The sequence below is a fragment of the Acuticoccus kalidii genome, from assembly GCF_021556395.1.
GTDB classification, from domain to species: Bacteria; Pseudomonadota; Alphaproteobacteria; order Rhizobiales; family Amorphaceae; genus Acuticoccus; species Acuticoccus kalidii.
In genome coordinates, this window is the sequence record NZ_JAKGCS010000007.1 from 1 (window position 1) to 57,671 (window position 57,671).

Below are 57,671 nucleotides of genomic sequence, written 5' to 3' on the forward strand. Positions count from 1 at the left end.
ACGGCTTCGCCGTCCTCCACTTCGTTTCGGCCCTTCGGGTGACGGCGCACGCCTCACGGCCCATGGCGGTCGCATGACGGCTCCGGAGGAACGACGCGGAGGGAACATGACCCGACTCTCCAAAGGAACGGGGAGGGCGCCGGCGGCAAAGTGAGGCGGTCGCGAGGACGGCCGTCAGTGGCGCAACACCTTCGCGAAGAAATCGCGGGCGCGGTCGGTCTTCGGCGCGTCGAAAATGTCCGACGGGGTGCCGGTCTCGACGACCTTGCCGCCATCCATCATCACGACCTGGGTCGAGACCTCGCGCACGAAGCCCATTTCGTGGCTGACGATCAGCATCGTCATCCCGTCGGCGCGCAATTCGCGGATCGTGTCGAGCACCTCGCCGACGAGCTCGGGGTCGAGCGCCGAAGTCACCTCATCGAGGAGGAGGAGCTTGGGGCGCAATGCGAGCGCGCGGGCGATCGCGACGCGCTGCTGTTGGCCGCCGGACAATTGGTCGGGATAGGATGTCGTCTTGTCGGCGAGCCCGACTTTGGCGAGGAGACGGTGCGCCTCCGCCTCGACCTCCTTGCGCGGGCGCTTCTTGATCTTGATCGGGGCGATCGTGACGTTGCGCAGAACGTCCATGTTCTGGAAGAGATTATATTGTTGGAACACGATCGCGACGTCCTCACGCAAAGCGCGCACGTCCGCGGCCTTTTGATAGTCGATCGTCTTCCCGCCGATCGAGACGGTGCCGCCCGATGGCGGGGTCAGCCCCATGAGAACGCGCAAGATCGTGGATTTTCCCGATCCCGACGGGCCGACGAGGCCGAGAACGTCGCCGCGATCGGCCTTGAGGTCGATACCCTTCAAGACGTCGAAGGCGCCGTAGCGGGCCGTCAGATCTTGGACGAGAAGATCGTACATCTGCGAAATATCGCCTTTCCGAGGGTCAGAGGCCGGGCAGGTTCATCGTGCGGGTGGGGCCGCGTCGGCGCTGTGTACGCGTCTCGAGATGCTGGCCGAGAAGGGTCAGCGGGTAGGACATCGCGAAATAAAGGAGCGCGATCGTGCCGAAGACGAGGATACCCGAATAGCCCTGATTGTTGAGTTCCTTGCCGCGGAAGGTCAGCTCGAACACGCCGATCTGGCTGACGAGGGAGGTGTCTTTGATGAAGGCGACCGAGAAGGCGATGGCCGGCGGCAAGATGACCGGCCAGGCCTGCGGCAGCACCACCCAAAGGGTCGTCTGGAGGCGGGACATGTTCATCGCCCGCGCCGCTTCGATCTGGGTGCGCGGCACCGATTCGAGCCCGCCGCGGATGATCTCGGCCGTATAGGCGATGGCGTAGATCGTGATCGCGACGACGGCGATCGAGAAGAGCGAGGCGTTCGAGACGAAGGCCTGGATGAAGAAGAGGACGAGATAGGTCGTCACCAGGAAGGGGATCCGGCGGAAAACCTCGACATAGGCGGTGACGATCACCCGCAATGGCAGCCAGATGCGGCCCGGCGTCTGGCGCAGATAGACGAGGAAGAAGGCGAGCAGGAAACCGAGCCCGCAGCCGATCGCCGTCATCGACAGCGTCACCCCCATCGCCTCGAGGAGGAAGGCGACGTTGTTCCACGAAAAGAAGCGCGGGATCTGTTCGAGCAGGCGGTCCATCTAGAAGATCTTCGCGTTGACGCGGAAGGCCCAGCGGCCGACCAGCGCGAGCCCGATGCTCGCGATGAAGGTCAGGACGACGTACATCGCCGCGACGACGGTGAAGTTTTCGAGCCAGCGATAATTGACCGTCGAGATGTTGATCGCCTGGCCCGTCAGCTCGTCGACGCCGACGATCGCGCCGATCGAGGTGCCCATGACGAGGATGACGATGAAGAAGTTGGCGAGCGCCGGATAGATCGTCTTCGCGATGTGCGGGACGATCACGTAGCGCACCTGTTGGGTGACCGACATGCCGAGCGTCGCGGCGGCCTCGAGCTCGGTCTGCCGCACCGACAGGAAGCCGGCCCGCATGATGAGGGTGAGGTAGGCGCCCGAGCTGAGGATCAGCCCGATGAGCACGCACGCTTCGTTCGACCAGCGGATGCCGAATTCCGGCAGGCCGAAATAGAGGAAATAGATCTGGATGAGCGTCGGTGTGTTGGTGAAGAAGACCACATAGACGCCGACGACCGCCCGCAACGGCCACGGCCCGTAAGACCGGATCGCGGCGCAGACGAGCCCGATCAGCGCGCCCGCCGTGAAGGCGGCGACGCCGAGCTGGAGGGTGAGCCAGGCGCCTTGCAAAAGCTCCGGAAACTCGCGCCAGACGACGTTGAACTGGAACGTATAGTTCATGCACTCACCCGTCGACGCGCGGCGCGTTGCCGATGAACGCGCCGCGTATCAGGCTCAGAAGAAGGGGTTCGGCTCGACTTTGACGAGCATTGGCGCGCCATAATTGGCCTCCCAAGACTCGTTGATCATGCCCGAGGAGTGGAGGTCAAAGAGGATAATATTCAAGACCTCGGCAAGGTTCGCGTTGCCCTGCGACAGACCGATCGCGCAATAGCCGACGAAGATCGGCTCCTTCACCACGCGCCAGTTCACCGCCGGATAGTTCTTCGTGAAGCCCATGAAGAAATCGACATTCTCGACGATCGCATCGGCCCGGCCCTGGCCGACGAGGCGCACGGTGTCCGCGATCGTGTCGACGAGCTCGAGGCTCGCGTTCGGCATGTTCTCCTCGATCCAGCCGACCGACCAGTTGCCGCGCATATTGGCAAGGACGATGCCGTCTTTGTTGAAGTCTTCCCAGGTATCGCCTTCGGTCTTATCGGTCGTGAGGACGGCCATCACCTCGGTGTGGAGGGGAACGGTGTAGTCGATCAGCTTGGCGCGCTCGGCCGTGCGCGTCAGCGCGCCGAGGGAAATGTCGATCCGGTCGGAGACGATGAACGGGACGCGTTGCGGGGTCTCGGTCGGAACCCATTCGACTTCGACACCCAGCTTTTCGGCGATCGCGTTGCCGACATCGATGTCGAACCCTTCCCATTCGCCCGCATCGTTGCGCACGCTCATGTTCGGGAAGTTCGGGTTGATCCCGATCCGGATCGTGCCGGAGGAGAGAATATCGTCCAGCGAACGGGCTTCCGCGCCGGGCATGGACGTGATGACGAGCGCGAGCGCCGCGGCGCCGACCCACAACGATCTCAACATGCTTCTCTCCTTCGCTTCACAGCCGTTTCGGCTCATGATTGAGGGTGCCGCCGGAAGGCGTCGGACCTTCGTCCGTGGCGGCTAGACTGACTGATCAGCGAACTGTTAGTCAATGACTGTTCGCATCGCGCACACGTGTACGCTTGAGTGGTCGCGCTGCCGCAGCCGATTTCGGCCGGTGAAAGGGTTCGCCCACGCGGCCGATTCTGCACGCTCCGTGCCATCGCTCGGGGCGCCATGAGGCCGACCATTCGAGGCCGGCGACCGGAGGACGAGCGCCCCGCGGGGCGCATCGACGGAGACCTGGTGATGATGCACGAATTGTCCGGCAAGACGGTCCTGGTGACGGGGGCATCGAAGGGGATCGGCGCGGCGATCGCTGCCGCTTCGGTCGCGGCGGGGGCCCGCGTCGTCGCCCATTATGGCACCGACAAAGACGGGGCGGCCGCCGCGACGGCCGCAGCGCCGGAGGGAACGGTGAAGCTGCTCGCGGCGGATCTGTCGGAACCGCACGCCGCGCTCGATCTCGTCGAGGAGGCGATCCGGTGGGCCGGACGGCTCGACTGCGTGGTCAACAACGCGGCGGTGATGCGGATCGATGGCGGCGTCGACAGCGATCTCGATCGCTGGGACGCGGTGTGGGAGGAGGCGTTCGCGGTGAACGTCAAGGCGCCGGCCGATCTGATGCGGGCGGCGACGAACCATTTTCTGGCCGTCGGCGGCGGCACGATCGTCTCGATTTCGAGCTGGGCCGCCTATCGCGGCATGGCGAGCGCCGGGGGCCTTGCCTATGCCGCGTCCAAGGCGGCGACCGCGACGACGACGAAAGCGCTCGCCCGCGCCTATGCCGACAAGGGCCTACTCGCCTACGTCATCGTTCCGGGGGTCGTCGAGACGCGGCTTTCGATCGAGGCGGCGGAGGCGGGGGCGGGGATCGAGGCCGTCGTCGGTGCGCTGGCGATGAAGGAGATGGTTCCGCCGCACGAGATCGGCGAGCTCGTCGTCTTCCTGGCGAGCGGCCGATGCCGCCATCTCAACGGAGCGATGCTCGACGTCAACGGGGCGAGCTATATCCGCTGAGGGGCGAAATCGTCCGGCTTGACAGCGCGGGCGCCTCGGGAAACTGTGTACAAGTGTTCGCACAGCGCCCAAATCCTCCGGAACGGAATGCTGAGACGGGACCGCGCGGCCCCGCACGGATCGGATTGATCGTCAATCCGGTCGCCGGTCTCGGCGGCGCCGTGGCGCTCAAGGGGAGCGACGGGGCAGCGACGATCGCCGAGGCGCTTCGGCGCGGCGCGCGTCCGCGGGCGGCATTGCACACGACGCGGGCGCTCGACGCTCTGGCCCGGCGCAGAGGCGATGCGCAGATCCTCGCCGGGGCGGGCGCGCTCGGCGCCGATCTCGCCGCGGGGGCGGGTTTTGCGGTCCGCACCGTCGCGCCGGCGACGCCGGTCGAAACCACCGCCGACGACACACGCCGCACCGCCGCCGCGATCCTCGCGGAAGGGGCGGACGTTCTCCTCTTCGCCGGAGGGGACGGCACGGCGCGGGATATCTTCGACGTGGTCGGAGCCGCGCTTCCGATGATCGGCATTCCGGCCGGTGTGAAGATGCATTCGGCCGTTTTCGCCCGCACGCCCGATGCCGCCGGAGAGGCGGCCGCCCGCTTCGTCGACAGCGTGGAGCGATCGACGCACGAGGCGGAAGTGATGGACATCGACGAGGCGGCCCTGCGCGAAGGCCGCGTCGGTGCCGAACTCCACGGCTATGCCGCGACGCCGCGCCTTGCCGGGGTCATCCAAAGTCCGAAGTCCGCCCCCCGGCGGTTCGACGAGGCGGCGCTCGATGCGGCCGCCCGCGACATCGCCCGCGATCTCGATCCGGCGCGGCTCTATCTCATCGGGCCGGGGACGACGACGCGGCGTGTCATGCGCGCGCTCGGCCACGAGGGGTCGCTCCTCGGCATCGACGCGGTCGCCGGCGGGCGCGTTCTCGGCCTCGACCTCACGGCACATGAGATCGAGGCGCATCTCGCCGCGACGGAGCGGGCGGGGCTCATTCTCGGCGTGATCGGCGGGCAGGGCTGTCTTCTCGGCCGGGGCAACCAGCAGCTCACGGCCGCGATCGTCCGCCGCGTCGGACTGGCGAACCTCACCATCCTCGCCGCACTCGAAAAGATTGCCGCGCTCGAAGCCGGCCTCTTCGTCGACACCGGCGACCGCGAACTCGACGACGCGTTCGCCGGCTACCGAACCGTTCACACCGGCCCGCGCATGAGCTCGATCGTCCGCATCGATGCCGCCCGAACCGCGACCGCCGCCTGAGAGGAGCGAGAATTGACACGAGGCACCGCCCATCCCTGGATGGCGAATTCGACGCCCGAGACCAAGACCGCGATGCTGGAGGCGATCGGCGCACCGAGCATCGAGGCGCTGTTTCACCAGATTCCGGCCGATCATCGCCTGTCGCGCCCGCTCAATTTGCCGCCGACGCTGAGCGCCGAGGTGGCGTTGAAGCGTCATCTCGTCGATCTCCTGAAGAAGAACGCGTCGGCGGAGGACAATCTCTCCTTCCTCGGAGCGGGCACGTACCAGCACCATGTGCCGGCGGTCTGCGAGGAGGTGGCGCGCCGGGCGGAGTGGCTGATGTCGGTGTTCGGCTCGCCGATGTCGGATCATGGGCGAAACCAGGCCTGGTTCGAGTTTTGCAGCCTCCTCGGGGAGCTCATCAAAACCGATTGTGTCGGCCTTCCGGTCTATTCCTGGGGCGCGGCGATCGGTCATGCGATCCGCATGGCCTCGCGCATCAACGGGCGGCGCGAGGCTTTGGTGGTGAAGGCGATGTCGCCCGAGCGCCTCGGCGTCGTGAAGACCAATTGCGAGCCGCCTCAAATGGCGAGCCATATCGCGGTGACCGAAGTCGGTTACGATCCGGCGACTGGGCGCCTCGATATGGACGACTACCGCGCCAAGCTCTCGGATGCGGTCGCGGCGGTCTATTTCGAGGTGCCCTCGTTCCTCGGCGTGATCGAGACCGAGGGGGCGGAGATCGCGCGCCTCGCCCATGAGGCGGGGGCGGAGGTGATCGTCGGCGTCGATCCGTCGAGCCTCGGAATCTTGAAGGCGCCGCCCGATTACGGGGCCGACATCGTGGTCGGTACCCTCCAGCCGCTCGGCGTACCGATGAATGCGGGGGGCGGCGTCGGCGGCTTCATCGCAACGCGGGACGAGGAGCGCTATGCCCGTGAATATCCGACGCTGATGATCTCCATCACCGAGACGATCGCCGGCGAATACGGCTTCGGCCTCAGCCTCTTCCACCAGACCTCATACGGGATGCGGGACGAGGGGAAGGACTGGACCGGCAATTCGGTCTACATGTGGGCGGTCGTCGCGGCGGCCTATATGGGCCTTCTCGGGCCGGACGGATTTCGCGATCTCGGCCACGCGATCATCACCCGCGCGCACGCGGCGGCGCGGCGCCTCGATGCGATCGAGGGTGTGCGCGTCGTCTTTCCGAGCGGCTTCTTCAAGGAATTCGTCGTCAATTTCGACGCCACCGGCAAGACGGTCGCCGAGATCAACGGCGCGCTGCGGGCGCGGGGGATCTTCGGCGGCAAGGACCTCTCCGCCGCGTTCCCGGAGCTTGGTGAGAGTGCGCTCTATGCCGTCACCGAGATCCACACCGAAGGCGATATCGCCCGCCTCGCCGCCGTGCTCGAGGAGGTGATCCGATGACCGGCCTGCGCCGCTATCATGCCGCCGTCTGGGACGAGCCCGTGATCATGGAGATGGGCGCGCCCGGCCGCCGCGGCATCCTCTTTCCGCCGTTCGAGCCCGGCCTTGCCGGCGCCAGCGAGGCGGGGGATCTCATCCCGGCGGGGATGGCGCGTGAGGACCGGCCGGCGCTGCCGGAGCTGTCGGAGCCGGAGGTGCTGCGCCATTTCCTGCACCTGTCGCAGGAGACGCTCGGCATGGCCGGGATCAGCCTCTTCGGCACTTGCACGATGAAGTATAACGCGCCGGTGAGCGAACAGGCGGCCTGGCGCCCGCAGCTTGCCGCCATCCACCCCGAGCAGGACGAGGAGACCCTCCAGGGCCTTCTCGAAATCCTGCACGAATTCGACCTCATTCTGCGTGAGGTCTCCGGGATGGACCAGTTCGTCTTCCAGGCCGGCGGCGGCGCGCACGCGGCCTACACCCATTGCGCGGTGACGCGGGCCTATTTCGCCGCGAAGGGCGAACTCGAACGGCGCGACGAGATCATCACCACGATCCAGACCCATCCCTGCAACGCGGCGACGGCGGCCGCCGCGGGCTTCAAGGTGATCACCTTGATGTTGGAGGAGGACGGCTATCCCTCGGTCGAGGCGCTGAAGGCGGCGGTCTCGGAGCGGACCGCCGCCTTGATGATCAACAATCCCGACGACATGGGAATCTACAATCCGCACATCAAACAGTGGGTCGAGATCGTCCACGAAGCGGGCGGGCTCTGCTTTTACGACCACGCCAATTTCAATGGCGTGATGGGCAAGATCCGCGCGCGTGAGCTGGGGTTCGATGCGTGCATGTATATGCTGCACAAGACCTTCGGCGCACCCAAAGGCGGCGGTGGCCCGGCCGTCGGCGCCTATGGCTGCTCGGACGAGCTCGCACCCTTCCTGCCGCGTCCCGTGGTGGTGAAGGCCGGCGACCGGTACCGGCTCGATCAGGATCGTCCGCAATCCTGCGGCAAGATTCGCGAGTATTTCGGCAACGTTCCGCAGGTGGTGAAGGCCTACGCCTGGGCGCGGGCGATGGGCGCGGAGGGGATCGACGAGGCGTCTGATATCTCCGTGCTCGCCAACAATTATATGGAAAAGCGCCTCCTCGCGATCCGCGGCATCACCAAAAGCCACCCGGACAACGATGTCTGGCGCACCGAGATGACGCGCTATTCCTTCGAGACGCTGAAGGAGGAAACCGGCGTCGGCGTTCTCGACGTGCAGAACCGGATGATCGATTTCGGCATCGACGCGTTCTGGCTGAGCCACGAGCCGTGGATCGTGCCGGAGCCGTTCACCCCGGAGGCGGGGGAGATGTACGGCAAGGAGGATCTCGACACCTGGATCGACGTTCTCGCCGAGATCAGCCGCGAGGCCTACACCGACCCGCACACGGTGAAGACCGCGCCGCACAATCAGGCGATCCACCAGCTGAAGGGCGACGCGCTCGAAGATCCTGCGCGCTGGGCGATGACGTGGCGCGCCTATCGGCGTAAGCGTGCGGCCGCTGCCCCGGCCGCCGCGACGATCTCCGCAGGATAGACGGCCGCCACCGGAGCGCGGCGCGAGGACGGGACACCATGACACCGATCGAAACATGCGCCCTGGCGCCCGGCCTCGACATCACCCGCGTCCTCACCGGACTCTGGCAGGTGGCGGACATGGAGAAGGACGGAACGCCGCTCGATCTCGACGCCGCTGCCGACCATCTGGACGCCTACGCGAAGGCCGGTTTCACCACCTTCGACATGGCGGACCATTATGGCAGCGCCGAGCTGATCGCGGGCCGTGTTCTCGCCCGGCACGGCAAGGGCGCGCGGCCGCTCGCCTTCACCAAATGGTGCCCCGAACCGGGGCCGATGACGCCCGCGATCGTCAGAGACGGGGTGGAGGAGCGCTGTCGCCGTCTCGGCGTCGAAAGGGTCGATCTCCTGCAATTCCACTGGTGGACGTTCGAGCATCCCGCCTGGCTCGACGCGCTCCACGAAATGAAGGCTCTCGCCGAGGAAGGGCTGATCGGTGCGATCGGCGTCACCAATTTCGACGCCGCCCATCTCGCCCTCGCGATCGCCGACGGGATTCCGGTCGTCTCCAACCAGGTCTCGTTCTCGCTCCTCGATCGGCGGGCGGCCGGGCCGCTCGCGCAGGTCGCGGCGGAGCGGGGCGTGAAACTCCTCGCCTACGGCACGCTGGCGGGCGGCTTCTTGTCGGAGCGCTGGCTCGGCACGGCGGAGCCGGAGACGATCGGCGACTGGAGCGGCATGAAATATCGCCGCTTCATCGAGGCGGCCGGCGGGTGGCGGGCCTATCAGGGAATTTTGTCGGCGGCGGCGGAGATTGCGCGCAAGCACGGCGTCTCGATTTCCAATGTCGCGACCCGCTGGGTGCTGGAACATCCCTTTGTCGGCGGCGTCATCATCGGCGCGCGTCTCGGCGAACGCGACCATCGCGACGACAACCGGCGCCTCTTCGCCTTCGCCCTCGACGGCGAGGACCACGCCCGCCTTGCCGCCGCCTTCGCCGCGACCCGTCCCATTCCGGGCGATTGCGGCGACGAATATCGCCGGCCGCCTTACCTGACGGCGTCGGGCGATCTCAGCCATCATCTGTCGCAGGTGCCGTCCGTCTTCACCGCCGAGCCGATGGCGGCGCGGCCGGAACGGGCCCGCGTCGGCTCGGGGAGCGAGTGGGAGGCGATCGCGGGCTATAGCCGGGCCGTGAAGGTCGGCGAGCGCGTCCTCGTCTCCGGCACGACGGCGACGCATGGGAGCGACCGCGTCGTCGCGCCGGGCGATGCGGGGGCGCAGACCACCTACATTCTCGACAAGATCCTCGGCGCCATCCGCGCGCTCGGCGCGGCGCCGGAGGATGTCGTCCGCACCCGCTGCTATCTCGCCGATCCGGCCGATGTCGAAGCCGTCTCGCGCGCCCATGGCGCCGTGTTCGGTGCGATCCGGCCGGCGAACACGCTGTTCGCCGCCGGCGCGCTCATCGGCGACTACGCGGTCGAGATCGAGGCCGAGGCGGTCATCCGCGCGGACTGAGCGGACGAGGCCGCCCGGCGGTCAGCGGAAGAGGAGGACCGGCACGCGGCAAGCGCGCACCATCTCGCTGGTGGTCGAGCCGATGATCAGCGTGCGCATCCGGCTGTGCCCGTAGGCGCCCATCACGAGAAGGTCGCAGCCTTCGCGGTCGATATAATTGGTGATCGCCTCTTCGGGCTGGCCCTGTTCAAGCGACGTCGTGATCGAGCCGCCGCCGGCCGCCGCGAGCGCCTTCGCTCCGTCGAGCTTGCGCTGGTTCTCGACCGTCGGCTGCCCCACCATCAGGATGTGCCCCTTGAGGCCGGCAAAGAATGGGCTGCGGCCGGCCATGTCGACCGCCTTCATCGCCGAGGTGCCGCCGTCGAAGGCGATCACGTAGGAGGTGATCTCCTTGAACGCGCGGTTCGCGACGAGGACCGGCTTCATCGAGGAGCGCACCACGCGCTCGAGGTTCGAGCCGAGATGGAGCTTGGCGAAGTCCGCCGCCTCGCCGCGCTTGCCGATCACGACGAGACGGGCGTCCTCTTCGAGCTCGTTCACCGTCTCGATGAGGTCGCCATGGCGCAGGCGCTCCTGGATCTCGGTGACGCCATCGGCCTCCATGCGCTCGCGCGCCGCGGCGAGGATCGCGCGGCCGCGCTTCTGGATCAGCTTCGCCCGCTCGGTGTCGAGCGCGGCGAGTTCTTCGAGAAGGGCGGTCCGGGCGCCGAGGCCGATACTGCCCGAAAGGTCGGCCGGCGCGATCGCCTCCCGGCGGCCGAGAACATGCACGATCTCCACCGGCGTCTCGATCCGCTTGGCGGCCCACGCGGCATGGTCGCAAACGCTCTGCGAATAGATCGACCCGTCGATCAGCGCGATCACTTTCGTCATGTCGTCACTCCCTCAGTGGCCGGGGTCGAGGCGCTCCATGGCGCCCGGCTTGTCGTGGATGCCGAGCTTGTCGACGATCGTTTCGCTCGCCTCGTTGAGGCCTATCACATTCACCTCGGCGCCTTCGCGGCGGAATTTGAGGACCACCGAATCGAGCGCGTCGACGCTCGAAATGTCCCAGATGTGCGCGCGCGAAACATCGATATCGACCCGGTCGAGCGCCTCCTTAAAGTCGAAGGCGCTGACGAAATCGTCGGCCGAGGCGAAAAAGAGCTGACCCTCGACATGGTAGGTGCGCACCCGCCCGTCCGGCGACAAAGCCGAGGTGACGCGGAAGATCTGCGCGATCTTGCCGGCGAAGAAGATGCCGGACAAAAGCACCCCGGCAAGAACGCCGATCGCGAGATTGTGCGTCGCGACGACGACCACCACCGTCGTCAGCATGACCACCGAGGACGAGCGCGGATGATGGCGCAGCGCCTTGATGGAGGACCAGGAGAAGGTGCCGACCGACACCATGATCATGATCGCGACGAGCGCGGCCATCGGGATCTGCCCCACGATGTCGCCGAGCACGACCACGAGGATGAGAAGGAAGATCCCCGCGACGAAACAGGAGAGGCGCCCGCGCCCGCCGGATTTCACGTTGATCATCGACTGGCCGATCATCGCGCACCCGGCCATCCCACCGATGAAGCCCGTGCCAATATTGGCGAGACCCTGGCCGACGCACTCGCGGTTCTTGTCGGACGGGGTGTCGGTGAGATCGTCGACGATCTGCGCCGTCATCAGCGATTCGAGCAGGCCGACCGCCGCGATCGCCGCCGAATAGGGCAGGATGATCTGGATCGTCTCGAGCGTCAGCGGAATGTCGGGGATGAGGAAGACGGGGAAGGTCGACGGAAGCTCGCCCATGTCGGCGACGGTGCGCAGGTCGTCGAGGCCGAAGAGGATGGTGACGGCCGACAGGACGATGATGCACACGAGCGGAGAGGGAATGACGCGCGTTACGTAGGGAAAGAGGTAGATGATCGCGAGGCCCGCGGCGACCATCGGATAGGTGAGCCAGGGAACGCCCATGAGCTCGGGAAGCTGGGCCATGAAGATGAGGATCGCGAGCGCGTTCACGAACCCCGTCATCACCGAGCGCGAGACGAACCGCATCAACGCCCCGAGCCGCAGATAACCGGCGATCACCTGAAGGATGCCGGCGAGAACGGTCGTCGCGAGGAGATATTGCAGCCCATAATCGCGCACCAACGTCACCATGAGGACGGCGGTGGCGGCGGTCGCGGCCGAGACCATGCCCGGCCGTCCGCCCGCGATGGCCGTGATCACCGCGATCGAGAAGGAGGCGTAAAGGCCCACCTTCGGATCGACGCCGGCGATGATCGAGAAGGCGATCGCCTCGGGAATGAGGGCGAGGGCGACCACGAGGCCGGACAACAGGTCCGCCCGCACGTTACCGAACCAATTCTCACGGAAGATATGGGGGTCGAAGGACAAAGGCAGTCTCCCGAAGGCAATCATGGTGCGCAACGCGCCTTTGCCGACGGTTGGCAAGGGTCGCGCCGAAAAGCGAGTGGCGGGCGACGCGGCGTTCGCCCGGCGATGATGGGATCGGGGACGTGGATGAGCCCCTGTCACCGGGGATGCACCACAATCTCGCTAGCGCTGCAATGTGTCGCGCCCAACAAATGGGATATCGCCGGTGCGCCAGAAGCGGGGATTGCGGCGAGGCCACGCTCCGAGAGGCGGTGTCACTTGCAGTATTTGCTGCCGTTGCGACGCTGGGCGAGGTCGAAATGCAGATGGTCGTGATGGGCGGGATCGGAGAGGGGGCCGAGGACGGTCTTGAAGGCGTCGCAGCCCTTGGCGCGAATCTCGGCCTGGAAGGCGGCGACCGTCGCGGAGCGGCCGGGGCCCTTGGGGGCGACCGACATCGACTCACCGTTCGCAAAGGCGATCGACCGGACGTCGAGCGCGTTGGCGAGCGCGTGCTCGCTGAGCCGGCTCGACGGCCCGCGCCCATTGCGCCGGTTGCGGCAGCTATAGCTCGCGGCGACGAAGATGGTCTCCGGCGCGGTCTTGAAGTGGCGCTGCGCGGCGGGGGCGAGACCGTCGCGCACCCATTCGGCGGCGGCGCGCGCCGTCTCGCATCGCATCGTCGCGGCGGGCTGGAGCGTGATGCCGCGGATCTTGGTGACCTTGAGCGGACGCGGCGCGCCGCATGCGCCCTGGCTGATCGGCGCGAGGACGGTGAAGCTGACGCCGAGGCTCGCGATCGCGCTCTCGCATGAACCGTCTCCGGCGGAGGCGACGGTCTCCTTCGGATTGACCGAGGCAAGGGTCGGTTTCACCCGCTGGGGCGGCGGATCGGGCTTCTTTCTGGGGACGACCGTTTCGGTGGCGAAGAAGGCGAAGGCGGCGCTGATCGCGGCCGTCGCGCCCGGCGACGGGGCGAGACGCAACGGGTTCGCCTCCGGCCGCTCCGCCGCGTCGTCGGTTTGAGACGGGTCGATCGGCGGCGCATCCGACGGAGGAGTTGCGGCCGCGGCGAGGCTGCGCTCCGAATGGGCGGGGGGCGTGTCGGCGGTCGTCTCAGCGTCTTTGGCGGCGTCTTCGGCCGCGTCCGCCGTATCGGAGGGCGCGGCATCGGGAGCCGGCGGACGCGCCTCCGCTTCGCCATCGCGCTGCGGATCGGCGTCGCGCTGCGGATTGGCGGCGGGCGTCGGGATGGGTTGGGCAAGGGCCGGTGCGCCGAGCATCACGATGAGAGCGGCGAGCGGGCCCCATTTCATGTGCGGATCGTCTCCAACGGGCGGTAAAAACCCGGCGTCAGGCACGCCGCGGATCGGGCCTTGTCGTTGAAGGGCGGTTTCAGCGCACCACGAAAATGGGTCCGCACGAGATGATGGAAGGCCGGCTCGGCCGCGCGCCCCTCGCGGTCGCACAGATAGCGGAACCAGGACGCGCCGACATAGACGTGGCCTTTTTCGTCCTCATAGATCCGCCTCAGGACGGCGGCGGTCTCGTGGTCGCCCGCCTCCGCGAACGTCGTGATCATCGACGGCGTCACGTCGAGCCCGCGCGCTTCGAGGACGAGAGGGACGATGGCGAGCCGGGCGGAAAGGTCTTTCCCCGTCGCCTCGGCCGCCTGCCAGAGGCCGTCATGGGCCGGAAGGTCGCCATAGCGGGCGCCGAAGACGGCGAGCCGATCGCTCAGCAGCCCGTAATGGGTCGCCTCCTCGAAGCCGACGCGCACCCATTGGTCGAAGAAGGAGCGCGGCATCGCCTCCGCCGCGAAGCGGCCGACGATGTCCCAGGCGAGGTCCATGGCGTTCAGCTCAATGTGCGCGATCGCGTGGAGGAAGGCGACGCGGCCCTTCTCGCTGTTCAACGAGCGGCGGGGCATTTCGCGCGGGGCAAGCAGCGCGGGACGCTCCGGCCGACCCGGACGGTCCGGCATCGGCCGGTCGAGCGTCGGCCGGCGGCGTGACAGGGTGCGCGCCATCCACGCGTTGCGTGCAAGGCACGTGAGGCGCGCTTTTTCGGCCGGATCCGGCGTCGCGACGATCAGCGCCGCAGCGTCCGCGAGGGACGCGAAGGGCCGCTCCGAACTCATCGCCGTGTCACACCCGACCCGTCATCGTCGCCACTGTCTCCGCCTCGCTTGATAAGGCTGCGCCGTCCTCAGTCGTCGTCAGAGCGCGCGGGCCGCCTCGAGAACCGATTCGGCGTGGCCCGCGACCTTCACCTTGCGCCAGATCCGCGCAATCCTACCATCCTTGTCGATCAGGAATGTGGTGCGCTCCACACCCATATATTTCCGGCCATAATTTTGCTTCTCGACCCAGACTCCATACGCGTCGGCAACCTGGTGCTCGGTGTCGGCCGCGAGTGCGTAACCCAATCCGAGCTTCGCCTTGAACTTGTCGTGACTTGCAACCGAATCGGGGGACACACCGATGATCGCAACGTTTGATTTTTGGAATGCGTCCGAGAGCGCGTTAAAGTCGTTCGCCTCATTCGTGCACCCGGTCGTGTTGTCTTTCGGGTAAAAATAGAGGACGACCGGCTGGCCCTTGAGGGCAGAAAGCGAGATTTCACTTGCGTTGTCGCCGGGAACGGTGAAGTCCGGCGCGTGTGCCCCTTCGACGAGGTCGCTCATCAGTCTGTCTCCCGTTGATCGTTCATCGGAGCCTCATACTGGGCAATCCATGCGTAGGGTAGGGCGTCGTCATGGTGTTGGGTGTAGAAGGGAGGCGCACGATCGGCAGGGTTAAAGCCGTGATCCGGCGCGTCCTTGCGCTCGGCACCGTCCGGCTCGTCCTCTTGTCCACCGTGTTCATGGTGGCCGCGGTCGTCGTACGGGTGACGGTCGCGCCGCTCGCCTTGCCATTGAACGGACTGTTGGAGCAGGCGCTTGCCGAGCAGATCGGCGCGCCGGCGCGGGTCGACAGCGTCTCCGTCCAGATCGGTGCGGGCCGTATCCGCCTCTTCGTGCGCAACCTTCGCGCGCACACGCCGCGCGTCTCGGCCTCGATCGAGGAGGTCGCGATGTCGCAGGGCCTCTTCGGGGGGCGGCGCGAGCTGGTGATCGACGCACCCATGCTGCACCTCGACCCGTCGAGCCCGGCAAGACCGGACGACGCCGCGCCGCGTCGCGCGGTGGGACTTCCCAATCCGGCCAAGGCGATCCCGGCGCTCGACAGGCTGCTCGGCGGTGCCGTTCGCCAGGCGAAGGCGGCCGGCCTCTGGTCGGTGACGATCCGCGACGGGCGGATCGACCTGATTTCGCCCGGCCGTCCGATCACCGAAGCGCGCGTCTTCCAGAACGTGTCGGCAACGCTCGACGTGTCGAAAGACCTTCACCTCACCGCCCGGATGATCGGCGCCGAAGGGCCGATCACCTTCGACCTTCAAAAACTTCCGAAGGCCGACGGCGCCGGCCACACGCTCGAGATACGCGCCGGCGGCATCGTTCCGAAGGATCTCGCACCGATCAAGCCGGTGCAGGACGGTTTCGCCCTCTCGCCCTATCTCTCGGCCGATTTTGCGCCCGACGGCACGATGACCCGCGCCGACATCGATCTCGGAATCGGCTCCGGGACGCTGATCTTCGGCTTCGACCCGCCGCGCGTTCTCGATCGAGCCGGGATCGACCTCACTTTGTCGGCCGATCAGTCGCACCTTCTGATCCGCGAGGCGGTCGTCGAGGCGGGCAGCTCGCAGATCGAGATCACGGGGGCGCTGACGCCCGGTGCGGAGGCCGGCGATCCCTGGGGCTTCCGCCTCGCCGCGCGCGATGCGGTCTTCGACGCCCCGGACATCGAGGCCGAGCCCGCGGTGATCGACGTGTTCGACGTCGAGGGGCGCATCGACCTTGCGAACAAGATCATCCATTTCGACAAGGTGCGCGGCGCTTCGGATATGGCGGGCATCGACGCGGTCCTCGCGTTCGATTTCAGCGACGGCGCACGCCTTTCCGGCGCCGCCAATCTGAGCCCGTCGAAAATCTCGACCCTCATCGGTGCTTGGCCGCCGGTCGTCGCCTACGATCCGCGCAAGGCGGTCATCGACACGATCCTCGGCGGGATCGTGAAGGGGGGAACGATCGAGCTCGCGCTCACCCCCCTCGAACTCGATGGCGACCCGTCGACGTCCGACATGGTGGAAGGCGCGATGTCGATCGACCTCGCCTTCGCCGACGTCTCCTTCACCACGCCCGAGCTACCGATTTCGGTTCAACGCGCCCACGGCCTCTTTCGCATCCGTGACAAAAAGCTGATGGCCCGCATCGACGGCGGCATCGTGAAGGCGGGCGAAGGCGGCACGTTGCGCCTCCTCGAAGGGACGTTTACGATCCGCGAGATGGGGCAGAATCCGTCCATCGCTGACCTCACGGCGCGGGTGGAGGGGCCGGTCTCGGCCGTCGTCGCGCTGGCTGAAAAATTCGACCTGCCGCAATTGAAGGAGACGGCACTGAAGCCGGATGACGTGACCGGCACGATCACCGCCGATCTGCGGATGACGACGCCGCTCGGCAAGAACGTCGAGGACAGCGACCGGCAATGGGCGATCAATGCGCGCCTGACGGATGCCGGAGCGTCCGTTCCGATCGGCGGGCAGACCTTCGCCGACGCCAATGTCGAGGTGTCGATCAACCCGCGCAGGCTCGCCGCGCGCGGCCGCGCGTCGATCAACGGCCTCAAGGTCGACGTGAATTATAGCGAGCTCTTCGCCGGGGAGAAGTCGGGGGCCGCCCGCGTCGTCCTCACCGATGAGGACCGCCGCAAGCAGGGCTTCGACACCGGCGACGCGTTGCGCGGTCCGATCGAGATCACGATCGAACAGAATGCCGACGCGACCCGCACCTTCAGCGCCGACCTCACCGAGGCGACGATCGAGGTCCCGGGCTTCACGAAGCCGAAGGGCCAGGCGTTGTCCGCTGAGGGGGAGATTACCGGCGAAGGCAAGTCGATGACGATCGGCAATCTGCGGATCGACGGCCGAACGGTGGCGATTGCCGGGGAGGCTGCCATCGAGGATGGCGGACTGAAGCTGATCGACCTCACCCGCTTCGGCCTCTCCCAGGGCGATCAGGCACAGCTCAAGGTGACGCCGAAAGGCAAAGGCTATGCGGTCGAGCTCGACGCGCGGACATTCGATGCGCGCAAGCTCCTCGATGGGCTGAGCGGCGGCAACAAGAGCGGAGGCGAGGCGACGAAGATGCCGCCGATCGACGCCAAGATCCGCGGCACCCGCGTCCGTATCGGCGACGACACGTTGATCGCCGACCTCAAGCTCGACGCCGATCATGACGGAACGCGGATCGCACGCCTCGCCCTCACGGGGCTTCTCGACGATGTGAACGCGGGTTCCTTCGCGGTTCAGATCGCCCCGTCGACGAATGGCAATCGGCGTCTTCAGGGCGACATCACGGAGCTCGGCCGGCTTCTGTCGGCGACGGATATCTATGAGCGGATGCGCGGCGGCCGCACCACCGTCGACGCGACCATGCTGCCCGACGGCACCATCACCGGCCGCCTCGTGGTGCGGGACTTCGTGCTCACCGAGGAGCAGACTCTCGAAGAGATCATCGCCCGATCCGAGCGGGCGAAGAACAGCGCCCAGAGCGGACGGAGCCCGCTGCCGCTCTCCTTCCAGCCGACAGAGACGCAGCAGGAGGGAATGGCGTTCTCCCGCCTCTCGATCGATTTCGAGAAGAAGGGCGACATCGTCACGATCCAGGACGCGATCCTGACCGGAAACGTCATCGGCGGCACCGCGAGCGGCACCGTCGATCTCAAGGCGCAGCAGATGACGCTCAACGGGACGTTCATTCCCGCCTACGGCGTCAACAACCTCTTCGGACGGGTGCCGCTCGTCGGTCAGATCCTCGGCGGCGGGGACAAAGGCGGGCTGATCGGCGTCACCTTCCGCGTCGCCGGGCCGATGAAGAAGCCCGAACTCTGGGTCAACCCGATCTCGGCCATCGCGCCGGGGATCTTCCGCAAAATCTTCGAGTTCCGCTGACGGACGGCGCCGTCGTGGGGGCGGTCAGACCGCCCGCAACAGGGCGTGCTTCTTGCGGCCGAGCGACAGCTTGATCACGTCGCCCTTGAGGTCGCCGGCGCTAAGGGTGCGCTTGTCGTCCTCGACCCGCTCGTCGTTGACGCGGGCGCCGCCGCCTTTGATCGCCCGCCGCGCCTCGCTGTTCGAGGCGGCAAGACCGGCCGTCACGAAGGCGTTCAGAACGCCGATCCCGGCATCGAGATCGCCGCGCGCGACATCGACCGTCGGCAAGCCCTCGGCAAGGCCGCCGGCCTCGAAGGTGGTCGCCGCGGTGCTCGCCGCCTGATCGGCCGCCTCGCGTCCATGGATCAGCGCCGTCACCTCGTTGGCGAGGATCTTCTTCGCCTCGTTGATCTCCGCGCCCTCGAGCGCGGCGAGGCGGGCCACCTCGTCGAGCGGGAGCTTGGTGAAGAGCTTGAGGAAGCGCTCGACGTCCGCATCCTCGGTGTTGCGCCAGAACTGCCAGAAATCATACGGGGTGGTGAAATCGGCGTTCAGCCACACCGCGCCGTCGGCGGTCTTGCCCATCTTCGCGCCGGAGGCGGTCGTGATGAGGTTCGAGGTGAGGCCGTAGAGCTCGGCCCCCACGATCCGCCGGCCGAGATCGATGCCGGAGACGATATTTCCCCATTGGTCCGACCCGCCCATCTGGAGCGTACAGCCATAGCGGCGGTTCAGCTCCACGAAGTCGTAAGCCTGGAGGACCATGTAGTTGAATTCGAGGAAGGTGAGCGGCTGCTCGCGATCGAGCCGGAGGCGCACCGAATCCATCGTCAGCATCCGGTTGACGGAGAAGTGCCGGCCGACATCGCGCAAAAACGGGACATAGTTCAGCCCGTCGAGCCATTCCGCATTGTCGGCGGCGATCGCGCCATTGCCGGTGTCGGAGAAGGTGAGGAGGCGCTCGAACACCTTGAAGATGCCGGCTTTGTTCTCGGCGATCTTCTCGTCGGTGAGGAGCTGGCGCGTGGTGTCGCGGCCGGAGGGATCGCCGATCTTCGTCGTGCCGCCGCCCATCAGCGCTATCGGGCGGTGCCCCGTCTCCTGCAGCCAATGCAGCAGGAGGATCTGCACGAGCGAGCCGACATGAAGGCTCGCCGCGGTGCAGTCGAACCCGATATAACCCGTGACCATCCCGTCGGCACAGGCGGCGTCGAGACCGTCGGCGTCGCTCATCTGGTTGATGAAACCGCGGTCGGTGAGTGTTTTGATGAAGTCGGAGCGAGGCATGGCCATTTCGTTTGCACCAACCGCCCCGGAAGGCAACAAGGACTTTGCGGGCGCGGCGAATATCCCGAAGATCGCGCGGGCGATCGGCGTCATTTCCGGGACTTCGATGGATGCCGTCGACGTCGCTCTGCTGACGACCGACGGGGAGGGGGTGATCACCCGCGGCGCGAGCCTTCTCCATCCCTATCGCGCCGAGCAGCGCGCGGCGATCCGCTCGGCGATGTCCGATGCGATGGCCGCGCCGACGGGCCGGCATCGCACGCCGGCTCTGCGCGCCGCCGAAGCGGTCGTGACCGAGGCGCACGGCGACGCGATCGCCCGCTTCCTCGCCGAGACCGGCGCCGAGGCCGACATCATCGGCTGGCACGGGCAGACCGTCGCCCACGCACCGGAGCGCCGCTTCACGATGCAGATCGGCGATGCCGGGGCGCTCGCGGATCGGTTCGGCCTGCCGGTCGTCGCCGATTTCCGCTCAGACGACGTTGCCGAGGGCGGCGAGGGCGCGCCGCTCGTGCCGGTCTATCACCGCGCTCTGGTGCGGGAGGCGGGGCTCGCCGAGCCGGCCCTCGTCATCAATCTCGGCGGTGTCGCCAACGTCACCTTCATCGACGGCGACACGCTGATCGCGTTCGACACCGGTCCGGCGAGCGCGTTGATCGACGATGCGATGGCCGAGATCGGCGAGAGTCTCGACGAGGGTGGCGGCGTCGCCGCATCCGGGCGCGTCGACGAAGCGGCGCTCGCCGTCTTGCTCGATCATCCCTATTTTGCCGAGCCCGCGCCGAAATCGCTGGACCGCGACGCCTTTTCCGCCGTCCCCGTCGCGCACCTTCCCTTCGCCGACCGTATCGCCACCCTGACGCGCTTTTCCGCCGAGGCGCTTGGCGCAGCCGTCCGCCTTCTGCCGCGCCGTCCGAAGACGGTGATCGCGGCCGGCGGCGGGACCTACAATGCGACGATGATGCGCTTCATCGCCGACGCGATCGGCGAGGAGGTCGGCAGCGCGGACGCGGCCGGCTTCTCGTCGGATTTCATGGAGGCGGAGGCGTTCGCCTATCTCGCGATGCGTTCGCTGCGCGGCCTGCCGCTCACGTTTCCGGGAACGACGGGGATCGCGGCGCCCCTCACCGGCGGGCGGCTCTGGATGCCGACCACCGCCGTCTAGGTCGAACGAAAAGGCCCGCCCCGAGGTCGGGGCGGGCCGCCGGGCCAAATCAGGCCGCGTTTTCCTTTTCCGCGAGACGGCGGTCGAGATAGCCGGAGCAGATGCCGAGCAATTCGTCGACCTGGCCCTCGAAGAAGTGGTTCGCGCCGGGGACGATCGTGTGATCGATCACGATGCCCTTTTGCGTCTTCAACTTGTCGACCAGCGTCTGGGTGTCCTTCGGCAGCGCCACGCGGTCCCGATCGCCGTGCACGATGAGCCCCGAGGAGGGACACGGCGCGAGGAACGAGAAGTCGTGCAGGTTCGCTGGCGGCGCGACCGAGATGAAGCCTTCGACCTCCGGCCGGCGCATCAGAAGCTGCATGCCGATCCAGGCGCCGAACGAAAAGCCCGCGATCCAGCAGCCCCGCGCTTCCGGGTGGATCGCCTGGAGCCAGTCGAGCGCGGAGGCCGCGTCCGCCAGCTCGCCGGCGCCATGGTCGAACTCGCCCTGGCTGCGCCCCACGCCGCGGAAGTTGAAGCGCAGCACGGTAAAGTTGCGCTCCTTGAACATGTAGAACAGATTATAAATGATCTGATTGTTCATCGTGCCGCCGAAGTGGGGATGCGGATGGAGCACGATGGCGAGCGGCGCGCGCCGGTCAGAGGACGGTTGCAATCGTCCTTCGAGACGGCCGGCGGGGCCGGTGAAGATAACCTCAGGCATCACAGACCCGGTTGTTTGCGGTGAGGCGCGGTTATCTATCAACAGGACAACGCGAATCAAGCGATTCGAACAGGGGCAAGCATTTGTGGCGCAAATCGGCAAGCGGCTTTATCTCGATTGGAACGCCACCGCGCCGCTCGACGAAGCGGCGCGCGAGGCGGCAATCGCCGCGCTGTGCGCGGGTGGCAACGCTTCGTCGGTCCATGCTGAGGGGCGTGCGAGCCGGGCGCTGATCGAGGGCGCGCGGCGCCGGCTTGCCGCCAGACTTGGTGTCGCACCGGACGGGGTGACGTTCACCTCCGGCGGCACCGAAGCCAACACGATGGTCCTCTCGCCGGGCGTGCGGCGGGGCGAGGAGGCGCCCGTCGAGCGGCTGATCACATCGGCGGTGGAGCATCCCGCCGTCCAGTCTGGCGGCCGTTTTCCGGCCGAGGACGTGACCGTCCTTCCGGTCGACCGGCACGGGAAGATCGCCCTCGACGCGCTCGAGCGGGCGCTCGCCGCCGATCCCCGTCCGGCGCTCGTGTCGCTGATGACCGCCAACAACGAGACCGGCGTCATTGAGCCGCTTCAAGACGCCGCGGCCATCGCCTCCCGTCATGGCGCGCTGGTTCATACCGACGCGGTGCAGGGCTTTGGGCGCATGGCTGATACCCATTTCGAGGTGGCCGATCTCGTCACCATCTCCGGTCACAAGATCGGTGCGCCGATCGGCGTGGGTGCGCTGGTCCGCCGCGGGGACATCAGGGTTCCGGCGCTGGTTCGCGGGGGCGGCCAGGAGCGCGGGGCGCGCGGCGGCACCGAGAACGTCGCCGCGATCGCCGGCTTCGCGGCCGCGCTCGACGGCCCCGCCGCCGACCCCGCGGCATGGGTCGAGACCGAAAAGGCGCGGGATCTGTTCGAGGCGCGTCTTTTCAAAGCCTTCCAAAACGCCCACATCTTCGGCAAAGAAGTGTCGAGGCTCCCCAACACCAGCCTCTTCGCGATCGGGACGACGCCGGCCGAGCTTGCGTTGATCGGGCTCGACCTCGCCGGGATTTCCGTATCCTCCGGCTCGGCGTGCTCATCGGGCAAGGTCAGCGTCAGCCATGTCCTCCTCGCTATGGGTGTCGAGGCGGATATCGCGCGTCGCGCGATCCGGATGAGCGCGGGTCCATTGGGGGCAGATGCGGCTTTGGAACGATTTTTGGTAGCGCTCCAGCAGGTCATTGTGCCAATGGAGGCCTGACCTACCTTTAGAATGCGTCCAACCTACGGGCTTTGAACCCGTGCGGAGGGAGAAGGTCATGCCAGCAGTTCAGGAGACGATCGATCGCGTAGCGGCGATCGACGTCGATAAGTACAAGTACGGTTTCGTCACCGACATCGAGTCCGAGAAGGCGCCGAAGGGTCTCAACGAAGAGGTCATCGCGTTCATCTCCGCGAAGAAGGGCGAGCCGCAATGGATGCTCGACTGGCGGCTCGAAGCGTACCGCCGCTGGCTGACGCTCGAAGAGCCCGATTGGTCGACGGTCAGCTACCCGAAGATCGACTATAACGATCTCTATTATTACGCCGCCCCGAAGGTGAAGGACGCGCCGAACAGCCTCGACGAGGTGGACCCGGAGCTCCTGCGCACCTACGAGAAGCTGGGCATCCCGCTGAAGGAACAGGAAATCCTCGCGGGTGTGCGCAAGCAGGGCGAACCGAGCGAGCTCGACGAGGCGGGCGAGTCGAACCCCTATGGCCGCGTCGCGGTCGATGCGGTGTTCGATTCCGTCTCCGTCGTCACGACCTTCAAGGACGAGCTTGCCAAAGCCGGCGTGATCTTCTGCTCGATCTCCGAGGCGATCCGCGAGCATCCCGAGCTCGTGAAGCAGTATCTCGGCACGGTCGTCCCGACCTCGGACAACTTCTTCGCGACGCTGAATTCGGCGGTCTTCACCGACGGCTCGTTCGTGTACGTGCCGCCCGGCGTGCGCTGCCCGATGGAGCTGTCGACCTATTTCCGCATCAACGAGCAGAACACCGGCCAGTTCGAGCGCACGCTGATCATCGCCGACAAGGGCTCGTACGTGTCCTATCTCGAAGGGTGCACGGCGCCCCAGCGGGACGAGAACCAGCTGCACGCGGCCGTGGTCGAGCTGATCGCGCTCGACGATGCGGAGATCAAATACTCCACCGTCCAGAACTGGTATCCGGGCGATGCGGAGGGCAAAGGCGGCATCTACAACTTCGTCACCAAGCGTGGCGATTGCCGCGGCAAGCGCTCCAAAATCTCGTGGACGCAGGTCGAGACCGGCTCGGCGATCACGTGGAAATATCCGAGCTGCATTCTGCGGGGCGAGGAATCGCGCGGCGAGTTCTACTCGATCGCGATCTCCAACGGTCACCAGCAAATCGATTCCGGCACGAAGATGATCCATCTCGGCAAGAACACGTCGAGCCGCATCATCTCGAAGGGCATCGCGGCCGGTCAGTCGCTGAACACCTATCGCGGTCTCGTCCGGGCGAATCCGCGCGCCAAGAATGCGCGCAACTTCACCCAGTGCGACTCGCTCCTCATCGGCGACAAGTGCGCCGCGGTGACGATCCCGTACGTCGAATCGCGCACCGGCACCGCGCAGTTCGAGCACGAGGCGACCACGTCGAAGATCTCCGACGACCAGCTCTTTTATTGCCGCGCCCGCGGGATCGGCGAGGAAGAGGCGGTGGCGCTGATCGTCAACGGTTTCGTGCGGGACGTGATCCAGCAGCTCCCGATGGAGTTCGCGGTGGAGGCGCAGAAACTGATCGGCGTCAGCCTCGAAGGGTCCGTCGGCTAAGCGCCGGGCCCCTTTTTTCCGATTTTCAGTGAATGACCGGCGCGGTTCGCCCGCAGCCGAAGGAATGAGAAGACGAACATGCTTGCAATCGAGAACCTCCACGCGAGCGTCGAGGACGGTGAGGGGACCCGCGAGATCCTGAAGGGTCTCGACCTCGAGATCTGGCCGGGCGAGGTCCACGCGATCATGGGTCCGAACGGGGCCGGCAAGTCGACCCTCGGCAACATCATCGCCGGCAAAGACGGTTATGAGGTGACGGAAGGCTCGGTGAAGTTCCTCGAAGAGGACCTCCTCGAGATGGAGCCGGAAGAGCGTGCCGCCGCTGGCATCTTCCTCGCCTTCCAGTATCCCGTCGAGGTGCCCGGCGTCGCGACGATGACCTTCCTCAAGACCGCCCTCAACGCCCAGCGCGAGGCACGCGGCGAGAAGGCGCTGTCGACGCCGGAATTCATGAAGGCGGTGAAGGGCGCGGCCGACAAGCTCGGCGTCAAGCAGGAGATGCTGCGCCGGCCGATCAATGTCGGCTTCTCGGGTGGTGAGAAGAAGCGCAACGAAATCATGCAGATGGCGCTTTTGGAGCCGAAGCTCTGCGTCCTCGACGAGACCGATTCGGGCCTCGATATCGATGCGCTGCGCATCGTTTCGGAGGGGGTCAATTCGCTGCGTTCGCCGGAGCGCTCCTTCCTCGTGATCACGCACTATCAGCGCCTTCTCGACTATATCGAGCCCGATTTCGTGCATGTCCTCGCCGGCGGGAAGATCGTCCGGTCGGGTGGGCCGGAGCTGGCCAAGGAGCTCGAGGCGCGCGGCTATGCCGAGTTCCTCGAGGCGGCGTGATGAACAACAACCCGACTGAGGCCGAACGCGCGCTCGCCGACCTCTTCGAGGCGCGCAAGGCCGGTTTCGCCGGAACGCCGCTCGACGCGGCGCGGGAGAGCGCTTTCTCGCGCTTTGCCGCCAATGGCCTGCCGCATCGCCGGGTCGAGGCCTACAAATACACCGACCTGCGCGCGCGTCTGCGTGAGCTTCCGGGCGCCGCCGGCGCGCCGGATGCGGCCAAACTCGCCGCCGTCCTCGCCGACAACCCGCCGCTCGTCGAAGGCGCCGCGCGCATCGTGATCGCGAACGGGCGCTATGTGCCGGAGCATTCCTCGACGATGGCGAACGTCACCGTCGCCTCGCTCCTCGATCCCGCGGCCGACACAACGCGCGTCGGTAAGCTCGTCGCCGAGAGCGACGATCCGTTGACCCTCGCCAATGTCGGCCTCTTCGAGGGCGGTGTGGTGATCAACGTCACGGGTGAAGCCGGTGCGCCGCTCGAGATCGTGCACGTCTCGCTCGATGACGGGCTCGTCATGGGCCGCACGGCGGTGATCGTGGCGCCGGAGGCGCGCGTTTCCGTGGTGGAGCGGGCGATCGGCACGGCCGGAACGGTCGCCAACGACCTCACCGAGCTCACCGTCGGTGCGCGCGCGAAGGCGAGCTGGATCCGCATCGAGGCGGGCGTGGGCGACAAGACCGTCCAGCTCGGCACGCTGCACACCGAAATCGACGAAGAGGGCGCGCTCGAGCACCTCACCGTGTCGACCGGGGCGGGCCTGTCCCGCAACCAGATCTTCGCCTCGATCGTCGGCGACGAAGCGGACGCGCACTTCCGCGCCGCAACGGTTGCGATCGGCAAGCGCCATGTCGACAACACGATGGTCGTGCGGCACGACGCGCTCAACTCGCGCTCGTCCGAAGTGCTGCGCTCGGCCGTCGGCCATGGCGGCACGGCGATCGTCCAGGGCCGGATCATCGTCGATCCGGGCGCACAGAAGACCGATGCGCGGATGATGTCGAACGCGCTCTTCCTCGACGATAGCGGCGAGGTGGTGAACAAGCCCGAGCTCGAGATCTTCGCCGACGACGTCCAGTGCGGTCACGGCGCGACCTCGGGCGATATCGACGAGGAGATGGTGTTCTATCTCCGCGCGCGCGGCATTCCCCAGGCGACGGCCCGCCGGCTCCTCGTGGAGGCGTTCCTCGTCGAGGCGCTGGATCGTGTCGAAGACGAAGCGCTGCGCGAAGGGCTTGCCGACAGCCTGCGCGCCGCGCTCGATCTCGAGGGGGCGCTCTGATGGATCGCGCCCCGGTGTCGGCCTTCGATGTCGAGGCCGTGCGGCGGGATTTCCCGATCCTCTCGCAGGAGATCCACGGCAAGCCGCTCGTCTATCTCGACAATGCCGCCTCGGCCCAGAAGCCGAAGGCAGTGCTCGACCGCCTCTATCAGGCCTATGCGGTCGACTATGCCAACGTCCATCGCGGGCTCCACACGCTCGCGAACCGCTCCACCGAGGCCTATGAGGGCGCGCGCGAGATCGTGCGGGCGCATCTCAACGCGCGCTCGACGGAGGAAATCATCTTCACCCGCTCCTCGACGGAGGCGATCAACCTCGTCGCCTCCTCATTCGGCCGTGGCCGGATCGGGGAGGGGGACGAGATCGTCCTCACCGTGATGGAGCATCACTCCAACATCGTCCCGTGGCATTTCCTGCGGAGCGAAAAGGGGGCGGTGCTGAAGTGGGTGGAGATCACCGAGGACGGCTCGCTCGACATGGAAAGCTTCGCGCGGGCGCTCTCGCCGCGCACGAAGATGGTGGCGGTCGTCCACATGTCGAACGTGCTGGGCACGGTGACGCCGGTCGCCGAGATTTGCCGCATGGCGCACGAGCGCGGCATTCCCGTCCTCGTCGACGGCAGCCAGAGCGCGGCGCACGGGCCGGTCGACGTGCAGGCGATCGACTGCGATTTCTTCGCCTGCACGGGCCACAAGATCTACGGCCCGAGCGGGATCGGCGTTCTTTACGGCAAGCGCGAGCTGCTCGAGGCGATGCCGCCTTTCATGGGCGGCGGCGAGATGATCGCCTCCGTCACGCGAGACGATGTGACGTATGCCGGCCTTCCGAATCGCTTCGAGGCCGGAACGCCGCCGATTGCGCAGGCGATTGGTCTCGGCGCGGCGCTCCAGTACGTGGAACACCTCGGCTGGGACAAGATCGAGGCTCACGAAGCCGCGATTGCCAGCTATGCCCGCGAGCGTCTTCGCGGCATCAACGCGCTCACCCTGCATGGCGATGCGCCGGGCAAGGGGGCGGTGTTCGCCTTCAACCTTGCAGGCGCGCATCCCCATGATGTTGCTACGATTTTGGACCGCGAAGGCGTCGCGGTCCGTGCCGGCACGCATTGTGCCGAACCGTTGATGGATGCGCTCGGCGTGAACGCATCCTGCCGGGCGTCGTTTGGCCTCTACAACACCTTTGACGAGGTGGACCGCCTTGCGGAGGCCATCGAGAAAGCCCATAGATTCTTCGTGTGAGGAGGCACAGGATGGACGCCGTCACCGAAGCTACGAGCACCGAGAAGGCCGAGACTGCCGAAGAGGTGAAGACCGAATCGGCGATCCCCGAGGCGGAGCTCGATCGCATCACGGCCGACATCGTGGCCGCGTTGAAGACCGTCTACGACCCGGAGATTCCGGTCGATATCTACGAGCTCGGCCTGATCTATCGGGTCGATATCGAGGACGATCGTTCGATTCGGGTCGACATGACGCTGACCGCCCCGGGTTGTCCGGTCGCCGGCGAAATGCCCGGCTGGGTGGAAAATGCGGTCGGCACCGTCGAGGGTGTCGGCGAGGTCACCGTGAAAATGGTGTTCGACCCGCCCTGGGATCCCTCACGCATGTCGGACGAGGCGCGCGTCGCCCTCGACATGTACTGAACGCGAGTGAGTTGAGGAGGCGAGAATGCCCCGACCCGCAGTGATGAAACTGACCGACGACGCGGTCGAACGCGTGCGCGAGATCATGGCACGCCAGGATCCGCCCCTCGCGGGCCTCCGCGTCGGCATCAAGAAAGGCGGCTGTGCGGGCATGGAATACACCATGGACGCAGTCGCCGAACCGTCCCCGAAGGACGAGATCGTGGAGCGTGACGGCGCGCGGGTGTTCGTCGATCCCGCGGCGGTCTTGTTCCTGCTCGGCTCCGAGATGGGTTACGAGACCACCAAATTCCGCTCCGGCTTCACCTTTCAGAACCCCAACCAGGTTTCGGCCTGCGGCTGCGGCGAATCGGTGGAGCTGCGCGCCGCCGGCTGACACGCCCGCGAGCACGCCAATCAAAGCGCATCGGCGAGCACGCCAATCCAAAAAGGGGCCCGACGGCCCCTTTTTTCATGCCCGGACGGCCAAGGCTCAGGCGCGGCGGAGGGATTGCCTGCGCACGCGCGGATCGGATTCCAGAACGACGTTCGCCCCGTCCTCGATCTCGGCGAGGCGAAGGCAGTGCTCGGCGAGGCAGACCGCCGCCGCCGGGTCGTCGTCGCGGTGAAGCGTCGCCGCGCCCGCGGCGAACACGACGGGCGCATCCGGGTCGAGCCGCGCGGCGACGGCGCGCTCCACGGCCTCGGCGATGCGCGCTGTATGGCGCAGGGACTTGTCTGCGAGGCAGACGCCGATCGCGAAGGGGGCAAGGCGGTAGGTGACGCCGAGATCGTCGAGCGCCATCGTGAGGGCCTTGTGGGTGCGGCGCAGAAGCGGCAGCGCGTGGGCGGGCTCGATGTTCGGGTTCGGCACCAGGCGGACCGAGACGAGGAGAAGGGTATAGGGCGACCGCTTGAAGGCCGACCCCATCCACACCCGCCGCACGTCCCGCAACAACGCGGTCCGCTCCGAGAGGAAGCTCTGATCCTCGATATGCGGCGCCCGCGCCCGAGGTGCCGGCACGGGATAGGCGGCCGCCGCCTCGCCCGCATCGGCGCGCGTCGCATGGCGGCGCGCCTCGGCGCGGGCCATTGCGAGATCGGCGTCGCGGTCTGTGCTCTCGTCATGCCGCATCGGCGGATCGGCGGGGGGCATCCCGTTGCCGCCACCTGTTCCCGGACGTGCTGGGGCAAGGTCGGGGAAGATTTCCGGGTGAACATAGGCGATGCGCCGCGGTCCGGTCGCCGCGCGCCGCTCGCCTGCACCGAGGCGCGAGGCGGACGTGTCGCGATGGCCGAGCGACCGTTGCGGGCTGTGCGCGATGCGCCGGGTTTCGAGCGGCACGGGCTCGGCCGTGACCGCCGCCGGCTGCGCGCCGGGATGCGGCATCGCCTTGATGACCCGCGGCGGCCGCTTCACCGGCGTTTCGCTCTCGTCCTCGAGGGCGAGGGCCAGGCGCTCGGCGATTTCCGCTTGCCGCTCGGGCGGCGGAAGGTGGGCGCGCCAGCGTTCGCTGGTGTGCTCGCTCGTGTCCTTGTTGCGGGGCGCAACGGATTGAGGGCGCGTGAGAGTGGAAAGCGTGTGAGCCACGGAACTGCCTCGCATTCGCCGCGTCTGTCGCGCGATCGTTCGCGAGAAGCATTAACCGGAATGGTTAACGAGATCCTAAAATCCGCTATCCGCTCGACGGTATGAACAGGCGAAGTGCGGTCTTCCCACGCATTTGCGCGGGAAGACCGTTATCGTCAATCGGCCGAAGCGGTGGACTTCATCGGACGGCGCGGCGTGATCGGCCGGCGCAGGAAGGCGGGGACGTAAGGCGTGTCCTCGAAGGCGACGCGCGGCTCGTCATCATGATCGCGCGAGCCGCGATTGCGACGGCCACCGCCGCCACGGCCTCCTTCATTGGCCGGCTTGGCGTCCTGCTTCGGACGGTGGCGCGGGGCCGGAACATCGGCGGGCGCGGCCTCTTCGGCCTTCGCCTCCTGTACGGGGCGCTCGTCCTTCGTGGGCCGCTCGTCTTTTGCGGGCCGTTCGTCCTTGGCGGGCTTGGCGTCCTTCGCCTCGGCGGCGCGTTCACCCCGGCTGCTCGACCGGCGCGGCTTCTTCGCTTCGGCGGGGGCGGCTGCTTCGGTCTCGGCGCCGGGCTCTTCGAGCCAGGTCACGTCACGCTTCAGCATCGCCTCGATCGCGGCGGTGAGCTTCTTGTCCTCGCTGGTCGCGATCGTGAACGCCTTGCCCGAGCGGCCGGCACGGCCGGTGCGGCCGATGCGGTGCACATAGTCTTCCGCATTGTGCGGCACGTCGTAGTTGAAGACGTGACTCACCTTCGGAATGTCGAGGCCACGGGCCGCGACGTCGGAGGCGACGAGCAGGGTCAGCTTGTTGTTCTTGAAGGCGTCGAGCGTCGCCATCCGGGTGCGCTGGTCCATGTCGCCATGGAGCGCGCCGACGGAGAAGCCGTGCCGCTCGAGCGAGCGGAACAGCGTTCCGATATCGCGCTTGCGGTTGCAGAAGATGATGCCGTTGGTCAGCTCGTCCTCGCCCTTCAGGAGGTCGCGGAGCGTCGCCCGCTTGTCCTTCGGGGTGGAGCCGGAGCGGACGAAGCGTTGCAGCACCGTCTCTGCGGCGGAGGAGGGCGGGGAGACCTCGACCCGCACGGGATTGTGCAGGAAGCGGTCGACCAGCGACTGGATCTCCTTCGGCATCGTGGCGGAGAAGAACAAGGTCTGCCGGGTGATCGGCAGGAGCTTGCAGATCCGCTCGATGTCGGGAATGAAGCCCATGTCCAGCATCCGGTCCGCCTCGTCGATGACCAGGATCTCGATCTGCTGGAGGAGGAGCTTGCCGCGCTCGAGATGATCGAGAAGGCGGCCGGGCGTCGCGATCACCACGTCGGCGCCGCGATCGACCTTGCGGCTCTGCTCCTCGAAGGAGACGCCGCCGATGAGGAGGGCGACGGTCAGCTTGTGGTTGACGCCGTATTTCTCGAAGCTTTCCGCGACCTGGGCGGCGAGCTCGCGCGTCGGCTCCAGAATGAGCGTGCGCGGCATCCGCGCCCTGGCGCGTCCCCGTTCGAGGAGGGAGAGCATGGGCAGGACGAACGAGGCCGTCTTCCCCGTTCCTGTTTGTGCAAGCCCCAGCACATCGCGCTTAGCCAGCGCGTGCGGGATCGCCGCCGCCTGAATGGGCGTTGGCTGCGTGTATCCCGCAGCCTCTACGGCGGACAGCACTTTCGTGCTGAGGCCGAGTTCGTTGAACATCGGATCCGAAATGGCGAAGGTGTCTCTTGGTTGGCATAACGGTACGCCACGGCGGAACCATTATGCGAATGCCGTTTGGCTCCATCGAGCCATCACCAGTCTAGCTATAGGGGAAAATCCCGTTGTCAATGTGTGTCCCTGGTCAAATGTGCCACCGCCCGGCGCATTATCTGGCAGTGTTGCCAAAGTATAATAGTGGAGCGCACCTCGGATGAATTTCGACGAGCGCACGCGCTACCCCTCCGCCCGGTCCACGAATTTCGGTCGCAACGCCGTCGCCGCCTCCGAACCGCTGGCCGCGTCCTCCGGTCTCGAGATGCTGCGAAAGGGCGGAAACGCTGTCGATGCAGCCATCGCGACGGCCGCGTGCCTGACCGTCACCGAACCGACGAGCAACGGCATCGGCTCCGATGCATTCGCGCTGATTTGGGACGGAACGAAGGTTCAGGGGCTGAATGCGAGCGGCCGCGCGCCCGCCGCATGGACGCCGGAGCGCTTCAAGGGCATGACAGACATGCCGCCGCGCGGATGGGACACGGTGACGATCCCCGGCGCGGTGTCCGCTTGGCGTGCGCTGTCCGACCGCTATGGCAAGCTCCCCTTCGCAGACCTTCTCGCCCCGGCGATTCGCTATGCCCGCGAGGGTTATGGCGTCGGCCCGGTAACGTCCGCCTCCTGGGCGCGTCAGGCGCCGGTTCTCGCCGAGCGGCCGGGATCGGCTTCGGTGTTCCTGCCGAACGGTCGCCCGCCGAAGACCGGTGAGGTCTTCAAGTTCACCAGCGCGGCCGAGGGCCTCACGCTGATCGCCGAGACCAAGGGTGACGCGTTCTATACCGGCGCCATCGCCGAAGAGATCGTGCGGGCGTCCCAGGCCGATGGCGGCGCGCACACGATGGAAGACTTCGCCGCCCACAAAGTCGACTGGGTCACGCCGATCTCGACCTCCGCCCACGGCGTCGAAATCCACCAGATCCCGCCGAACGGGCAGGGCATCGCCGCCCTCATCGCGCTCGGCCTGATGGACCGTCTCGATCTCGGCGACGATCCGGACAGCGTGCGCTCGATCCATTTGCAGATCGAGGCGGTGAAGTTCGCGCTCGCCGACCTCTATGCCCATGTCGGCGACCTCGACCATATGCGCGTGACGCCGGCCGAGCTTCTCGATCCGGCCTATCTCGACGAGCGGGCGAAGCTGATCTCGGCCGACAAGGTGCAGGCGCCGGAAACCGGCAAGCCGCTCTCCGGCGGAACGGTGTTCCTCACGACTGCGGACGAGAGCGGGATGATGGTCTCGTTCATCCAGTCGAATTATGAGGGGTTCGGCTCCGGCTGCGTCGTTCCGAAATACGGGATCAGCCTGCAAAATCGCGGCATGGCCTTCTCGCTCGATCCGGCGAGCCCCAACGTCGTCGCGCCGGGCAAGCGGCCGTTCCACACGATCATTCCGGGCTTCGTCACCAAGGGGGGCGAGGCGCTGATGGCGTTCGGCGTGATGGGCGGGCCGATCCAGGCGCAGGCCCATGCCCAGGTCGTCACCCGCATGGCCCGCTTCGGCCAGGGCGTGCAGACGGCGATCGACGCGCCGCGCTTCCGCGTTCTGGACGGGGTGAGCATCGCGGTGGAGCCGCATTTCCCGCAAGCGACGCTCGACGGATTGCGCGCCCTTGGCCATCACCTCGAAATGGATGCGCCGGGCGTCGCTTTCGGCTTCGGCGGCGCGCAGGCGATCATGCGCTGGGGCGAGGTCTATGCCGCCGGCTCCGATCCGCGCAAAGACGGGCACGCCGTCGTCTTCTGAAACCTGGCCGGGCGGTGCGCCGCCCGGCTCCTTTCCCACTGGGCGGCACGCCGCCCGGCGCCAGATCTGAGGGCGGCACGCCGCCCGGCGCCAGGTCTCAGGGGCGGCACGCCGCCCGGCGCCAAACCTATTGAGCGGTCGCCGTGGTGATCGGCTTTGCCGGGCAGAGGCCCGCCGCATTGATGAGACCCCACCCATAGACCGGATCGCGTCCCGGATCGCCGAGATCGGTGCTCGCCGCGCGCAGGGCCTCGATGGCGGCGCCGCGCGTCTCTTCCGTCTCGAGCGCGAGCGCGAGGGCGGCGCTGACGAACGGTGCGGCGAAGGAGGTGCCGGTCTTCGGCTTCGCGCCGCGGACGGAGGCGGCCGTCCAGATGCCGACTCCGGGGGCGGAGAAGTCCACATGATCGCCACGCACCGAACGGCGATAGACGCGCCCGTTCTCGTCCACCGCCGTCACCGCGACGACGCTCTCATAGGCCGCCGGATAACGCGGCGGGGCGGAGGGGCCGTCATTGCCGACCGCCGCAACGGCAACGATCCCCGCCGCGTCGACCGCCGCGACGGCCTTTTTCAGAAGAGCGTTGTCCGGTCCGGCGAGGCTGAGATTGAGGACGTCGGGATCGGCGCCGACAATGAGGTCGATCGCGCTGATGAGACGGTAGGCGTCGGAGTGGGTGCGCCCATAAGTGTCCTCCTCGAAGGCGTCGATGGCGACGAGCTTCGCGCGCGGCAACAGCCCCTTTACCCGCTCGTCGCCCGAGCCGACGAGGATCGCCGCGACCGCCGTCCCGTGGCTGCGCTTCGACACCTGCGGCTTGGCACCCGGTAATGTGAGGAGGGTGACGTCCGCGCCGGCGAGCGTTTCGTGCTCCGGGTTGATCCCGGTGTCGACGATGCCGAGCGTCAACCCGCTGCCGCATTCGGCGGACGGATCGGCCGCGACGGGCCACGCGACGAGAGAGATCGCCGCGCAGCCGACCCCCTCGCACGGCGCCTCTTCGCTGGGCGTATAGATCGCGTTGACGTCGATCAGCGCGTCCGGCGAGACCGCGAGGATGGCGTTTCGCGCATCCTCCAGCGCGACTCCGCTCGGGACGGATAGCCTGATGATATCGCCGTTCAGAAGCGCGATCGGTGTGCGTTCGATGACGCCATAACCCGTGCCGGCGAGCGTGCCGACCGCCGCGTCGTCGAGGCCGACGGCGATGATCTCCGCCTCCCGCGCCTCGGGCAGTGGCGGGATCGCCGGGGCGGATGGCTGAGCCGATCGTTCCGGCCGGGAGCTGCGCTGCGCGCTCCGCTGACGGGTGGGGGCGGGGCGGGTCTCGCGGGTCTGACGCGCGCGGGTGGGCGGCGCCGGCTCGCGGGTTTCGGTCACCGTGGGGCGGCTCGGAAAGACGATGATGCGGTCGTTTCGCCCGCCGCCGACATAGCCGCCGCCAAAGCCCCCGCCGGAGCCGGCGCTGTTGTCGCTCCGGCCCGGGCCATCGGTGCCCTCGTTGCCGCCAGTGTTACCTCCGGTGTTGCCGCCAACGCCGCCGCCAGTGTTGCCGCCACCGCCGGTGTCGTTGTCGGATCCCGTGCCGCCGTCATTGTCGGAGCCGCCATCGCCGTCACCATGGGAGCCGCCGTCGCCGCGGCCATCATCGCCACCACCGCGATCGTCGCCCTTGCCGGCGCCGTCATCACCGTTGCCGCCGTCACCGTCATGGCCGCCGTGGCCCGTGTGATTACCATTGGTTCCATGGCCGCTATGACCGAGTTGAGCACCGACGCCGATCTGACCGCCGAGGCCGCCTTGACCGCCCACGGCGCCCTGACCGTCGGCGTTACCCTGCGCGCCGACGCCGGCTTGCCCGCTGACGCCGCCCTGCGCGCCTGCGTTTCCCTGCGCGCCTGCGTTCCCTTGCGCACCGGCATTCCCTTGTGAGCCGGAGTTCCCCTGTGAGCCGGAGTTCCCCTGTGAGCCGGAGTTCCCTTGTGAGCCGGCGCTGCCTTGACTGCCCTCGCCGCCGCGACCTCCACCGAAGGCGTTCGCGTCCGTGACGAAGGGCGGGGCGAAGGCGAGAGCCATCCATCCCACCGTAAGCAGCGCGGGCAGTGCACCGCGTCGCGTCCAACCGAATTGCCTCATGACGCGTTTCCCCCGGCTCGGGCTTCTGTGAAGAAAAATCCAGCCTTCAACGTTGGGCCCTTCCGTATATTCCAATAAGACTGCATTCAGTCGGATCCAGATCACCGCGGAGGCCCTGTGACCATCGATCGCGAGCGAATGGGTCCGATGTTGATCGCATCGCTTCCGACCTTGCGACGCTTTGCGTTGTCGCTCGCGCGACAGTCGGATATCGCCGACGATCTCGTCCAGGCCGCATGCGAACGGGCACTCCTCAACGCTTCGAGCTTCGAGCATGGAACGCGGTTCGAAGCATGGATGTTTCGCATCGTACGCAATCTGTGGATCGATCGCATCCGCCGATCGAAGACGCAGAGCGCCGTGCCGGTCGAGGACGGGCAGAACGTGGTGGGCGAGGACGGCGAGGCGCTGGCGATCGCGCGGCTCGAATTGTCCGATACCGCCGCCGCCATCTTGGAGCTTCCCGAGGAGCAGCGGGAAGTGGTGATGCTCGTGTGCGTCGAGGATCTCTCTTATGCGGAGGCCGCGTCCGTGATCGGCGCGCCGATCGGCACGGTGATGAGCCGCCTCGCGCGGGCGCGCACCCGGCTTGCAGCCCTTCTGCGGGACAGCGGAATAAACGCCACGCCGAGGCGTTCAGCGTCCAAAGGGAAACGCAAAGCATGACTGTCGCGAACGACACGCCGGACGAACTGCTGATGGCTTACGCCGACGGCGAAGCGTCGGTGGACGAGGCGGCGCGTGTCGAGGCCGCGGTCGAGCGGGACGCGGCCCTCGCCGACCGTCTCGCGATGTTCATGGAGACACGCGGCCTTGCCGATGCGTTCCCCTTGGGGCCGGTCCCGGCGGATCTGAGGACGAACGTCGAGGCGATGATCGCGGGCGGGGCGGGACAGTCGCCGGACGGCGCCGGGCCCGCAGACCGCGCGGCGCCGGCGGAAAATGTCGTGCCGCTGCGTCCGCAGGCCGGGCGGCCGAAGATGCCGCACTGGGCGATGGCCGTGGCGGCGTCGGTCCTCGGGCTCGCGATCGGTATCGGCGCGTTCTTCGCCACCGGCGAGATGGCCGGACGGGAGAGCGCCGACGCGACGACACCCGCGACATCGGGCGTTGCACGGCTCGCCGCGCTCCCCCTGGCGCAGGCGATGGCAATTCCCTCCGGCGATGAGCAAGAGATCGCCGGACAGCGCGTGCGGACGATCTCCACCTTTCGGAACGGCGCGGGGGCACTCTGCCGCGAGTTCGAGGCGGCGGCGGCCGATCTCGTGACCGGCGTCGCTTGCCACGCGAACGGGGCATGGTCGGTCGATTTCGCGCTCGCCGAACCCCTCCCGAGCGATGACTATGTTCCGGCCTCGGGGACCGAGCTTCTCGACGCCTATCTCGCGACGATCGAGGCCGGTCCGCCGCTCGATCCGTCGGAAGAGGGCGAGGCGCTCGGCAAAGCCGACTGATCCGGCGGGCCGGCGAAGCGCGCCCGGAAAGCGTTCGAGAGGATCGCCGGTCGGACGGTTCCGGTTTGGTGCCGGCGCGAAGAATTTTCTACCGATAATTGAGCTGGTTTCGGAAGATTTGAGCGGCGATTGGTTGTGATCCGGCTTGTGCCGGTTGAAACCCGGCCCCATAACGGCGTCGTGATGGGACAAGGTCCGACGCGGCGTATCCGTTTGCCTCAAACGCTGCGTCGAGGAGGGAGTGGCACCCGTCTCGGTAATGAGCCGGCGGGCGATGGCGAGAGGCGCGGATGACCGAGGTCGAGCTAGAGCGGCACAATCCTGCGAACCCGTCGACCACGTTTCCCGCCGTTTCCGGAGCCGAGACCTATTACGAAGATGCGCTCGCCGCACTCGGCGATTCCGTCGCCGCGCGTCGCCTCGTCGAGGAAGCACGGCCGCGTTATCTCGTCGAGAAGGTCGAGGAGGCGTGTGGCCGCCTCATCGTGGGCAAGCGTCTGATGCCGGGCGATATCGTCGTCCCGGAGGGGTTGCCGGAGGAGATCGCCAGCGTCAGCCGCCCGATTTGGCGTGAGGCGATGCAGCAGCTCACCGTGCGCGGCCTGGTGCGGGCGATCAAGCGCAAGGGCACGGTCGTGACCGAGGCCGAACGCTGGAACGTCCTCGATCCGAAGGTTTTGCGCTGGCACAACCAGATGGGAACCTCTCACGAGATCGCGCGGGATCTGCGCGAATTCCGTCTGATGGTCGAGCCGACAGCGGCCGCCTTCGCCGCCGAGCGGGCGAGCGCGCAAGACATTGCCGAGCTCGAAGAGGCGCTCGCCTCCCTCGATTCCTATGTCGCCGGTACGAGCGACGATCTCGTTGCCGCCCTCATGCTTCATGTCACGATCCTGCGCGCGAGCGGCAATCGGATGCTCGCCCGCCTCGCGCCGCTCATGGTGCAGGTGCTGTGCGGGATCTATCGGCCGATCACGTTGCCGATCGACCGCACGCTGATCGGCGAGATCAGCAAGGCGCACCACCCGCTCGTGCGTGCGATCGCCGAACGGGACAGCGAAGCGGCGCGGCTTGCGATGCTGATGGTGATCGAACGCGGCCAACATCTTTTGTGCTCGCCAAAAGGGTGATCGAGGCGGGATGCCGTTCCATGCACTCTCCGTCGACGCAGAGCGTCTGAGCGCCCTTCATGACGGGCTCGCCCGCTTCCGTGCGGGTCCGCCAAGCGAGGGCGGTGCCCGGACCGTTGACGGTGACGCCGCCATCGCGGCCCGCCGCTGGTTCGCCGACGAGATGCGGCGCGACGGGCTCGCGGTCCACACGGATGCGGCCGGGACCGTGTTCGGCCGGCTCGGCCCGCCCGACGGCGCCTCGGTGATGATCGGCGCGCGCCTCGATGCCGGTGACGGAGCGCTCGGCTGTGCCGTCGGCCTCGAATGCGTCCGCGCGCTGCGGGCGGCCGGACGCATGCCGCGTCATCCGATCGACGTGGTGGCGACCACCGGCGCGCGTTGCGGACAGGGAAACGCCGGCGACGGTCCGGCCGGGTTAGAGACCGACGAGACAGCGCGACGGCGTGACGAGGCGATCCGCGCGTTCGTCGAGATCCACGCCGAAGCGGGGCCGGCGCTCGGCCACAGCACTGCGTCGGTCGGTGTCGTGCAGTCGCTGGCGGGGCGTTGCGCGGTCGAGGTGATGCTGTCCGGCCGTGCCGATCCGGCCGGAACGACGCCGATGGCGATGCGGGCCGACGCCTTTGTCGGCCTCGCCGAGATCGGCGGCGCGCTCCGAACGATCGCCGAGCGGGTCGGGACCGAAGAGGCGCGGATCACGATCGGCCGGGTCGAGCTTGCGCCGAATGTGCCGGATGCGATCGTCGGCGATGCGACCTTCACCGTCCTCGTCCAAGACGTGACCCCGCGGGCGATGCTTGCGATGCGTGCCGAGATCGGCGCGGAGATCGCCCGCGCAGCGGTGCGCCATGGGCTGACATCGCGGATCGTGACGCGAGGGTGGGCCGAACCTCTGACGCTCGACAAGGCGCTGGCCGCGCGCCTCCTCGCCGAGGCGAGCACGCTCGGGATCGACGCGCGTGCGATGGTCTCCGGCGCCGCCCACGACGCGCGTTTCATGGCGGCGGTCGCGCCGACAGGCGTGATCGCGATCCCGAGCCGCGAGCGGTTCGCGCAAGGGGCGGACATCCGTCCCGGCGCGACGCTCGCCCTCAACGGGCTCGCCGCGCTCGCGGAGGCGTAGGTCGGCCTCACGCCGCCGGGCGACGGGCTGCGGTCAGGCGCCGAGGGGACTGTCCGCGCTCGCGAGTTCGAGCACGGTCGCGAGGAGGACGTTCGCGCCGGCCTCGATCTCGTCCGGCGCGGTGTACTCGTTGATATTGTGGCTGAGCCCGTTCCGCGACGGAACGAAGATCATCGCCGTCGGGCAGATCGGGGCGAACATCTGCGCGTCGTGCCCCGCGCCGGAGGGCATCCGCTTGACGCCGAGCCCGAACGCTTCGGCATGGAAGGCGACGCGGTCGACGAGGCGCGGATCGAAGGCCACCGGCTCGAAGCGGGCGAGGGAGCGGGCGGCCATCGCGCAGCCTTCGCGCTCGACCGCCGCCTGGGCGCCTTCGTGAAGTCGGCGCTCGGCGCGGCGCAGCGCGTTCTCATCGGTATGGCGAAGGTCCACCGTCAGCGTCGCCGTCTCCGGCACGACGTTGACGAGGCCGGGCTCGACCGCGAAAGCGCCGACGGTCGCGACCTGGGGCGGGCCCGCCTCGCGCGCGATCTCTCGGGCGAGGACGGCGATCTCGGCCGCGACGAAGCCGGCATCGTGCCGCATCGCCATCGGCGTCGTGCCGGCATGATTGGAGACGCCTTCGATCGTGAACTCGGTCCACGAGATCCCCTGAACGCCCGTCACCGCGCCGATCGCGATGCCTTCCTTTTCGAGAACCGGGCCCTGCTCGATATGAAGTTCCAGGAAAGCCGCCGGCTTCATCGCGCCGACGGGAAGGTCGCCGCGATAGCCGATCCGGTCGAGCTCCTCGCCGAGGCGGGCGCCGTCGATCCCTTTGACGCGCAGCATGTCCTCGAGCGGGAGGGCGCCGGTCTGTGTGCCCGAACCCATCATGTCGGGTGCGAACCGGGCGCCTTCCTCGTTGGTGAAGGCGGCGACGGCGATCGGGTGATGCGTCTCGATCCCGGCATCGTTCAAGGTGGCGACCACTTCGAGGCCGGCGAGGACGCCGAGCGCGCCGTCATAAAGGCCGCCGGTCGCAACGGTGTCGATATGGGAGCCGAGGAGGATCGGCGGCGCGGCGCTCGTGCCGGCGCGCGTGCCGATGATGTTGCCGATCACGTCGACTTCGACGGTGAGGCCAAGCTCGCGCATCCACGAGACGAGCCTGTCGCGGCCCGCTTTGTCGGCGTCGGTGAGGGCGAGACGCTTCACGCCGCCGCCATCCAAGGCCCCGATCTCGCCGAGTGCGGCAAGGCGCGACGTCAGCCGCCGCCCATCGATCCTGAGATTGGCGCTCATCATGGTCTCCTTCGTCTTCCGCCGAGGCCGTTAGCATGGTTTCGCGCCCGCTGGCATCGCCGCCGGCCGAGACGGATCAGACGCAGAGATACGAATCGGCCTTCCGGCCCGCGTTTGGCGCCGCCGACCGAGGGAATCGCCCGGCAATCCGCACCTTTTGGCTTGACGTGCGAAGCGGTCAGTTGAAACACTCGTGGTTGAAACAAGAGCGCCGGCGGCCCGCGGCCAACGCGGGGTCATGATCCGGCGCCAGGGAGGAAACGCCGTGAACATCAAGAAATCCGCCCGTCGATTCGCGCCCCTCGTCATCGGCGCGAGCCTTCTCGCCGGCCCTGCGATGGCGCAGGATCTCACCATCGCGACGTCGGTGCCGAGCCTCGGCTTTCCGTTCTTCGTCCACATGGAGAACGAGTTGAACGCCGAAGCTGAAAAGCTCGGCGACATCGAGGTCCTCAACTATGACGGCCAGAATTCCTCGCCCAAGCAGACGGGGGACATGGAAGCCGCCATCATTCGCGGCGTCGACGGGGTGGTGATCTCACCGCTCGACAGTGTCGCCATGGCACCGGCCGTGCGGCAGGTGGTGGAGGCCGGCATTCCCGTCGTCACGATCGACCGGCGGGTCGACGGGGTCGAGGGGATCCTCTCCCATGTCGGCGCCGACAACGTGAAGGGCGGCGAGGCGCAGGGCGAGTTGATCATGAAGCTGTTCCCGGACGGGGCGCGCATCATCAACCTCCAGGGCCAGCCGGGCGCGAGCCCCGCGATCGATCGCAACAAAGGCCTGCACAACGTCCTCGACAAAGTGAGTGACAAATACGAGTTCGTCGCCGAGCAGACGGCGAACTTCGCCCGCGAAGAAGGCGCGTCCGTCACCGAGGGCATTCTCGGCGGTCTCGACACCCCGCCCGACGTGATCGTCGCCGCGAACGACGATATGGCGCTCGGCGCGATGCAGGTCGCCCAGGAGCGCGGCATCGACGCCGCCATCATCGGCTTCGACGCGCTGCCCGAGGCCCTCGCCGCGATCCGCGCCGGCACGCTGACGGCGACGATCGAGCAGATGCCCGGCGGTCAGAGCCGCAAGGCGATGGACACCATCGTCGCCTATCTGCGGGACGGGACGGAGCCGGAAAAGCTCGTCCTTCTCACCCCGATCGCCATCACCAAGGACAATCTCGACAAGGCCGAGCGCCTCGGCGAGATCGACTGAACGCCGCCGCGCGGACCCTCGTGCGCCCGCAAAGGCGAGCCGCTTCCGCGGGCCGGTCCATGACACTTCGGCGCACCGCTCTCCGTCGCGGGAGCGGTGCCTTTCATGTTCGAGGACTTGATGACGACGCGTGAACTCGGCCGGCCGAGCATCGACTATGTCGGCCTGTTGGCGCGCTTTGCCGCGCCGCTTTTCCTGCTCTTCCTGGTGGTGCTGTTCGCGGTCCTGGAGCCGCGCTTTCTGCATCCCTTGAACCTCATGAACATCCTGCGTCAGGTCTCAATCATGGGCCTCGTCGCGGTCGGGATGACGTTCGTGATCCTGACCGCGGGGATCGACCTTTCGGTCGGCTCCGTGGTGGCGCTCGCCGGGCTCGTCGGGGCCTATGTCGCAAAAGGCGGGCTCGACGATCGCTTCGCGGTCGGCGCGGCGGCGGCGGCGGGCAACCCGGTGATCCTTGCGGTGCTCGCGGCGGTGGCGGTCGGCGCGGCGTGCGGTGCGATGCAGGGGGCGGCGATCACGCGGCTGAGAGTGCCGCCCTTCGTCGTCACGCTCGGCGGCCTCACCGCCTTTCGCGGGCTCGCCTTGATCTTCTCCGGCGGCGGGCCGATCAGCGGCTTCTCTCCGGCCTTCGTGTGGTGGGGGCAGGGGCGCATCTACGGCGTTCCGGTGCCGGTCATCGTGTTCGCGCTCGTCGCGGCGGTTGCGCACATCGTGCTGCGTTATACCCGCTTCGGGCTGTGGATCTACGCGACCGGCGGCAACAGCGCCGCCTCCGAGCTCAACGGGGTACCGATCCGCCGGGCGACCTTCTCGGCCTATGTGATCGTCGGGCTCCTGTCGGGACTTGCCGGCTTCATCCTCTCGGCCCGGCTCAATTCGGCCGAGGCGGTCGCCGGTCTGCAATTGGAGCTCGACGTCATCGCCGCCGTCGTCATCGGCGGCACGTCGCTGTTCGGCGGGATCGGGTCGATCTTCGGCACGGTCGTCGGCGTCGTGTTGATCGGGGTGTTGCGCAACGGGCTCGTTCTCATGAACGTGTCGTCCTTCGTGCAGCAGATCCTGATCGGCCTCATCCTCGTGCTCGCGGTGGCGGTCGACCAGCGCGCGGCGTTGCGTCGGAGCTGAGCGATGGCACCGGTTCTCGAACTCGAAGGCATCACCAAGCGGTTCGGCGCGATCGAGGCGATCCGCGGCATCGACTTCGCGGTCGAGCCCGGCGAGGTCGTCGGCCTGATGGGGGACAACGGGGCGGGCAAGTCGACCCTTTGCCGGATCATCGCCGGCACCTTCGCGCCGACGACGGGGACGCTCCGCCTCAACGGCCACGAGGTCCATTTTCGCCGCCCCTCCGACGCACGGGAGGAGGGGGTGGAGATGGTCCATCAGGATCTCGCTTTGTGCGACAATCTCACCGCCGCGCTCAACGTTTTCCTGGGGCGCGAGATCACCTTCGGGTTCGGCCCGTTCCGTTTTCTCGACCGGGGGAAGATGCAGGCGCGGGCGGGCGAACTCTTCGCGGAGCTGAAGTCCGAGACGCGGCCCGGCGAACTCGTGAAGCGCATGTCGGGCGGCCAGCGTCAGGCCGTCGCGATCGCCCGCACGCGGCTGTCGGAGCCGAAGGTGGTGCTCCTCGACGAGCCGACCGCCGCGATCAGCGTGCGCCAGGTCGCCGAGGTGCTGGAGTTGATCCGCCGCCTGCGGGATGCGGGGATCGCGGTGATCCTGATCAGCCACCGCGCCCCGGACGTCTTCGCCGTATGCGACCGCGTCGCCGTATTGCGGCGCGGCGAGAAGGTGGCCGACAAGCCGGTCGGGGCGACCTCGCCGGAGGAGGTGACGGGCCTCATCACCGGCGCGATCGAATACGCCTGAGAGGCGCGCCTCAGGCGGCGCGGTCGATGATCGCGCCGACACGGGGCATCGGCAGCGCCTCCGGTCCGACCCACTCGCGGAAGGCCTTCATGCGCCGCATCACCTTCTGGCGGTGATTTTGGGCGATGTCGGCGAGGCGGTGATCGAGGAAGGGATTTTCCATCCGCTCCAGCGTCGTCGCGAGATAGGCGCGCGCCTCCTCGCCCATCCCCTTTGCCGCGAAACCGGGCAGGATCTCCTCGGCAAACAGCGCATCGAGCGCCGCCCGGTCCGGTCCGGCGACGATCTCGCGCACGACCTCCGCCTCCGGCGCCCCGCGCTGGCGCCAGAGATCGACGAGCGCGCTGTGGCCGAGATTGAGGATATAGAGCTTCAGCCGTTCATAGGGCTTCAGATCGTCGACCAATTTGACGTCCGAGTGGAGGCAGGGCGCCACGAGGCCGGGCGTCTTCTCGATCGCCCAGAGCGCATAGGGCTCCGCCACCGCGCCCGCAGGCTCGAGCGGCTCCGAAACGATTCGATCGACGAGACTGTTGACCCAGATGCAGCCCTCCAGAAAGGCGAGAAGCCCATCATCGGCCCGGTTCGCCGCCGCGATCTCCATGATGCGCGCCTTCAGGACCGCGCCGTTGTTGGAAATGAGCTCGGTCGGCATGATGGTGACGGGGGCGCCGCCGGTGCGATGGCGCGCGGCGAGGACGTGGAAGAGCTTTGCCGGATAGCTCATCGCCTGGGCGGGTTCGGGCGCCTCGTCGTCCGGCTTCGGCTCGAAGCCGGCATCGCCGGTGTTGGAGAGGATGATTTGCGCCTCTTCGCTGGCGATGCGGACGATCTCGTCCCAATCGGTCGCGGTGGAGAGGGCGCGCGTCACGCTGTCGACGCGCCGTGTTTCGTCGACCACCGCACCATCGGAGAGGCCGCGAATGCGCACCTCATAACCACCCTCCCGCGTGAGGCCGGCGAGACGGTGCGCGCGGGCCGCGTCGCCGGACGATTGAACGACCGTCACGCGCCTCGGCTCATTCGCTTCGCAGAAGAAGAGGTCGGCGTGGGCCTGGAGAAAGCGGCTGGTGCCGAATTGCAGGATCGGCGTCGCGTTGGGATGGGTGGACAAGGCGTTCCTCTCTCGTGTTTGCGGCGGACATTATCGATAAGGCGACGAGGCGGGAAGAGCCGATCGCCGCGGCTCATGCGGCGCGGCGGGGCACGTACACGTTCTTTTCGAGCCCGGCCGCCGACGGGACTTGCGTAGGCCGTCATCTTCGGAGACTTGTCGAAAAGTTCGTGATGGAGGACGACGATGGACGTGCGCGCAGCGGTGGCCTTCGAGGCCGGCAAGCCCCTCGAAGTGACGACGGTTCAGCTCGACGGCCCGCGAGAGGGCGAGGTCCTCGTCGAGGTGATGGCGACCGGGATTTGCCACACCGACGAGTTCACCCGTTCCGGGGCCGACCCGGAGGGGATCTTCCCGGCCATTCTCGGCCACGAGGGCGCGGGGATCGTGCGCGAGGTGGGGCCGGGCGTGAAGTCGGTGAAGGTGGGCGACCACGTGATCCCGCTCTACACGCCCGAGTGCCGGGAGTGCGAATACTGCCTCAACCCGAAGACCAATCTTTGCCAGAAGATCCGCTCCACCCAGGGCGCGGGTCTGATGCCGGACGGATCGTCCCGTTTCTCGATCAACGGCGAGAAGGTGTTCCATTATATGGGCACCTCCACCTTCGCGAACTTCACCGTTCTGCCGGAGATCTCGGTCGCGAAGATCCACCCCGGGGCACCCTTCGACAAGGTTTGCTATATCGGCTGCGGGGTGACGACCGGGATCGGTGCCGTCGTCAACACGGCGAAGGTGGAGCCCGGCTCCAATGTCGTGGTGTTCGGCCTCGGCGGGATCGGCCTCAACGTGATCCAGGGCGCGCGCATGGTCGGCGCGAACATGATCGTCGGCGTCGACATCAACCCGGACCGCAAGGCCTGGGGCGAGAAGTTCGGGATGACCCATTTCGTCAACCCGAAGGAGGTCGGCAACGTCGTCGAGGCGATCGTCGAGCTCACCAAAGGCGGGGCCGATTATTCGTTCGAGTGCATCGGCAACGTCACGACGATGCGTCAGGCGCTCGAATGCGCCCACAAAGGGTGGGGCGAATCGATCATCATCGGCGTCGCGGGCGCGGGTCAGGAGATCTCGACGCGTCCTTTCCAGCTCGTCACCGGCCGCTCCTGGCGCGGCACCGCCTTCGGCGGCGCGCGTGGCCGCACGGACGTGCCGAAGATCGTCGACTGGTACATGCAGGGCAAGATCGACATCGACCCGATGATCACCCACACGATGCCCCTCGAGGATATCAACAAGGGCTTCGATCTGATGCACCATGGGGAGAGCATTCGCGGTGTCGTGATCTATTGATCACAGCGTGACGGGCGAGGCGCGGGCCTCGTCCGGACCAATGGCGGGGCGGCGCGAGGCGCTCCGCCACCGACGGCGCCCGCCGTCACGGTTTGGACACCGATCCTTTCGAAAAGCATCATTCGCTTCGCCTCTTCGGATGACTATATCGGTCGCCTACGGAGGCAAGAATGTTGAGACGCTTCGAGCGGCTGGTGGATCCCTATCCGGCCCGCGAACCCAAGACCCCGCCCGCTAACTTTTTCAACTTCGTGTGGCACTACACGCGGGACGTTTGGCCGTGGGTCGCGCTGACCGCGTTCCTCGCGGTGCTGATCGGCTTCGGCGAGGCCTTTCTCTACGGATTCCTCGGAACGCTGGTCGATTGGCTCGCCGAACGCGACCGCACGACCTTCCTCGCCGAGGAGGGATGGACGCTCGCTTTGATCGGCGCGATCGTCCTCCTTGTTCTGCCGACGCTCGTCTTCTTTCAGACGCTGATCGTCCACCAGACGCTCGCGGGCAATTATCCGATGGTGGTGCGCTGGCTCGTGCACCGGCAGCTCCTGCGGCAGCCGATGAGCTTCTTCAGCGACGAGTTCGCCGGCCGCATCGTCACGAAGGTGATGCAGACGGCGATCGCCGTGCGCGATACCGTGATGCGCGTCTGCGATATCTTCGCCTACGTCACCGCCTATTTCATCGGCATGCTCATCGTCGCAGCGCAGGCCGATTGGCGGCTGATGGTGCCGATGCTCGTCTGGGCCGCCACCTATGGGCTGGCGCTCTATTATTTCGTGCCACGGCTCGGCCGCGCCTCGGAGGCACAGGCGGACGCGCGCTCCACGATGACCGGCCGCGTCGTCGACAGCTACACCAACATCCAGACGGTCAAGCTGTTCTCCCACGCGCGGCGGGAGCGGGACTATGCGCGCGATGCGATGGATGGCTTCCTCGTCACCGTCCACCGTCAGATGCGGCTGATTTCGGGCTTCCACGTCGTCAACTATCTCCTGAACGCCGCGCTCCTCTTCGCCGTCGGCTTTCTCGGCGTGCGCTTCTGGCTTGCGGAGACGATCTCACTCGGCGCGATCGCGGTGTCGGTGACACTGGTCCTGCGTCTCCAGGGCCTGTCCCACTGGGTGATGTGGGAAATGACGATGCTCTTCGAATCGATCGGCACCATCGCCGACGGCAAGACGATGATGTCCCGCGAGCCGACCGTCACCGACCGGGACGCGGCGCCGGCGCTGGTCGTCGACCGCGGGGAGATCGTGTTCGACGGGATCCGCTTCCATTACGGCAAGGCGAAGGGGGTGATCGACCATCTCGACCTCACGGTGCGGCCTGGCGAGAAGATCGGCCTCGTCGGCCCGTCCGGCGCGGGCAAGACGACGCTGATGAACCTTCTCCTGCGCCTTCACGACCTGGAGGCGGGGCGTATCCTGATCGACGGGCAGGACATTGCGACGGTCCGTCAGGATTCGCTGCGCGCGGCGATCGGCGTCGTGACGCAGGATCCGGCGCTCCTCCACCGCTCGATCCGGGACAACATCGCCTATGGCCGGCCGGACGCCAGCGAGGCGGAGATCGTCGAGGCGGCGCGGCGGGCGAATGCGCTCGACTTCATCGCCGGCCTCAGCGACCGGGAAGGGCGCACCGGCTTCGACGCCCATGTCGGCGAGCGGGGCGTGAAGCTCTCCGGTGGCCAGCGGCAGCGGATCGCGATCGCGCGCGTCTTCTTGAAGAACGCGCCGATCCTGGTGCTCGACGAGGCGACGAGTGCGCTCGATTCGGAGGTCGAGGCGGCGATCCAGGAAAGCCTCTTCGCGCTGATGGAGGGCAAGACGGTGATCGCGATCGCGCACCGCTTGTCGACCATCGCCTCGCTCGACCGCCTCGTGGTGCTCGACCATGGCCGGATCGTCGAGGAGGGGCGGCACGACGCGCTTGCCGAGGCGGGTGGCCTTTATGCGCGTCTGTGGTCGCGTCAGTCGGGTGGGTTCATCTCCGACGAGGTGATGGAAGAGAGCGCCTGACGGCCATGAAAGTGACGACGGCGCCGGGTGATCCCGGCCCCGTCGTCGCCCGCATCATGCCCTTGAAAGGGTGTGGCCGAGATGGTGGGCGAGTTCGATCAGGCGATATTCGCTCCACATCGGGCCGAGGAGCTGCACGCTCGCCGGCAATCCGCCGTCCCCGGCCGGCACCGGGAGCGCCACCGCCGGCAGGCCCGACAGGTTCGCGAGGGCGGTGAGGTCGGCCTGATCGACCGGAACCGGGTCGTCATGGGCAAAGCTGCGCTGCGGCGTCGTCGGCAGCATCAAAATGTCGACCGAGGCCAAAGCGGTGATTGCGGCCTGGCCGGCCGTGCGCGCGTTCATATAGGCGCGGGCGAGGCGTTCGGCCTTCATCCGCTCGGTATAACGGACCATCTCGACGAACGCGGCGCCGAACCGCTCGGGCGTCGCCTCGATCGCGCCCGCCATCAGCGCCCACGCCTCCGCCTCGATGATGAGGAGCCCGTCACGCCGCGCGGCCGAGGGCGACCATCCGGCAAGGCGGACCTCGCGCACCTCGGCGAAGCGGCCGATCGCGTCACGGGCGCGTGCGAACGCCTCCCGCGTCGCCGCGTCGAGCGCGACGTCATCGCAGGCGACGATACCGACTGTGAGGCGGCCCGCGCGGCGCTCCAATGCGGGTGTGCGCGCCGCCGGCGGGAGCCAGTCGGGATCGCGCCCATCCTCGGCGTCGAGAACGCGCAGGGTCGTCGCGAGATCGTGCGCGGTCGATGCGAGCGGTCCGATCACGTCGAGCGTCGGCGACAGGTGGGCGATCCCCGTGCGGCCGATCCGCCCTCGGCCCGGCTTCAACCCGTAAAGACCGCAATACGACGCCGGAATGCGCACCGATCCCATGGTGTCCGACCCGATTGCGATCGGCACGATCCCAGCCGCGACCGCGACGGCGGAGCCACCGCTCGACCCGCCGGGCGTATGGCCGGCGGCGAGCGGATTGATTGCGCGGCCATGATGGGGATTGTCGGTCGTCGCGCCGAGCGCGCCCTCGTGGAGGTTCGTCTTGCCGACGATGACCGCCCCGGCCGCCTTGAGACGCGCGACGACGTGGGCGTCCTCGGTGTCCGGCGTGAGGCCGGCGGCACGATGGCCGCCCGTCGTCAGCGTCCCGGCCATGGCGAGATTGTCCTTGATGGCGACGGGGATGCCGTCGAGCGGGCCGAGCGTCTGCCCCTCGGCGCGGCGGCGGTCCGATGCATCGGCCGCGTCGAGGACGCCTTCGCCATGGACGATGAAGGCCCCGGGGGCGGCGCCATGGGAAATGAAGGCGCCGAGATCGGCCTTCTCCGCGATCGCGGCGAGGGCCGCCTCTGCGAGGGCGCGCGCCGTCGTCTCACCGGCGGCGAGGCGTCTGCCGATCTCGTCCGCGTTCGCCGTGCCGTTCCGCTCCATCGCGCCCTCCGTCCGCTCCGTCCCGTGGCGGGACCACCGGGTTGTGCAGAACGGTTGGCGGCGCATCAAGCGCGCGGAGGGTGCAAAATCGCGCGCCGCTCAGTGGGTGAGGGGCTCGCCGGCCGGATCCTTCAAAAGCGGGTAGGCGACCGCCGTCAAATGCGAGTTGATGCGTTGCAGCTCGCGCAGAAGGTCGAGATGGATGCGCGAGGTCGACACGCTGCTCTTCACGCCGCTCGACAGGCGGAAGGCGTGCCGCCGCTGCGATTGCAGCGTATGTTCGCGAAAGCGGCGCTTGGCGGCGACGAGCTCGCGCGCACGGTGCGGATCGCGCGACAGGAAGACCGCCTGCGCATGGCGGAAGATGTCGCTGAGCTCGAGGGTCAGCGCTTCGAGCTCGTGCGCGCCCTCGCGCGAAAACTCGATCCCGGACTTCCGCTTGCGGCGGGCGAGATTGACGATGTTGTGGGTGATGATGTCGCCCACATGCTCGAGGTGGGTGATGAACTCGAACAGCTCGAACCAGCGCTGACGGGCATCCTCGTCGAGCTCGTCGAGCTTGATCGAGGCCATGTAGAGCGTCACCTGGCGATAGAGTTGGTCGACGTCCTCCTCCAGCGATTTGATCCGCTGGTCCGCCTCCGGATCGCGGAAGAGGTCGGAGATGCCGCCGATCATCTCGTAGACCATGTGGGCGACGCGTGACGTTTCGTTGGCGATGTTGAGGAACGCCGTTTCGGGACGCGCGACATCCTCCGGCGCGAGGAAGATGTTTTCGGCCGCCCGCTCGGCGCCGTTCGCCGGCGCAGGCGGCAAGGGCAGGGCGGCCTCGACGATCCGCGCGACGGTGGCCACGAAGGGCAGCATCACGAGCCCGACCGTGAGGTTGAGGGCGAGGTGGGCGATCACGACATGGGAAGCGGCGAACTCGACGATCTGGAGGGACGCGAGCGCCGGCGTCGCCAGGACGAGCGCGCCGAGGGCGACGCCGCATAGGCGCAGGAACACCGCGCCGGCGAGGAGTTGCCGCGCCCGGCCGCCGATCGTCCATCCCGCGATCAGCGCGGGCAGCGCCGCGCCGGCATTCGCGCCGATCACCATCCACAGGCCGCCATCATGCGGCAGCCCGCCGGCCGCGACGAGGGTCGCGATCATGAGGACGATCGCGATCGAGGAGTGGACCATCCACGTGAACAGCGCCGTCATCAGGACGAGCGCCAAGGGCTCGGCGCTCAGAACCTGAATGATCTGCGCGGCGGCGGCGCTCTCGCTGAGCGAGGCGGTCGCGGCGGACAGAAGCTGAAGGGCCGTCAGGATGAAGGCGAGGCCGAGGGTGATCCGGCCGACATGCTTCTGGCCCCGGCCGCTCGCGGAGGAGAAGGTGACGAACCCCACAAAGAGGAGCAGCGGGGCGAGAAGCGCGATGTCGAGATTGAGGATCGTGACCGCGAGGGCGGAGCCGACCTCGGCGCCAAGCGCGGCCGCGATCGCCGCCGGAAGAGCGAGCACCCCGCCAGCCGAAAAGCTCGCCGCCATGAGGATCACGGCGGTGCCCGATTGAAGCGCCATCGCAGCGCCCGCCCCGAGACCGAAAGCCGAAAGCCTGCGGCCGGTCAGAACGGCGATATGCGTTTCGATCTGCGAGCCGAACAATCGCTCGACTCCCGTACGCACGGTGCGAATGCCCCATAAGAGCAGCGCGACGGCGCCGGCGAGGTTGATCAGGGTCTCCACGTCTCACCTGGGTCAGAAATGGGGGAGAACTTCGCGAAAATGCGGAAAACGTCGTGCTCCGCCAGCGACGCGTCGCCACTCCCCGGGAGGTCAATATACGCATTCAGTGCGTCTTTCGTCATCAATTTATGACAACCGGGAGCGGAGTCCAGTCTATCGCGTTGCATTTCCTGCCGCTTTCGCAGATCGGCATGTTTCTTTCGGTCTGGTTTCGTGACAGTTTCGTGACATTCGGGCCGCCAGGGTCTGGCTTTTGGTCAGACACGCTGGCAGGCTTCTGCTAATTCAGCCGCAGAGCTGGACATAGGGAGGTTCTATGAAGCGCATTCTCGCATCCGTTGCCGTTGTCGCGCTGTTCGCGACGCCGGCGCTCGCCGAGTTCAAGTTGGACAGCCGTTATCAGGACAATGACGGCGATCTCGTCGCCGACACGCCGACCGACGAATCCCAACAGATCGATCCGAGCACGCTGATCTTCGCGTATACGCCGGTCGAAGATCCGGCAGTCTACAAAGAAGCCTGGTCCGATTTCCTGACCTATCTCGAAGAACAGACCGGCAAGCGGGTTCAATTCTTCCCCGTGCAGTCGAACGCCGCGCAGATCGAGGCGATGCGGGCCGGGCGCCTCCACATCGCGGGCTTCAACACCGGGTCGAACCCGCTCGCGGTCGCCTGCGCCGGCTTCCGCCCCTTCACCATCATGGCCAGCGCAGACGGCTCGTATGGCTACGAGATGGAAATCATCACCTATCCCGATTCCGGCATCGACACGGTCGAGGATATCAAAGGCAAGGAACTCGCCTTCACGTCCGAAACGTCGAACTCCGGTTTCAAGGCGCCGTCGGCGATCCTGAAGGCCGATTACGGCCTCGAGGCCGGCACGGACTTCGAGCCCGTCTTCTCCGGCAAGCACGACAATTCCGTCCTCGGCGTCGCCAACAAGGACTATCCGGCGGCTGCGATCGCGAACTCGGTCAAGCAGCGCATGATCGAACGTGACGTCGTGAGCGAAGACCAGCTCAAGGTGCTCTACACCTCGCAGACCTTTCCGACGACCGGCTACGGCATGGTCTACAACCTGAAGCCTGAGCTGCAGCAGAAGATCCAGGACGCGTTCTTCAATTTCGACTGGGAAGGCTCGTCCCTCCAGAAGGAATTCGAGCGCAACGGCGAGGCGCAGTTCATTCCGATCACCTTCCAGAAGGAATGGGAGGTCATCCGCAAGATCGACGAGGCGAACGGCGTTTCCTACGACTGCCAGTAAGCCCTTCTTGATGGCGGGCCGGACCGCCCCGGCCCGCCATTTTCGTCTGACCGAACCCGACGACATTTCTGGAGACCGCGACCTTGCTCACCATCGAGGGCCTCACGAAGACCTATAAGACCGGCGACAAAGCGCTCAAGAACGTCTCCGTTTCGGTGCCGTCGGGCCAGGTCGTCGGCCTCATCGGCCCGTCGGGCGCCGGTAAGTCGACGTTGATCCGCTGCATCAACCGCCTCGTCGAGCCGACCTCGGGTGCGGTGAAGATGGGCGACAGCGACATCACGCGCCTGTCGCGCTCCGAACTGCGTCGGGCGCGCCGGCGGATCGGGATGATCTTCCAGGAATACGCCCTCGTCGAGCGTCTGACGGTGATGGAAAATGTCCTGTCGGGCCGCCTCGGCTACGTGCCGTTCTGGCGCTCCTTCACGCGCCGCTTTCCGCAGGAGAGCGTCGACAAGGCGTTCGCGCTCCTCGAGCGGGTCGGCCTCGGCGACCATGCCGACAAGCGGGCCGACGCGCTCTCCGGCGGCCAGCGTCAGCGCGTCGGCATCGCCCGCGCGCTCGAACAGGATCCCGAGCTCCTCCTCGTCGACGAGCCGACCGCCTCGCTCGATCCGAAGACGAGCCGGCAGATCATGCGCCTGATCCTCGAAATTTGCCGCGAGCGCGGCCTTCCGGCGATCATCAACATTCACGACGTCGTCCTCGCCCAGGATTTCACGCAGCGCATTCTGGGGCTGCGGGCCGGTGAACTCGTGTTCGACGGTGCGCCCGACGCGCTCGACGAAGCGGCGCTCACCCGGATCTACGGCGAGGAAGACTGGACCGCGATGCGCCGCCGAAGCGGCGACGAGGAGCCGGAGCACCACTCCGAACGCGAAATGGTCGAGCGTCTCGAGGGGCTTGCATGACGACGACGACGCCGCGCGTCTGGCGCCGGCCACCGATCCTCATCCAGGACAAGCGCTGGCGGATCGCGATCTATGGCGGCCTCGTCCTTTATCTCATCGCCGCGATGGCCTCGATCGAGGTCGACTGGGTGCGTGTCTATACCGGTCTCGAACGCGGTTGGCGCTTCGTCCAGGGGTTCCTTCAGCCGGATTTCACCTCCCGCTGGAGCGATATCAGCCAGGGCCTCGTCGAAAGCCTGACGATGACGGTGACGTCCACTGTCGTCGGCGTGATCATCTCCATTCCGATCGGCATCGGCGCGGCGCGCAATCTCGCCCCGCTTCCGGTCTATGCCGTGTGCCGGGCGATCATCGCCCTGTCGCGCGCACTGCAGGAGATCATCATCGCGATCCTCTTCGTCGCGATGTTCGGGTTCGGGCCCTTCGCCGGCTTCCTGACGCTCTCCTTCGCGACGATCGGCTTCCTCGCCAAACTCCTCGCCGAGGATATCGAGGACATCGATGCGCGCCAGGTCGAGGCCGTCCGCGCAACGGGGGCGTCCTGGTGGCAGCTCGTCAATTACGGGGTCCAGCCGCAGGTGATGCCGCGCCTCATCGGCCTTTCGCTCTACCGGCTCGACATCAACTTCCGTGAATCGGCGGTGATCGGCATCGTCGGCGCGGGCGGGATCGGGGCGACGCTCAACACCGCGATCGACCGGTACGAATTCGATTCGGCCGGTGCGATCCTCCTCATCATCATCGCAATCGTCATGGTCGCCGAGTATGGCTCGAGCACCGTGCGCAAGTGGGTTCAATAACGATGCCGGTCGCCACCATCGACGGTGCGCCTGTCTGGCGTCATCGCACCTCGCGTCAGTCGCTTCTGATCTGGTTCGGCTGGCTGTGCCTCGTCGCGCTGTTCGTCTTCTGCTGGCAGGTGATGACGCGCGACACGATCTGGGCCTTCGTGGAGGACGCGCCGCGCCAGGCCGCCGATATCGGCTCGCGGATGTTCCCGCCGCGCTGGTCCTATATCGAACGGCTTCTCCTGCCGCTCTGGGACACGCTCAACATCGCGACGCTCGGCACCGTTCTCGGCATCATCATCGCCGTGCCGATCGCCTTCCTCGCCGCCCGCAACACGACGCCGAGCACGCTGATCGTCCGCCCGATCGCGCTCTTCATCATCGTCGCCTCGCGGTCGATCAACTCGTTGATCTGGGCACTCCTCCTCGTGTCGATCATCGGGCCGGGCGTGCTCGCCGGCGTCATCGCGATCGGCCTGCGCTCGATCGGGTTCGTCGCGAAGCTTCTCTATGAAGCGATCGAGGAGATCGACGAGAAGCAGGTGGAGGCGGTGCGCTCCACCGGCGCCTCCGGGGCGCAGGTGATCGACTACGCGATCGTCCCCCAGGTGCTGCCCGCCTTTTTCGGCATCGCCGTCTTCCGGTGGGACATCAACATCCGCGAATCGACGATCCTCGGCCTCGTCGGTGCTGGCGGCATCGGCCTTCAGCTTCAAGCCTCGCTGAACGTCCTCGCCTGGCCGCAGGTGACGATGATCTTCGTCGTCATCCTCGCAACCGTCGTCATCTCGGAATGGGTGTCGGCGAAGGTGCGGCACGCGATCATCTGATCGGCCACGCGGTCCCCGCGCGATTGTCGCGGGGCCGCTATCCGCGCGGGGACGGGGCGCCGGTCGCGGCGCCTCATGCCATCTGCGCTGATCGGATGGGGCGCATTGGTCGGATCGGGCGCGCCGACATGGTACGGGCGGCGGGACTCGAACCCGCACGGCTTGCGCCTCCGGATTTTAAGTCCGGTATGTCTACCATTCCATCACGCCCGCATCGGTGAAATTGTTTGGAGTTTTCGCCTTTCGATCGGCGGGGGCAGTCCCGTTCGGAGGCTGTCCGTCACTCTGTCGTTCGGATGATGTTCGGTAGCAGGGCGACGGACGCCTCCGCAAGGCGTCGCCGCCCCGCATTTCGCGCGGCGTGCTCCGCCCCGCCGGGCCCGCTCGCCGCGTGTGTAGCGGTTGGCGTAAGGGGAATAAGGTCGCCCCTTCATGACATCGATCGGTCCCGACAGGCTAGCCGCATAGCCGCCCACTACTTTGTCGCTTTGCTACGCGACCAGAATCCCGAGCGACGGGATAAGCGATAATGCAATCAACGCTTTGATGATTTCTTTTATTTTCATGATCATCTTGCTCCGTCGCCTATATGCATCGTTTGAGAGGGGCAACGTGTACCGTTCGGTGCGCTCGGATACGCAATCGCTTGTCCGCGAGAGCTTTGCTATACTCCCGCCACGGGGTGTGTATCCGCGTTAGGGGGTACAAGAGGATGGACTGACACGCGAGGGGAACGGACCCGCCGCAATGCCGGGCGCAGGCCTGGAGCGGTGCGAACAAGGGAGTCTCCGATGCTCAACCATTTGACCGTATCGGCGATGGCGCTGCTCGCCTTCGGAGCGAGCCACGCCGAAGCTCAGCAATGGCCGGACCGCTCAAAATTGCCCGTACCGCTCGCCCCGTTCGAGGGGACGATCGGCGAGACCTATCAGGATTCCGAACCCGATTGGCAGGAGCCGGTGGCGGCGCCGGACGGTGCACCCAACATCATTGTCATTCTGCTCGACGATGTCGGGTTCGGTCAGACCTCCACGTTCGGCGGGCTCATCCCGACCCCCGCGCTGGACCAGCTCGCTGACGAGGGTCTGCGCTTCACGCGCTTCCACACCACGGCCATTTGCGGGCCGTCGCGCGCCGCTTTGCTCACGGGACGGAACCATCATTCGAGCAGCAATGGCTTCCTGATGGAATGGGCGACGGGTTTCCCGAGCTACTCCACCATGCTGCCGCGCGAGACGGCGACCATCGGCGAAATCCTGAGGGACAACGGCTATTCCACCTGGTGGTTCGGCAAGAACCACAACACGCCGGACTGGGAACAGACCATCACCGGCCCCTTCGACCGGTGGCCGACGGGGATGGGCTTCGACTATTTCTACGGCTTCAATTCCGGTGAGACCCACCAGTATTACCCGGTGCTGTTCGAGAACACGACGCCGGTCGAGCCCGATAAGACCCCGGCAGAGGGGTACCACTTCATGACCGACATGACCGACCGGGCCATCGCGCGGATGACGTTCGCGAAGTCGGTTGCGCCGAACAAGCCCTTCTTCATGTATTTCGCGCCGGGCGCGATGCACGCCCCGCACCACGTCACCGCCGAGTGGCGCGAAAAGTTCGACGGTGCGTTCGACATGGGCTGGGAGGCGTACCGCGAAGACGTCCTGCAGCGGCAGAAGACGATGGGAATCGTGCCGCCCGACACTGTCCTCACGCCGCGTCCCGACTGGGTTCCCGCATGGGACACGCTCACCGACGTGCAGAAGGAGGTCTATGACGATCTCATGGAGAATTTCGCAGGCTACTTCGCCTTCACCGATCATGAGATCGGCCGCCTGCTCGATGCGGTGAAAACGCTGCCGGACGCCGAGAACACGATGGTGATCTATATCGTCGGCGACAACGGCGCCTCGTCCGAAGGCGGGCCGGACGGCACGCTGAACGAGATTATGAACCTCAACGGCATTCCCTCGAACCTTGAGGACATCAGGGCCAATCTCGATAAGCTCGGCGGGCCGCAGTCGGAGCCGCATTATCCGGTGGGCTGGGCCTGGGCGGGGAACACGCCGTTTCAATGGGTCAAACAGGTCGCCTCCCATCTCGGCGGCACGCGCAACCCGATGGTCATCAGCTGGCCGGCGCGGATCCAACACGACGACGCCCCGCGCACCGCCTTCCTGCACCTCGTCGACGTGGTGCCGACGATTCTCGAAGCCGCTCACATTCCGATGCCGCAGACGGTGAACGGGGTCGTCCAGACGCCCCTTGAAGGCGAGAGTTTCTTCGCCAGCTTCGTCGACCCGGACTTCAAGGGCCGTACGCAGCAATATTTCGAGATCTTCTCCAACCGCGCCATGTATGCCGACGGTTGGAAGGCCAACGCCCAGCACACCTTCCCGTGGCGACAGGACTATGCACCCGGCAACTGGGACAAAGACAGGTGGGAGCTTTACAACCTCGATGAGGACTTCTCCGAGGCCAACGACCTCGCCGCCCAGTACCCCGAGAAACTCGCCGAGTTGAAATCGATGCTCGACGAGGCGTTCGAGAAATACGGCGTTCTGCCGCTCGACGATCGCGGCTCCGCGCGTCTTGCGATTGCCAAGCCGCCGGTGCCGGGCGCCGACGAGAATGCCACCACCTTCACCTACTACGCAGGCGCCACGCGTATCGCCGAGCCTGCCGCGCCGCCGATGAAGAACCGCTCATGGACGCTCACGGCGAACGTTACCACCAAGGGGGCGGACACCGACGGTGTCATCCTGGGCTTCGGTGGGATCGCGGCCGGCTTGGTGCTCTACGTCGAGGGCGGCGTGCCGATCTTCGACTACAACCTTTTCGAAAAGCACACCGTGGTGAAGGGCACCGAGCCGTTGGCCGAGGGGGCGGCGGAGGTCACCGTCGACTTCG

48 protein-coding genes and 1 tRNA gene (1 of these 49 running past the window's edge) are annotated in these 57,671 nt (G+C 67.0%); 30 read left to right on the forward strand and 19 right to left on the reverse strand.

Going from position 1 to position 57,671, the window contains the following annotated elements; genetic code table 11:
• Window positions 1–174: 174 nt before the first annotated feature.
• The 4 genes from L1787_RS03645 to L1787_RS03660 are packed head-to-tail and all read right to left on the reverse strand — an operon-like array spanning window position 175 to window position 3,190.
• Window positions 175–912, reverse strand: a complete 738-nt coding sequence (locus L1787_RS03645; RefSeq protein WP_235707177.1) for an amino acid ABC transporter ATP-binding protein — start codon at window positions 910–912, stop codon at window positions 175–177.
• Between the two features lie 25 nt (window positions 913–937).
• On the reverse strand, window positions 938–1,651 hold the full coding sequence (locus tag L1787_RS03650; RefSeq protein ID WP_235707178.1) for an amino acid ABC transporter permease: 714 nt from the start codon (window positions 1,649–1,651) through the stop codon (window positions 938–940).
• Window positions 1,652–2,329, reverse strand: a complete 678-nt coding sequence (locus L1787_RS03655; protein ID WP_235707179.1) for an amino acid ABC transporter permease — start codon at window positions 2,327–2,329, stop codon at window positions 1,652–1,654.
• Between the two features lie 54 nt (window positions 2,330–2,383).
• Window positions 2,384–3,190 carry a transporter substrate-binding domain-containing protein gene (locus L1787_RS03660; RefSeq protein WP_235707180.1) on the reverse strand — a complete coding sequence of 269 codons (807 nt, stop codon included), beginning with the start codon at window positions 3,188–3,190 and terminating at the stop codon, window positions 2,384–2,386.
• Window positions 3,191–3,499: 309 nt separating this feature from the next.
• On the opposite strand from L1787_RS03660, the gene L1787_RS03665 reads away from it, so the two are divergent.
• The 5 genes from L1787_RS03665 (at window position 3,500) to L1787_RS03685 (ending at window position 10,000) form a co-directional block, all read left to right on the forward strand.
• Window positions 3,500–4,270, forward strand: coding sequence for an SDR family NAD(P)-dependent oxidoreductase (locus L1787_RS03665; RefSeq protein WP_235707181.1), 771 nt, complete (start codon window positions 3,500–3,502; stop codon window positions 4,268–4,270).
• 125 nt (window positions 4,271–4,395) lie between these two features.
• A complete protein-coding gene (locus L1787_RS03670) occupies window positions 4,396–5,517 on the forward strand; it encodes an ATP-NAD kinase family protein (RefSeq protein ID WP_235707182.1) in 1,122 nt (373 codons plus the stop codon).
• Between the two features lie 12 nt (window positions 5,518–5,529).
• Window positions 5,530–6,930, forward strand: coding sequence for an aminomethyl-transferring glycine dehydrogenase subunit GcvPA (gcvPA, locus tag L1787_RS03675; RefSeq protein ID WP_235707183.1), 1,401 nt, complete (start codon window positions 5,530–5,532; stop codon window positions 6,928–6,930).
• On the forward strand, window positions 6,927–8,498 hold the full coding sequence (gcvPB, locus tag L1787_RS03680; RefSeq protein ID WP_235707184.1) for an aminomethyl-transferring glycine dehydrogenase subunit GcvPB: 1,572 nt from the start codon (window positions 6,927–6,929) through the stop codon (window positions 8,496–8,498). The genes gcvPA and gcvPB overlap by 4 nt, the downstream gene beginning before the upstream one ends.
• A 38-nt stretch (window positions 8,499–8,536) precedes the next feature.
• Window positions 8,537–10,000 (forward strand): aldo/keto reductase, encoded by a 1,464-nt coding sequence (locus L1787_RS03685; protein ID WP_235707185.1) that lies wholly within the window; start codon window positions 8,537–8,539, stop codon window positions 9,998–10,000.
• A 21-nt stretch (window positions 10,001–10,021) separates the two neighbouring features.
• On the opposite strand, the gene L1787_RS03690 is transcribed toward L1787_RS03685, so the two are convergent.
• From L1787_RS03690 to bcp, 5 genes are all read right to left on the reverse strand, one after another.
• Entirely contained in the window at window positions 10,022–10,873 is an 852-nt protein-coding gene (locus L1787_RS03690) for a universal stress protein (RefSeq protein ID WP_235707186.1), read from the reverse strand.
• Between the two features lie 12 nt (window positions 10,874–10,885).
• Window positions 10,886–12,379, reverse strand: a complete 1,494-nt coding sequence (locus L1787_RS03695; protein ID WP_235707187.1) for a SulP family inorganic anion transporter — start codon at window positions 12,377–12,379, stop codon at window positions 10,886–10,888.
• Between the two features lie 254 nt (window positions 12,380–12,633).
• The gene (locus L1787_RS03700) at window positions 12,634–13,674 is read right to left on the reverse strand and encodes an extensin-like domain-containing protein (protein WP_235707188.1); all 1,041 of its coding nucleotides are present in this window, start codon (window positions 13,672–13,674) and stop codon (window positions 12,634–12,636) included.
• Window positions 13,671–14,498: a ferritin-like domain-containing protein gene (locus L1787_RS03705; protein WP_235707189.1), complete on the reverse strand. Its 828-nt coding sequence runs from the start codon at window positions 14,496–14,498 to the stop codon at window positions 13,671–13,673. Before L1787_RS03705 ends, L1787_RS03700 begins: the two co-directional genes overlap by 4 nt.
• Window positions 14,499–14,576: 78 nt before the next feature.
• Entirely contained in the window at window positions 14,577–15,044 is a 468-nt protein-coding gene (gene bcp / locus L1787_RS03710) for a thioredoxin-dependent thiol peroxidase (protein WP_235707190.1), read from the reverse strand.
• A 119-nt stretch (window positions 15,045–15,163) separates the two neighbouring features.
• Here bcp and L1787_RS25920 point away from each other — a divergent pair, with 119 nt between their 5' ends.
• Window positions 15,164–18,412, forward strand: a complete 3,249-nt coding sequence (locus L1787_RS25920; protein WP_235707191.1) for an AsmA-like C-terminal domain-containing protein — start codon at window positions 15,164–15,166, stop codon at window positions 18,410–18,412.
• A 24-nt stretch (window positions 18,413–18,436) separates the two neighbouring features.
• Here the strand turns inward: L1787_RS25920 and tyrS are convergent, their stop codons facing one another.
• Window positions 18,437–19,687, reverse strand: a complete 1,251-nt coding sequence (gene tyrS, locus L1787_RS03720; protein WP_235707192.1) for a tyrosine--tRNA ligase — start codon at window positions 19,685–19,687, stop codon at window positions 18,437–18,439.
• Between tyrS and L1787_RS03725 the strand changes: the two genes are divergently transcribed.
• The gene (locus tag L1787_RS03725) at window positions 19,680–20,846 is read left to right on the forward strand and encodes an anhydro-N-acetylmuramic acid kinase (RefSeq protein WP_235707193.1); all 1,167 of its coding nucleotides are present in this window, start codon (window positions 19,680–19,682) and stop codon (window positions 20,844–20,846) included. The two genes, tyrS and L1787_RS03725, sit on opposite strands and share 8 nt — an antisense overlap.
• Before the next feature lie 49 nt (window positions 20,847–20,895).
• Here the strand turns inward: L1787_RS03725 and L1787_RS03730 are convergent, their stop codons facing one another.
• Window positions 20,896–21,552 carry an alpha/beta hydrolase gene (locus tag L1787_RS03730; protein ID WP_235707194.1) on the reverse strand — a complete coding sequence of 219 codons (657 nt, stop codon included), beginning with the start codon at window positions 21,550–21,552 and terminating at the stop codon, window positions 20,896–20,898.
• 85 nt (window positions 21,553–21,637) lie between these two features.
• Between L1787_RS03730 and L1787_RS03735 the strand changes: the two genes are divergently transcribed.
• The 7 genes from L1787_RS03735 to sufA all read left to right on the forward strand — a co-directional run bounded on the left by L1787_RS03735 (window position 21,638) and on the right by sufA (window position 28,494).
• Complete coding sequence (locus tag L1787_RS03735; protein WP_235707195.1) at window positions 21,638–22,780, forward strand: cysteine desulfurase family protein; 1,143 nt, start codon at window positions 21,638–21,640, stop codon at window positions 22,778–22,780.
• Between the two features lie 58 nt (window positions 22,781–22,838).
• Complete coding sequence (gene sufB / locus L1787_RS03740) at window positions 22,839–24,356, forward strand: Fe-S cluster assembly protein SufB (protein ID WP_235707196.1); 1,518 nt, start codon at window positions 22,839–22,841, stop codon at window positions 24,354–24,356.
• A 78-nt stretch (window positions 24,357–24,434) separates the two neighbouring features.
• A complete protein-coding gene (gene sufC / locus L1787_RS03745) occupies window positions 24,435–25,193 on the forward strand; it encodes a Fe-S cluster assembly ATPase SufC (protein ID WP_235707197.1) in 759 nt (252 codons plus the stop codon).
• The gene (locus L1787_RS03750) at window positions 25,193–26,476 is read left to right on the forward strand and encodes a SufB/SufD family protein (protein ID WP_235707198.1); all 1,284 of its coding nucleotides are present in this window, start codon (window positions 25,193–25,195) and stop codon (window positions 26,474–26,476) included. Before sufC ends, L1787_RS03750 begins: the two co-directional genes overlap by 1 nt.
• On the forward strand, window positions 26,476–27,714 hold the full coding sequence (locus L1787_RS03755; RefSeq protein ID WP_235707199.1) for a cysteine desulfurase: 1,239 nt from the start codon (window positions 26,476–26,478) through the stop codon (window positions 27,712–27,714). Before L1787_RS03750 ends, L1787_RS03755 begins: the two co-directional genes overlap by 1 nt.
• A gap of 11 nt (window positions 27,715–27,725) precedes the next feature.
• The gene (locus L1787_RS03760; protein ID WP_235707200.1) at window positions 27,726–28,118 is read left to right on the forward strand and encodes an SUF system Fe-S cluster assembly protein; all 393 of its coding nucleotides are present in this window, start codon (window positions 27,726–27,728) and stop codon (window positions 28,116–28,118) included.
• Between the two features lie 25 nt (window positions 28,119–28,143).
• A complete protein-coding gene (sufA, locus tag L1787_RS03765; protein ID WP_235707201.1) occupies window positions 28,144–28,494 on the forward strand; it encodes a Fe-S cluster assembly scaffold SufA in 351 nt (116 codons plus the stop codon).
• A 96-nt stretch (window positions 28,495–28,590) separates the two neighbouring features.
• On the opposite strand, the gene L1787_RS03770 is transcribed toward sufA, so the two are convergent.
• Together L1787_RS03770 and L1787_RS03775 are read right to left on the reverse strand one after the other, a co-directional pair.
• On the reverse strand, window positions 28,591–29,688 hold the full coding sequence (locus tag L1787_RS03770) for a hypothetical protein (RefSeq protein WP_235707202.1): 1,098 nt from the start codon (window positions 29,686–29,688) through the stop codon (window positions 28,591–28,593).
• Window positions 29,689–29,843: 155 nt separating this feature from the next.
• Complete coding sequence (locus tag L1787_RS03775; RefSeq protein WP_235707203.1) at window positions 29,844–31,361, reverse strand: DEAD/DEAH box helicase; 1,518 nt, start codon at window positions 31,359–31,361, stop codon at window positions 29,844–29,846.
• A gap of 211 nt (window positions 31,362–31,572) precedes the next feature.
• Here L1787_RS03775 and L1787_RS03780 point away from each other — a divergent pair, with 211 nt between their 5' ends.
• Complete coding sequence (locus L1787_RS03780) at window positions 31,573–33,159, forward strand: gamma-glutamyltransferase family protein (RefSeq protein ID WP_235707204.1); 1,587 nt, start codon at window positions 31,573–31,575, stop codon at window positions 33,157–33,159.
• Window positions 33,160–33,286: 127 nt separating this feature from the next.
• Here L1787_RS03780 and L1787_RS25925 read toward each other — a convergent pair whose 3' ends face one another.
• Complete coding sequence (locus L1787_RS25925; protein ID WP_235707205.1) at window positions 33,287–34,540, reverse strand: S8 family serine peptidase; 1,254 nt, start codon at window positions 34,538–34,540, stop codon at window positions 33,287–33,289.
• 240 nt (window positions 34,541–34,780) lie between these two features.
• Here L1787_RS25925 and L1787_RS03790 point away from each other — a divergent pair, with 240 nt between their 5' ends.
• The 5 genes from L1787_RS03790 (at window position 34,781) to L1787_RS03810 (ending at window position 39,006) form a co-directional block, all read left to right on the forward strand.
• Complete coding sequence (locus tag L1787_RS03790; RefSeq protein ID WP_235707206.1) at window positions 34,781–35,092, forward strand: hypothetical protein; 312 nt, start codon at window positions 34,781–34,783, stop codon at window positions 35,090–35,092.
• Between the two features lie 342 nt (window positions 35,093–35,434).
• The gene (locus L1787_RS03795) at window positions 35,435–35,962 is read left to right on the forward strand and encodes an RNA polymerase sigma factor (RefSeq protein WP_255720242.1); all 528 of its coding nucleotides are present in this window, start codon (window positions 35,435–35,437) and stop codon (window positions 35,960–35,962) included.
• Window positions 35,959–36,750 carry an anti-sigma factor family protein gene (locus tag L1787_RS03800; protein ID WP_235707208.1) on the forward strand — a complete coding sequence of 264 codons (792 nt, stop codon included), beginning with the start codon at window positions 35,959–35,961 and terminating at the stop codon, window positions 36,748–36,750. Before L1787_RS03795 ends, L1787_RS03800 begins: the two co-directional genes overlap by 4 nt.
• A 290-nt stretch (window positions 36,751–37,040) precedes the next feature.
• Window positions 37,041–37,880: a FadR/GntR family transcriptional regulator gene (locus tag L1787_RS03805; protein WP_235707209.1), complete on the forward strand. Its 840-nt coding sequence runs from the start codon at window positions 37,041–37,043 to the stop codon at window positions 37,878–37,880.
• A gap of 10 nt (window positions 37,881–37,890) precedes the next feature.
• Complete coding sequence (locus L1787_RS03810) at window positions 37,891–39,006, forward strand: M20/M25/M40 family metallo-hydrolase (RefSeq protein WP_235707210.1); 1,116 nt, start codon at window positions 37,891–37,893, stop codon at window positions 39,004–39,006.
• Window positions 39,007–39,039: 33 nt separating this feature from the next.
• On the opposite strand, the gene L1787_RS03815 is transcribed toward L1787_RS03810, so the two are convergent.
• Window positions 39,040–40,290 (reverse strand): Zn-dependent hydrolase, encoded by a 1,251-nt coding sequence (locus tag L1787_RS03815; RefSeq protein WP_235707211.1) that lies wholly within the window; start codon window positions 40,288–40,290, stop codon window positions 39,040–39,042.
• A 265-nt stretch (window positions 40,291–40,555) separates the two neighbouring features.
• Here L1787_RS03815 and L1787_RS03820 point away from each other — a divergent pair, with 265 nt between their 5' ends.
• The 3 genes from L1787_RS03820 (at window position 40,556) to L1787_RS03830 (ending at window position 43,378) form a co-directional block, all read left to right on the forward strand.
• The gene (locus L1787_RS03820) at window positions 40,556–41,503 is read left to right on the forward strand and encodes a substrate-binding domain-containing protein (protein WP_500793353.1); all 948 of its coding nucleotides are present in this window, start codon (window positions 40,556–40,558) and stop codon (window positions 41,501–41,503) included.
• Between the two features lie 120 nt (window positions 41,504–41,623).
• Window positions 41,624–42,631 (forward strand): ABC transporter permease, encoded by a 1,008-nt coding sequence (locus tag L1787_RS03825; RefSeq protein WP_235707212.1) that lies wholly within the window; start codon window positions 41,624–41,626, stop codon window positions 42,629–42,631.
• A 3-nt stretch (window positions 42,632–42,634) separates the two neighbouring features.
• Window positions 42,635–43,378, forward strand: coding sequence for an ATP-binding cassette domain-containing protein (locus L1787_RS03830; RefSeq protein ID WP_235707213.1), 744 nt, complete (start codon window positions 42,635–42,637; stop codon window positions 43,376–43,378).
• Window positions 43,379–43,388: 10 nt separating this feature from the next.
• Here L1787_RS03830 and L1787_RS03835 read toward each other — a convergent pair whose 3' ends face one another.
• Window positions 43,389–44,492 (reverse strand): mannitol dehydrogenase family protein, encoded by a 1,104-nt coding sequence (locus L1787_RS03835; protein ID WP_235707214.1) that lies wholly within the window; start codon window positions 44,490–44,492, stop codon window positions 43,389–43,391.
• Window positions 44,493–44,678: 186 nt separating this feature from the next.
• On the opposite strand from L1787_RS03835, the gene L1787_RS03840 reads away from it, so the two are divergent.
• Window positions 44,679–45,785: an S-(hydroxymethyl)glutathione dehydrogenase/class III alcohol dehydrogenase gene (locus tag L1787_RS03840; RefSeq protein ID WP_235707215.1), complete on the forward strand. Its 1,107-nt coding sequence runs from the start codon at window positions 44,679–44,681 to the stop codon at window positions 45,783–45,785.
• A 170-nt stretch (window positions 45,786–45,955) separates the two neighbouring features.
• Window positions 45,956–47,803 (forward strand): ABC transporter ATP-binding protein, encoded by a 1,848-nt coding sequence (locus L1787_RS03845; RefSeq protein WP_235707216.1) that lies wholly within the window; start codon window positions 45,956–45,958, stop codon window positions 47,801–47,803.
• A gap of 54 nt (window positions 47,804–47,857) precedes the next feature.
• On the opposite strand, the gene L1787_RS03850 is transcribed toward L1787_RS03845, so the two are convergent.
• Complete coding sequence (locus L1787_RS03850; protein ID WP_235707217.1) at window positions 47,858–49,234, reverse strand: amidase; 1,377 nt, start codon at window positions 49,232–49,234, stop codon at window positions 47,858–47,860.
• A gap of 99 nt (window positions 49,235–49,333) precedes the next feature.
• A complete protein-coding gene (locus tag L1787_RS03855) occupies window positions 49,334–50,968 on the reverse strand; it encodes a Na/Pi cotransporter family protein (protein WP_235707218.1) in 1,635 nt (544 codons plus the stop codon).
• Between the two features lie 316 nt (window positions 50,969–51,284).
• On the opposite strand from L1787_RS03855, the gene phnD reads away from it, so the two are divergent.
• From phnD to phnE (L1787_RS03875), 4 genes are all read left to right on the forward strand, one after another.
• Window positions 51,285–52,232: a phosphate/phosphite/phosphonate ABC transporter substrate-binding protein gene (gene phnD / locus L1787_RS03860; protein WP_235707219.1), complete on the forward strand. Its 948-nt coding sequence runs from the start codon at window positions 51,285–51,287 to the stop codon at window positions 52,230–52,232.
• Window positions 52,233–52,315: 83 nt separating this feature from the next.
• The gene (phnC, locus tag L1787_RS03865) at window positions 52,316–53,143 is read left to right on the forward strand and encodes a phosphonate ABC transporter ATP-binding protein (protein WP_235707220.1); all 828 of its coding nucleotides are present in this window, start codon (window positions 52,316–52,318) and stop codon (window positions 53,141–53,143) included.
• Complete coding sequence (gene phnE / locus L1787_RS03870; protein WP_235707221.1) at window positions 53,140–53,943, forward strand: phosphonate ABC transporter, permease protein PhnE; 804 nt, start codon at window positions 53,140–53,142, stop codon at window positions 53,941–53,943. Before phnC ends, phnE (L1787_RS03870) begins: the two co-directional genes overlap by 4 nt.
• Window positions 53,944–53,945: 2 nt before the next feature.
• Window positions 53,946–54,761, forward strand: coding sequence for a phosphonate ABC transporter, permease protein PhnE (phnE, locus tag L1787_RS03875; RefSeq protein ID WP_235707222.1), 816 nt, complete (start codon window positions 53,946–53,948; stop codon window positions 54,759–54,761).
• A 129-nt stretch (window positions 54,762–54,890) separates the two neighbouring features.
• Here the strand turns inward: phnE (L1787_RS03875) and L1787_RS03880 are convergent.
• Window positions 54,891–54,974 (reverse strand) — tRNA-Leu (locus L1787_RS03880).
• A 578-nt stretch (window positions 54,975–55,552) separates the two neighbouring features.
• Between L1787_RS03880 and L1787_RS03885 the strand changes: the two genes are divergently transcribed.
• Window positions 55,553–57,671, forward strand: the 5' portion of a protein-coding gene (locus tag L1787_RS03885; RefSeq protein ID WP_235707223.1) for a sulfatase-like hydrolase/transferase. It continues 224 nt past the right edge of the window; 2,119 of the gene's 2,343 nt are visible here — the first part of the coding sequence; its start codon is at window positions 55,553–55,555; its stop codon lies beyond the right edge, outside the window.

Bases quoted from the DNA above. Each gene is read 5' to 3' on its own strand.
- L1787_RS03645 (WP_235707177.1), bottom strand. From the start codon at position 912: ATGTACGATCTTCTCGTCCAAGATCTGACGGCCCGCTACGGCGCCTTC.
- L1787_RS03650 (WP_235707178.1), bottom strand. From the start codon at position 1,651: ATGGACCGCCTGCTCGAACAGATCCCGCGCTTCTTTTCGTGGAACAAC.
- L1787_RS03655 (WP_235707179.1), bottom strand. From the start codon at position 2,329: ATGAACTATACGTTCCAGTTCAACGTCGTCTGGCGCGAGTTTCCGGAG.
- L1787_RS03660 (WP_235707180.1), bottom strand. From the start codon at position 3,190: ATGTTGAGATCGTTGTGGGTCGGCGCCGCGGCGCTCGCGCTCGTCATC.
- L1787_RS03665 (WP_235707181.1), top strand. From the start codon at position 3,500: ATGATGCACGAATTGTCCGGCAAGACGGTCCTGGTGACGGGGGCATCG.
- gcvPB (WP_235707184.1), top strand. From the start codon at position 6,927: ATGACCGGCCTGCGCCGCTATCATGCCGCCGTCTGGGACGAGCCCGTG.
- L1787_RS03685 (WP_235707185.1), top strand. From the start codon at position 8,537: ATGACACCGATCGAAACATGCGCCCTGGCGCCCGGCCTCGACATCACC.
- L1787_RS03690 (WP_235707186.1), bottom strand. From the start codon at position 10,873: ATGACGAAAGTGATCGCGCTGATCGACGGGTCGATCTATTCGCAGAGC.
- L1787_RS03700 (WP_235707188.1), bottom strand. From the start codon at position 13,674: ATGAAATGGGGCCCGCTCGCCGCTCTCATCGTGATGCTCGGCGCACCG.
- L1787_RS03705 (WP_235707189.1), bottom strand. From the start codon at position 14,498: ATGAGTTCGGAGCGGCCCTTCGCGTCCCTCGCGGACGCTGCGGCGCTG.
- bcp (WP_235707190.1), bottom strand. From the start codon at position 15,044: ATGAGCGACCTCGTCGAAGGGGCACACGCGCCGGACTTCACCGTTCCC.
- L1787_RS03725 (WP_235707193.1), top strand. From the start codon at position 19,680: ATGGCCATTTCGTTTGCACCAACCGCCCCGGAAGGCAACAAGGACTTT.
- tyrS (WP_235707192.1), bottom strand. From the start codon at position 19,687: ATGGCCATGCCTCGCTCCGACTTCATCAAAACACTCACCGACCGCGGT.
- L1787_RS03730 (WP_235707194.1), bottom strand. From the start codon at position 21,552: ATGCCTGAGGTTATCTTCACCGGCCCCGCCGGCCGTCTCGAAGGACGA.
- sufB (WP_235707196.1), top strand. From the start codon at position 22,839: ATGCCAGCAGTTCAGGAGACGATCGATCGCGTAGCGGCGATCGACGTC.
- sufC (WP_235707197.1), top strand. From the start codon at position 24,435: ATGCTTGCAATCGAGAACCTCCACGCGAGCGTCGAGGACGGTGAGGGG.
- L1787_RS03750 (WP_235707198.1), top strand. From the start codon at position 25,193: ATGAACAACAACCCGACTGAGGCCGAACGCGCGCTCGCCGACCTCTTC.
- L1787_RS03755 (WP_235707199.1), top strand. From the start codon at position 26,476: ATGGATCGCGCCCCGGTGTCGGCCTTCGATGTCGAGGCCGTGCGGCGG.
- L1787_RS03760 (WP_235707200.1), top strand. From the start codon at position 27,726: ATGGACGCCGTCACCGAAGCTACGAGCACCGAGAAGGCCGAGACTGCC.
- sufA (WP_235707201.1), top strand. From the start codon at position 28,144: ATGCCCCGACCCGCAGTGATGAAACTGACCGACGACGCGGTCGAACGC.
- L1787_RS03775 (WP_235707203.1), bottom strand. From the start codon at position 31,361: ATGTTCAACGAACTCGGCCTCAGCACGAAAGTGCTGTCCGCCGTAGAG.
- L1787_RS03780 (WP_235707204.1), top strand. From the start codon at position 31,573: ATGAATTTCGACGAGCGCACGCGCTACCCCTCCGCCCGGTCCACGAAT.
- L1787_RS03790 (WP_235707206.1), top strand. From the start codon at position 34,781: ATGGGAGCCGCCGTCGCCGCGGCCATCATCGCCACCACCGCGATCGTC.
- L1787_RS03795 (WP_255720242.1), top strand. From the start codon at position 35,435: ATGGGTCCGATGTTGATCGCATCGCTTCCGACCTTGCGACGCTTTGCG.
- L1787_RS03800 (WP_235707208.1), top strand. From the start codon at position 35,959: ATGACTGTCGCGAACGACACGCCGGACGAACTGCTGATGGCTTACGCC.
- L1787_RS03805 (WP_235707209.1), top strand. From the start codon at position 37,041: ATGACCGAGGTCGAGCTAGAGCGGCACAATCCTGCGAACCCGTCGACC.
- L1787_RS03810 (WP_235707210.1), top strand. From the start codon at position 37,891: ATGCCGTTCCATGCACTCTCCGTCGACGCAGAGCGTCTGAGCGCCCTT.
- L1787_RS03815 (WP_235707211.1), bottom strand. From the start codon at position 40,290: ATGAGCGCCAATCTCAGGATCGATGGGCGGCGGCTGACGTCGCGCCTT.
- L1787_RS03825 (WP_235707212.1), top strand. From the start codon at position 41,624: ATGACGACGCGTGAACTCGGCCGGCCGAGCATCGACTATGTCGGCCTG.
- L1787_RS03830 (WP_235707213.1), top strand. From the start codon at position 42,635: ATGGCACCGGTTCTCGAACTCGAAGGCATCACCAAGCGGTTCGGCGCG.
- L1787_RS03840 (WP_235707215.1), top strand. From the start codon at position 44,679: ATGGACGTGCGCGCAGCGGTGGCCTTCGAGGCCGGCAAGCCCCTCGAA.
- L1787_RS03845 (WP_235707216.1), top strand. From the start codon at position 45,956: ATGTTGAGACGCTTCGAGCGGCTGGTGGATCCCTATCCGGCCCGCGAA.
- L1787_RS03850 (WP_235707217.1), bottom strand. From the start codon at position 49,234: ATGGAGCGGAACGGCACGGCGAACGCGGACGAGATCGGCAGACGCCTC.
- phnD (WP_235707219.1), top strand. From the start codon at position 51,285: ATGAAGCGCATTCTCGCATCCGTTGCCGTTGTCGCGCTGTTCGCGACG.
- phnE (WP_235707221.1), top strand. From the start codon at position 53,140: ATGACGACGACGACGCCGCGCGTCTGGCGCCGGCCACCGATCCTCATC.
- phnE (WP_235707222.1), top strand. From the start codon at position 53,946: ATGCCGGTCGCCACCATCGACGGTGCGCCTGTCTGGCGTCATCGCACC.